This is a genomic window from Saccharopolyspora sp. NPDC045839, assembly GCF_056431645.1.
Genome location: NZ_JBWKKH010000001.1, coordinates 568,087 through 624,619, shown reverse-complemented (window position 1 = coordinate 624,619; position 56,533 = coordinate 568,087). Strand labels below are relative to the sequence as shown.

The 56,533-nt window shown below is 70.2% G+C and carries 49 protein-coding genes and 1 pseudogene (2 of these 50 running past the window's edge); 27 read left to right on the top strand and 23 right to left on the bottom strand.

What is annotated here, in order from left to right:
- On the bottom strand, window positions 1–1,805 hold the 5' portion of the coding sequence (recQ, locus tag AC07EQ_RS02460; protein ID WP_478386154.1) for a DNA helicase RecQ. Its footprint begins 76 nt before the window's first position; 1,805 of the gene's 1,881 nt are visible here — the first part of the coding sequence; its start codon is at window positions 1,803–1,805; its stop codon lies beyond the left edge, outside the window.
- A 191-nt stretch (window positions 1,806–1,996) separates the two neighbouring features.
- On the opposite strand from recQ, the gene AC07EQ_RS02455 reads away from it, so the two are divergent.
- Together AC07EQ_RS02455 and AC07EQ_RS02450 are read left to right on the top strand one after the other, a co-directional pair.
- Entirely contained in the window at window positions 1,997–3,094 is a 1,098-nt protein-coding gene (locus tag AC07EQ_RS02455; protein WP_478386153.1) for an LLM class flavin-dependent oxidoreductase, read from the top strand.
- The gene (locus tag AC07EQ_RS02450; RefSeq protein WP_478386152.1) at window positions 3,091–3,702 is read left to right on the top strand and encodes an FMN reductase; all 612 of its coding nucleotides are present in this window, start codon (window positions 3,091–3,093) and stop codon (window positions 3,700–3,702) included. Before AC07EQ_RS02455 ends, AC07EQ_RS02450 begins: the two co-directional genes overlap by 4 nt.
- Here AC07EQ_RS02450 and AC07EQ_RS02445 read toward each other — a convergent pair.
- Complete coding sequence (locus tag AC07EQ_RS02445; protein WP_478386151.1) at window positions 3,699–4,427, bottom strand: DUF899 family protein; 729 nt, start codon at window positions 4,425–4,427, stop codon at window positions 3,699–3,701. The two genes, AC07EQ_RS02450 and AC07EQ_RS02445, sit on opposite strands and share 4 nt — an antisense overlap.
- 257 nt (window positions 4,428–4,684) lie before the next feature.
- Between AC07EQ_RS02445 and AC07EQ_RS02440 the strand changes: the two genes are divergently transcribed.
- From AC07EQ_RS02440 to AC07EQ_RS02415, 6 genes are all read left to right on the top strand, one after another.
- Complete coding sequence (locus tag AC07EQ_RS02440) at window positions 4,685–6,061, top strand: type I glutamate--ammonia ligase (protein WP_478386150.1); 1,377 nt, start codon at window positions 4,685–4,687, stop codon at window positions 6,059–6,061.
- Between the two features lie 121 nt (window positions 6,062–6,182).
- On the top strand, window positions 6,183–7,037 hold the full coding sequence (locus AC07EQ_RS02435) for a class I SAM-dependent methyltransferase (protein WP_478386149.1): 855 nt from the start codon (window positions 6,183–6,185) through the stop codon (window positions 7,035–7,037).
- Window positions 7,038–7,148: 111 nt separating this feature from the next.
- Complete coding sequence (locus AC07EQ_RS02430; protein ID WP_478386148.1) at window positions 7,149–8,342, top strand: TetR/AcrR family transcriptional regulator; 1,194 nt, start codon at window positions 7,149–7,151, stop codon at window positions 8,340–8,342.
- 303 nt (window positions 8,343–8,645) lie between these two features.
- Complete coding sequence (locus AC07EQ_RS02425) at window positions 8,646–10,286, top strand: acyl-CoA carboxylase subunit beta (protein ID WP_478386147.1); 1,641 nt, start codon at window positions 8,646–8,648, stop codon at window positions 10,284–10,286.
- A gap of 28 nt (window positions 10,287–10,314) precedes the next feature.
- The gene (locus AC07EQ_RS02420; protein ID WP_478386146.1) at window positions 10,315–10,563 is read left to right on the top strand and encodes an acyl-CoA carboxylase subunit epsilon; all 249 of its coding nucleotides are present in this window, start codon (window positions 10,315–10,317) and stop codon (window positions 10,561–10,563) included.
- A gap of 69 nt (window positions 10,564–10,632) precedes the next feature.
- Window positions 10,633–12,396 carry an acetyl/propionyl/methylcrotonyl-CoA carboxylase subunit alpha gene (locus AC07EQ_RS02415; protein WP_478386236.1) on the top strand — a complete coding sequence of 588 codons (1,764 nt, stop codon included), beginning with the start codon at window positions 10,633–10,635 and terminating at the stop codon, window positions 12,394–12,396.
- A gap of 161 nt (window positions 12,397–12,557) precedes the next feature.
- Here AC07EQ_RS02415 and AC07EQ_RS02410 read toward each other — a convergent pair whose 3' ends face one another.
- The 4 genes from AC07EQ_RS02410 to AC07EQ_RS02395 all read right to left on the bottom strand — a co-directional run bounded on the left by AC07EQ_RS02410 (window position 12,558) and on the right by AC07EQ_RS02395 (window position 18,067).
- Complete coding sequence (locus tag AC07EQ_RS02410; RefSeq protein WP_478386145.1) at window positions 12,558–14,405, bottom strand: CocE/NonD family hydrolase; 1,848 nt, start codon at window positions 14,403–14,405, stop codon at window positions 12,558–12,560.
- Window positions 14,406–14,491: 86 nt separating this feature from the next.
- Window positions 14,492–15,334, bottom strand: a complete 843-nt coding sequence (locus AC07EQ_RS02405; RefSeq protein WP_478386144.1) for a hypothetical protein — start codon at window positions 15,332–15,334, stop codon at window positions 14,492–14,494.
- Between the two features lie 2 nt (window positions 15,335–15,336).
- Window positions 15,337–17,073, bottom strand: coding sequence for a WXG100 family type VII secretion target (locus tag AC07EQ_RS02400; protein WP_478386143.1), 1,737 nt, complete (start codon window positions 17,071–17,073; stop codon window positions 15,337–15,339).
- Window positions 17,074–17,245: 172 nt separating this feature from the next.
- Complete coding sequence (locus AC07EQ_RS02395; RefSeq protein ID WP_478386142.1) at window positions 17,246–18,067, bottom strand: class I SAM-dependent methyltransferase; 822 nt, start codon at window positions 18,065–18,067, stop codon at window positions 17,246–17,248.
- Between the two features lie 66 nt (window positions 18,068–18,133).
- On the opposite strand from AC07EQ_RS02395, the gene AC07EQ_RS02390 reads away from it, so the two are divergent.
- Window positions 18,134–18,766: a TetR/AcrR family transcriptional regulator gene (locus AC07EQ_RS02390; protein ID WP_478386141.1), complete on the top strand. Its 633-nt coding sequence runs from the start codon at window positions 18,134–18,136 to the stop codon at window positions 18,764–18,766.
- Between the two features lie 210 nt (window positions 18,767–18,976).
- Window positions 18,977–19,183, top strand: coding sequence for a hypothetical protein (locus AC07EQ_RS02385; protein WP_478386140.1), 207 nt, complete (start codon window positions 18,977–18,979; stop codon window positions 19,181–19,183).
- Between the two features lie 20 nt (window positions 19,184–19,203).
- Here the strand turns inward: AC07EQ_RS02385 and AC07EQ_RS02380 are convergent, their stop codons facing one another.
- Together AC07EQ_RS02380 and AC07EQ_RS02375 are read right to left on the bottom strand one after the other, a co-directional pair.
- Window positions 19,204–20,460, bottom strand: coding sequence for an amidohydrolase (locus AC07EQ_RS02380; protein WP_478386139.1), 1,257 nt, complete (start codon window positions 20,458–20,460; stop codon window positions 19,204–19,206).
- A gap of 17 nt (window positions 20,461–20,477) precedes the next feature.
- Window positions 20,478–22,001: an AbgT family transporter gene (locus tag AC07EQ_RS02375; protein ID WP_478386138.1), complete on the bottom strand. Its 1,524-nt coding sequence runs from the start codon at window positions 21,999–22,001 to the stop codon at window positions 20,478–20,480.
- A gap of 117 nt (window positions 22,002–22,118) precedes the next feature.
- Here AC07EQ_RS02375 and AC07EQ_RS02370 point away from each other — a divergent pair, with 117 nt between their 5' ends.
- Window positions 22,119–23,171 carry an Lrp/AsnC family transcriptional regulator gene (locus tag AC07EQ_RS02370; protein WP_478386137.1) on the top strand — a complete coding sequence of 351 codons (1,053 nt, stop codon included), beginning with the start codon at window positions 22,119–22,121 and terminating at the stop codon, window positions 23,169–23,171.
- 157 nt (window positions 23,172–23,328) lie between these two features.
- Here AC07EQ_RS02370 and AC07EQ_RS02365 read toward each other — a convergent pair whose 3' ends face one another.
- Complete coding sequence (locus AC07EQ_RS02365; protein ID WP_478386136.1) at window positions 23,329–24,027, bottom strand: FadR/GntR family transcriptional regulator; 699 nt, start codon at window positions 24,025–24,027, stop codon at window positions 23,329–23,331.
- A gap of 160 nt (window positions 24,028–24,187) precedes the next feature.
- On the opposite strand from AC07EQ_RS02365, the gene AC07EQ_RS02360 reads away from it, so the two are divergent.
- Window positions 24,188–25,039, top strand: a complete 852-nt coding sequence (locus AC07EQ_RS02360) for a MurR/RpiR family transcriptional regulator (RefSeq protein WP_478386135.1) — start codon at window positions 24,188–24,190, stop codon at window positions 25,037–25,039.
- Window positions 25,040–25,147: 108 nt separating this feature from the next.
- On the opposite strand, the gene AC07EQ_RS02355 is transcribed toward AC07EQ_RS02360, so the two are convergent.
- From AC07EQ_RS02355 to AC07EQ_RS02340, 4 genes are read right to left on the bottom strand one after another with little or no spacing between them, the layout of a single operon-like run.
- Window positions 25,148–26,278 carry a M20 metallopeptidase family protein gene (locus tag AC07EQ_RS02355; RefSeq protein ID WP_478386134.1) on the bottom strand — a complete coding sequence of 377 codons (1,131 nt, stop codon included), beginning with the start codon at window positions 26,276–26,278 and terminating at the stop codon, window positions 25,148–25,150.
- A complete protein-coding gene (locus AC07EQ_RS02350) occupies window positions 26,275–27,408 on the bottom strand; it encodes an amidohydrolase family protein (RefSeq protein WP_478386133.1) in 1,134 nt (377 codons plus the stop codon). The genes AC07EQ_RS02355 and AC07EQ_RS02350 overlap by 4 nt, the downstream gene beginning before the upstream one ends.
- A complete protein-coding gene (locus AC07EQ_RS02345) occupies window positions 27,398–28,675 on the bottom strand; it encodes a glutamine synthetase family protein (protein ID WP_478386132.1) in 1,278 nt (425 codons plus the stop codon). The genes AC07EQ_RS02350 and AC07EQ_RS02345 overlap by 11 nt, the downstream gene beginning before the upstream one ends.
- Complete coding sequence (locus AC07EQ_RS02340; protein WP_478386131.1) at window positions 28,672–30,114, bottom strand: APC family permease; 1,443 nt, start codon at window positions 30,112–30,114, stop codon at window positions 28,672–28,674. The genes AC07EQ_RS02345 and AC07EQ_RS02340 overlap by 4 nt, the downstream gene beginning before the upstream one ends.
- A 576-nt stretch (window positions 30,115–30,690) precedes the next feature.
- On the opposite strand from AC07EQ_RS02340, the gene AC07EQ_RS02335 reads away from it, so the two are divergent.
- Window positions 30,691–31,719 (top strand): MBL fold metallo-hydrolase, encoded by a 1,029-nt coding sequence (locus AC07EQ_RS02335; protein ID WP_478386130.1) that lies wholly within the window; start codon window positions 30,691–30,693, stop codon window positions 31,717–31,719.
- Here the strand turns inward: AC07EQ_RS02335 and AC07EQ_RS02330 are convergent.
- A complete protein-coding gene (locus AC07EQ_RS02330) occupies window positions 31,704–32,951 on the bottom strand; it encodes an MFS transporter (RefSeq protein ID WP_478386129.1) in 1,248 nt (415 codons plus the stop codon). The two genes, AC07EQ_RS02335 and AC07EQ_RS02330, sit on opposite strands and share 16 nt — an antisense overlap.
- Before the next feature lie 147 nt (window positions 32,952–33,098).
- A complete protein-coding gene (locus tag AC07EQ_RS02325; protein WP_478386128.1) occupies window positions 33,099–34,055 on the bottom strand; it encodes a LysR family transcriptional regulator in 957 nt (318 codons plus the stop codon).
- Between the two features lie 200 nt (window positions 34,056–34,255).
- On the opposite strand from AC07EQ_RS02325, the gene AC07EQ_RS02320 reads away from it, so the two are divergent.
- Together AC07EQ_RS02320 and AC07EQ_RS02315 are read left to right on the top strand one after the other, a co-directional pair.
- Complete coding sequence (locus AC07EQ_RS02320; protein ID WP_478386127.1) at window positions 34,256–36,121, top strand: collagenase; 1,866 nt, start codon at window positions 34,256–34,258, stop codon at window positions 36,119–36,121.
- 226 nt (window positions 36,122–36,347) lie between these two features.
- Window positions 36,348–36,626 (top strand): DUF3040 domain-containing protein, encoded by a 279-nt coding sequence (locus tag AC07EQ_RS02315; RefSeq protein ID WP_478386126.1) that lies wholly within the window; start codon window positions 36,348–36,350, stop codon window positions 36,624–36,626.
- A 26-nt stretch (window positions 36,627–36,652) separates the two neighbouring features.
- Here the strand turns inward: AC07EQ_RS02315 and AC07EQ_RS02310 are convergent, their stop codons facing one another.
- The 4 genes from AC07EQ_RS02310 to AC07EQ_RS02295 all read right to left on the bottom strand — a co-directional run bounded on the left by AC07EQ_RS02310 (window position 36,653) and on the right by AC07EQ_RS02295 (window position 41,336).
- Entirely contained in the window at window positions 36,653–36,850 is a 198-nt protein-coding gene (locus AC07EQ_RS02310; protein WP_358493869.1) for a DUF2795 domain-containing protein, read from the bottom strand.
- 103 nt (window positions 36,851–36,953) lie between these two features.
- Complete coding sequence (locus AC07EQ_RS02305; protein WP_478386125.1) at window positions 36,954–38,777, bottom strand: transketolase; 1,824 nt, start codon at window positions 38,775–38,777, stop codon at window positions 36,954–36,956.
- A gap of 331 nt (window positions 38,778–39,108) precedes the next feature.
- Window positions 39,109–39,618: an ATP-binding protein gene (locus AC07EQ_RS02300; protein WP_478386235.1), complete on the bottom strand. Its 510-nt coding sequence runs from the start codon at window positions 39,616–39,618 to the stop codon at window positions 39,109–39,111.
- A 455-nt stretch (window positions 39,619–40,073) separates the two neighbouring features.
- Window positions 40,074–41,336: an aminotransferase family protein gene (locus AC07EQ_RS02295; protein ID WP_132489015.1), complete on the bottom strand. Its 1,263-nt coding sequence runs from the start codon at window positions 41,334–41,336 to the stop codon at window positions 40,074–40,076.
- A gap of 382 nt (window positions 41,337–41,718) precedes the next feature.
- Between AC07EQ_RS02295 and AC07EQ_RS02290 the strand changes: the two genes are divergently transcribed.
- Both AC07EQ_RS02290 and ssuE read left to right on the top strand, forming a co-directional pair.
- The gene (locus AC07EQ_RS02290) at window positions 41,719–42,705 is read left to right on the top strand and encodes an Acg family FMN-binding oxidoreductase (RefSeq protein ID WP_478386124.1); all 987 of its coding nucleotides are present in this window, start codon (window positions 41,719–41,721) and stop codon (window positions 42,703–42,705) included.
- Between the two features lie 292 nt (window positions 42,706–42,997).
- Complete coding sequence (gene ssuE, locus AC07EQ_RS02285) at window positions 42,998–43,558, top strand: NADPH-dependent FMN reductase (RefSeq protein ID WP_397527927.1); 561 nt, start codon at window positions 42,998–43,000, stop codon at window positions 43,556–43,558.
- A 120-nt stretch (window positions 43,559–43,678) separates the two neighbouring features.
- Here the strand turns inward: ssuE and AC07EQ_RS02280 are convergent, their stop codons facing one another.
- Window positions 43,679–44,776: a hypothetical protein gene (locus AC07EQ_RS02280; protein ID WP_478386123.1), complete on the bottom strand. Its 1,098-nt coding sequence runs from the start codon at window positions 44,774–44,776 to the stop codon at window positions 43,679–43,681.
- Window positions 44,777–44,942: 166 nt separating this feature from the next.
- Here AC07EQ_RS02280 and AC07EQ_RS02275 point away from each other — a divergent pair, with 166 nt between their 5' ends.
- From AC07EQ_RS02275 to AC07EQ_RS02265, 3 genes are read left to right on the top strand one after another with little or no spacing between them, the layout of a single operon-like run.
- Window positions 44,943–45,206: a hypothetical protein gene (locus AC07EQ_RS02275; RefSeq protein ID WP_478386122.1), complete on the top strand. Its 264-nt coding sequence runs from the start codon at window positions 44,943–44,945 to the stop codon at window positions 45,204–45,206.
- Window positions 45,203–45,718 (top strand): DUF3039 domain-containing protein, encoded by a 516-nt coding sequence (locus AC07EQ_RS02270; protein WP_478386121.1) that lies wholly within the window; start codon window positions 45,203–45,205, stop codon window positions 45,716–45,718. Before AC07EQ_RS02275 ends, AC07EQ_RS02270 begins: the two co-directional genes overlap by 4 nt.
- 2 nt (window positions 45,719–45,720) lie before the next feature.
- On the top strand, window positions 45,721–45,978 hold the full coding sequence (locus AC07EQ_RS02265) for a hypothetical protein (protein ID WP_478386120.1): 258 nt from the start codon (window positions 45,721–45,723) through the stop codon (window positions 45,976–45,978).
- A gap of 135 nt (window positions 45,979–46,113) precedes the next feature.
- On the opposite strand, the gene AC07EQ_RS02260 is transcribed toward AC07EQ_RS02265, so the two are convergent.
- Both AC07EQ_RS02260 and AC07EQ_RS02255 read right to left on the bottom strand, forming a co-directional pair.
- Window positions 46,114–47,040 (bottom strand): ABC transporter substrate-binding protein, encoded by a 927-nt coding sequence (locus AC07EQ_RS02260; protein ID WP_478386119.1) that lies wholly within the window; start codon window positions 47,038–47,040, stop codon window positions 46,114–46,116.
- A 117-nt stretch (window positions 47,041–47,157) separates the two neighbouring features.
- Window positions 47,158–47,283, bottom strand: coding sequence for a hypothetical protein (locus AC07EQ_RS02255; RefSeq protein ID WP_478386234.1), 126 nt, complete (start codon window positions 47,281–47,283; stop codon window positions 47,158–47,160).
- A 59-nt stretch (window positions 47,284–47,342) separates the two neighbouring features.
- Between AC07EQ_RS02255 and AC07EQ_RS02250 the strand changes: the two genes are divergently transcribed.
- Window positions 47,343–48,545 carry an RNA-guided endonuclease InsQ/TnpB family protein gene (locus AC07EQ_RS02250; protein WP_478386118.1) on the top strand — a complete coding sequence of 401 codons (1,203 nt, stop codon included), beginning with the start codon at window positions 47,343–47,345 and terminating at the stop codon, window positions 48,543–48,545.
- Between the two features lie 88 nt (window positions 48,546–48,633).
- Window positions 48,634–49,032, top strand: a pseudogene (locus tag AC07EQ_RS02245) (amino acid ABC transporter ATP-binding protein); the annotation flags it as partial.
- Between the two features lie 235 nt (window positions 49,033–49,267).
- On the opposite strand, the gene AC07EQ_RS02240 reads toward AC07EQ_RS02245, so the two are convergent.
- A complete protein-coding gene (locus AC07EQ_RS02240; protein WP_478386117.1) occupies window positions 49,268–50,827 on the bottom strand; it encodes an FAD-dependent monooxygenase in 1,560 nt (519 codons plus the stop codon).
- A gap of 1,738 nt (window positions 50,828–52,565) precedes the next feature.
- Here AC07EQ_RS02240 and AC07EQ_RS02235 point away from each other — a divergent pair.
- The 5 genes from AC07EQ_RS02235 to AC07EQ_RS02215 all read left to right on the top strand — a co-directional run.
- A complete protein-coding gene (locus tag AC07EQ_RS02235; protein ID WP_478386116.1) occupies window positions 52,566–53,393 on the top strand; it encodes a helix-turn-helix transcriptional regulator in 828 nt (275 codons plus the stop codon).
- 47 nt (window positions 53,394–53,440) lie between these two features.
- The gene (locus AC07EQ_RS02230; RefSeq protein WP_478386115.1) at window positions 53,441–54,235 is read left to right on the top strand and encodes a hypothetical protein; all 795 of its coding nucleotides are present in this window, start codon (window positions 53,441–53,443) and stop codon (window positions 54,233–54,235) included.
- Window positions 54,236–54,437: 202 nt separating this feature from the next.
- The gene (locus tag AC07EQ_RS02225; RefSeq protein WP_452613059.1) at window positions 54,438–54,689 is read left to right on the top strand and encodes an acyl carrier protein; all 252 of its coding nucleotides are present in this window, start codon (window positions 54,438–54,440) and stop codon (window positions 54,687–54,689) included.
- 97 nt (window positions 54,690–54,786) lie between these two features.
- Window positions 54,787–56,022: a beta-ketoacyl-[acyl-carrier-protein] synthase family protein gene (locus tag AC07EQ_RS02220; protein WP_478386114.1), complete on the top strand. Its 1,236-nt coding sequence runs from the start codon at window positions 54,787–54,789 to the stop codon at window positions 56,020–56,022.
- Window positions 56,023–56,053: 31 nt separating this feature from the next.
- Window positions 56,054–56,533 carry the start of a beta-ketoacyl-[acyl-carrier-protein] synthase family protein gene (locus AC07EQ_RS02215; protein WP_478386113.1) on the top strand. The gene runs 663 nt beyond the window's last position, so 480 of the gene's 1,143 nt are visible here — the first part of the coding sequence; it begins with the start codon at window positions 56,054–56,056; the stop codon falls past the right edge of the window.

Sequence of the window (56,533 nt, the reverse complement as noted above, 5' to 3'; positions counted from 1 at the left end):
AGCTTCTGCTCGCCGACCCCGCTGATCCCGGCAAGTTCGTCCAGAGTGGACGGTTGGGCCGCCGCGATCTGGCGGAGCGTCGAGTCGTGGAAGATGATGAACGGCGCCTTGTTCTCCTCGCGGGCGGTGGCCGCGCGCCAGGCCCGCAGTCGCTGGAAGACCGGCTCCGCCTCCGGCGGCATGTCCTGCGCGGCCTGCTTTGCGGTCTTGGACTTGGCGGTCGACGCGGCGGCGCGCTTGGGCTCGGTGCGCAGCAGCACCTGACGCGGGTCCTCGCGGCGCAGGACCTCGCCGCTGGACTCGGTGAGCACCAGCGTCCCGTAGTCGCCCTCCACGGAGAGCAGGCGCTGGGCCAGCAGCTGGCGGATCACGCCGCGCCACTCGTTGTCGCTCAGGTCGGCGCCGACGCCGAACACGCTCAGCGAATCGTGCCGGAACTGCTCGACCTTCGGGGTCTTCTTGCCGCGCAGGATGTCGATGACCTGGCCCGCGCCGAACTTCTGGTTGCGCTCGCGGTCCAGCCGCACCACGGTCGACAGCAGCTTCTGCGCGGCGACCGTGCCGTCCCACGATTCCGGCGGCGCCAGGCAGGTGTCGCAGTTCTGGCAGGCCATCGCGGCGTCCTGGCCGAAGTAGGCGAGCAGCTGCGTGCGGCGGCACTCGACGGTCTCGCACAGCGCCAGCATCGCGTCCAGGTGCCGGGACAGCGTCCGGCGGTGCGCGTCGTCGCCCTCGGAGAGCTCGATCAGCTTGCGCTGCTGCACCACGTCCTGCAGGCCGTAGGCCATCCAGGCCGTCGACGGCTGCCCGTCGCGGCCCGCGCGGCCGGTCTCCTGGTAGTAGCCCTCGACGGACTTCGGCAGGTCGAGGTGCGCGACGAAGCGCACGTCGGGCTTGTCGATGCCCATGCCGAAGGCGATGGTGGCGACCATGACCAGGCCGTCCTCGCGCAGGAACCGGGACTGGTGCGCGGCGCGGACCTCCTTGTCCAGGCCGGCGTGGTAGGGCAGCGCGTCGATCCCGTTGGCCACCAGGAACTCCGCGGTCCGCTCCACCTCGGCGCGGGAAAGCCGGTACACGATGCCCGCGTCCCCGGCGTGCTCGGTGCGCAGCAGCTGCAGCAGCTGCTTCCGCGGATCGTTCTTCGGCGCGATCCGGTACTGGATGTTCGGGCGGTCGAAGTCGGAGACGAAGTGGCGGGCCCCGGTCAGCTCCAGCCGGGTCGCGATCTCGCGGCGGGTCGCCTGGGTGGCGGTGGCGGTCAGCGCGATGCGCGGCACCTCGGGCCAGCGCTCGTGCAGCACCGAAAGCGCCAGGTAGTCGGGGCGGAAGTCGTGGCCCCACTGCGCCACGCAGTGCGCCTCGTCGATGGCGAACACCGAGACCTCGCCGCGGCCGAGCAGGTCCAGCGTCGAATCCAGCCGCAGCCGCTCCGGTGCCAGGTAGAGCAGGTCGAGCTCGCCGGAGGCGAACGCGGCCTCGGTCTGGCGGCGCTGCTCGTAGTTCTGCGTCGAGTTGAGGAAGCCCGCCCGCACGCCGAGCTCGTTGAGCGCGTCCACCTGGTCCTGCATCAGGGCGATCAGCGGTGACACGACGACGCCCACGCCGGGCCGCACCAGCGACGGGATCTGGTAGCAGAGCGACTTGCCGCCGCCGGTGGGCATCAGCACCAGCGCATCGCCGCCGCCGATCACGTGGTCGACGATCTCCTGCTGGGAACCGCGGAAGGAGTCGTAACCGAACACGCGCTGCAGAACCTGCCGGGCGTCGGACACCTCAAGACCGGGGGAAGCCACGCGGCGCATCTTACGCAGCACCCACGACCGAGCCGGGGGCCGTGCGTTCCGACATGCGGGGGTGTGTCGGGCCGCTTGTGACGTGCGTCCCGTCGGGGCGGCCGGGCCTTCGCCGGGAACAACTCGCAGGGCAGAATCGTTCGTGGAAATAGTTGAATCTCGTACTAAATGATCGGGATCTGGCCAGCGAGGGAGTTCACATGCAGTTCGGGATCTTCACGGTCGGTGACGTCACCACCGACCCGACCAACGGCCGCACGCCCTCCGAGGCCGAGCGGATCAAGGCCATGGTGCGGATCGCGCTCAAGGCGGAGGAGATCGGACTCGACGTCTTCGCCACCGGCGAGCACCACAACCCGCCCTTCGTGCCGTCCTCGCCGACGACCATGCTCGGCTACGTCGCGGCCCGGACCGAGCGGCTGGTCCTGTCCACCTCGACCACGCTGATCACCACGAACGACCCGGTGAAGATCGCCGAGGACTTCGCGATGCTGCAGCACCTCGCCGACGGCCGCGTCGACCTGATGATGGGCCGCGGCAACACCGGCCCGGTGTACCCGTGGTTCGGCCAGGACATCCGCCAGGGCATCCCGCTGGCCATCGAGAACTACGACCTGCTGCGCCGGTTGTGGCGGGAGGACGTGGTCGACTGGGAGGGCAAGTTCCGCACGCCGCTGCAGTCGTTCACCTCGACCCCGCGGCCGCTGGACGGCGTCCCGCCGTTCGTCTGGCACGGCTCCATCCGCAGCCCGGAGATCGCCGAGCAGGCCGCCTACTACGGCGACGGCTTCTTCCACAACAACATCTTCTGGCCCAAGGAGCACACCCAGCGGATGGTCGACCTGTACCGGCGGCGGTTCGAGCACTACGGGCACGGCGCGGCGGACCAGGCGATCGTCGGCCTCGGCGGCCAGGTGTTCATGCGCAAGAACTCCCAGGACGCGGTCCGCGAGTTCCGGCCGTACTTCGACCACGCGCCGGTGTACGGCGGCGGGCCGTCGCTGGAGGAGTTCACCGAGCAGACGCCGCTGACGGTCGGCAGCCCGCAGGAGGTCATCGACCGGACGCTGGGCTTCCGCGAGTACGTCGGCGACTACCAGCGCCAGCTGTTCCTGATGGACCACGCCGGGCTGCCGCTGAAGACCGTCCTGGAGCAGCTCGACCTGCTCGGCGAGGAGGTCGTCCCGGTGCTGCGCAAGGAATTCGAGTCGATGCGGCCCGCGCGCGTGCCGGACGCCCCGACGCACGCGTCGCTGCTGGCCGCGAAGGAAGCGAAGAAGGCGGAGGTGGCGAAGTGAGCGAGCGGAACCTGGTCGTGATCTCGGCGGGCCTGAGCCGGCCGTCGTCCACCCGGCTGCTGGCCGACCGGCTCGCCGCGGCGACCGGCCGCGCGTTGGCGCAGCCGCCGGGCATCGAGGTCGTCGAGCTGCGCGACCACGCCAAGGAGGTGGCGAACAACCTGGTCACCGGCTTTCCCGGCGCGGAGCTGCGGAAGGTGCTCGACCGGGTGGCCGCGGCCGACGGCCTGATCGCGGTGACGCCGATCTTCCAGGCGTCCTGCAGCGGGCTGTTCAAGTCGTTCTTCGACGTGGTGGAGACCGATTCGCTGGTCGGCAAGCCGGTGCTGATCGGTGCCACCGGCGGATCGCCGCGCCACTCGCTGGCGCTGGAACACGCGATGCGCCCGATGTTCAGCTACCTGCGGGCGGTAGTGGCGCCGACCGCCGTGTACGCGGCGTCGGAGGACTGGGGTTCGGCGGGCGACGGAGCGGCGCTGGCCGACCGCGTCGACCGCGCGGCGGGCGAGTTCGCGGCCCTCGTCGACCACCGCCCGGCGCCCGCCCGCGCCGACGCGTTCGAAGAACCGGTCCCCTTCGAACAACTCCTGTCCCAGAACCGGAACTAGCCGGAGAGCTCGTCGGACCGGCCCGCGGCGAGCCGGGACCACTGCGCCGTGGGCCGACCGTCGGTCCGGAACTGCTCGCCGGCGGTCGCGTAGGGCTGCGGCCAGTCCTCCGGCGAGTCCTCCCAGGTCTCCTGCCTGCCGTAGGTGGTGAGATCGAGCAGGTGGTAGCTGGTGGCGCCGGCTTCGACGCCGCGGCCGGTCGTCCAGTACGTCTCGAACACCCGGTCGCCGTCGCGCAGGTAGCAGAGATAGGCGCCGAAGTCGCGCCCGGCGAGCAACGCGTCCCCCGAGTCGCGGGCCGAGTACCAGGGCATCTCCCAGCCCATGAAGTCCCGGTACCGGGCGCTCTCGTCGTACGGACCCTGGCAGAACGTCGCGTAGGTGACGTCGCGGCTGTGCAGGTAGGACAGCTCTCGGGCGTGCCCGGTGAAGAACGTGCAGCCCTCGCACTGCTCGGCGGCGGGTTTGCCGTCGTGCCACATGTGCAGGTAGACGATCAGTTGCCGGCGTCCCTCGAACACGTCGATCAGGGGCACCTCGCCCTGCGCGCCGACCAACGGGATCTGCGCGTCCACCTCGACCATCGGCAGCCGCCGCCGGGCGGCCGCGATCGCGTCGCCCTCTCGGGTGTGCGCCTTCTCCCGCGCCAGCAACCGGTCGAGCTCCGCCTGCCAGGAAGCCCGGTCGACGATGTGGGGCAACGGGTGCGTGCTGTTCGCTTCCATCGGTTTCCCTCTCCAATCGCGCGTCGGTGGCCTCGGTGGTGATGACCCGCCGGACGGCCGAAACTCATCGCGCCTTCCGGGTACCCGCCGAACTCCAGGTGCTTGTACCAGGGCGGAACCCCGGAGCACTTGCCGGTCGACTGGGCGGGTGATGGCATGAATTGCCAGGTCGCCAAGTCCGTCTTCGGCTACGGCGGGAAAATCGTACGTTCACGATTGAGGCGCTTCCGCTTGCGCCGCTGGATAACGTGGCAGGTATGAGCGAGCGGATTCCCCGGGACGAGCCGGCCGGTTCGGCCGATGTCATCGCGCGGCTGCGCGACGAGGGCGTCGAACTGGTCGAGACGTCCTTTGTGGACAACGCCGGGATCGTGCGGGTGAAATCGGTGCCGCTGGAACGGTTGTCGGCCGCGGCCCGCTTCGGCGTCGGGGCCTCTCCGTGCTTCGAGACGTTCACCTTCGACGATGTGATGGTGCCGGGCCGCTACCTCGGCGGGCCGGACGGCGACCTGCGGCTGGTGCCCGACCTCGGGCGGTTGGTGCGCCTGGCGGCGCTGCCGGGCTGGGCGTGGGCGCCCGCCGACAAGTTCGGCCAGGACGGGCAGCGGTTCGTCGCCTGCCAGCGCGCGTTCGCCGCGCGCCAGGCGCAGGCCGCCGCCGACGCGGGGCTGACCGTCCGCACCGCCTTCGAACACGAATGGGTGTTGGGAGAGCCCGGCACCGACGAGTTCGTCCCGGCGTTCACCGGCCCCGCCTACGGCCAGGTGAGGCTGGAGGCGACGGCGGACTACGCGCTCGAACTCGTCTCCGCGCTGCGCGAGCAGGGACTCGAAGTGCAGCAGTTCCACCCCGAATACGCGCTCGGGCAGGTCGAACTGTCGGTGGCCGCGAAGGATCCGCTCGGCGCGGCCGACGATGCCCTGCTGGTGCGGCACACCGTGCGCGCGGTCTCGCGCCGCCACGGCTGGCGGGCCAGCTTCGCGCCCTGCCTCGTGCCCGGCGGCGCGGGCTCAGGCGGGCACCTGCACCTGTCCGTGCACGACTCGGACGGCAACCTCCTCGCGGGCGGCCCGGGACGCTACGACTTGCAGCCCGCCGGCGAAGCGTTCCTGGCCGGTGTGTTGCGAGAACTTCCCGCGCTGCAAGCGATCGGCGGCGGCAACCCGGCGAGCTTCCTGCGGCTGGAGCCGTCCCGGTGGGCCGGGGTGTGGCAGGTGTGGGGCCGGGAGACGCGGGAGGCCGCGATGCGGCTGATCACCGGCACGATCGGCACCGAGCGGTGGGCGGCCAACGCCGAGGTGAAGTGCTTCGACGCCACCGCGAACCCGTACCTGGCGGTCGGCGCGGTGCTGGCGGCGGGCCTCGCGGGCGTGCGCGAGGAGCTGCGGCTGCCCGCGGAGATCACCGGTGACCCGGCGGCGCTGACCGACGACGAGCGCGCGGCGGCGGGAATCCACCGTCTGCCGACGAACGCGGCCGAGGCGGCTGATGCATTGGAGTCCTCCGGCGTGCTGGCCGAAGCCCTGGGCAAGGAACTGCACGACGCGATGCTCACGGTTCGCCGAGCGGAAGCGCAACGATGCGCAGACGCCACCCCCGAGCAACTCGCCGCCCGCACCCGCTGGTGCTGGTGATCGGGTCGTCCGCAATTTCCATTGAAATTGAACCTTCGATTTCAATGGAAATTGCGGACGACTGGTGGGGTGTGTGCGTTCTGCGAGGGAGTTGTGAGCGCGTCGGGCCAGGGTTGGCCGCATGAAGATCGTCAACACTCATCAGGCGGAAGCCTGGAACGGCTATGAAGGCACGCACTGGGCGGAGAACCAGGAGCGGTACGAAACGATGGTCGGCGGGCTCGGCGGCCGCAACGACGTCCAGCTGTTCGAGGCCGCGAGCATCGATAGCGACCACCACGTGCTCGACATCGGGTGCGGAAACGGGCAGACGACCCGGACCGCCGCGCGCCAGGCGGCCGACGGGCACGCCCTCGGCGTCGACCTGTCCGGGCCGATGCTCGAACGAGCCCGGCGCACGGCCGCGGCCGAAGGCATCGGCAACGTGACGTTCGAGCAGGGCGACGCGCAGGTCCACGACTTCCCGGCCGCCCGGTTCGACGTGGCCATCAGCCGCGGCGGGATCATGTACTTCGCCGATCCGGTGGCCGCGTTCGCCAACATCGGCGCGGCGCTGAAGCCGTCCGGGCGGCTGGTCTTCGGGTGCGGCCGGGACACCTCCGACGCCGACTTCGGCGCCGTGTGGGCGGCGATCGGCGCGCACGTCGCCCTGCCCGATCCGGCCGAGGACACCGCGCCCGGCCCGGCCACGTTCACCGATCCCGGGCGCATCCGCGAGATCCTGACCGGGGCCGGCTTCGCGGACGTCGTCCTCCGGGAGGCCGAGTCCGAGATGGTGCTGGGCGAGAACGCGGCCGACGCCGCCGAGTTCATCTTCGGCTGGGGACCGACGCGGTTCTGGATGTCCGGGGCCGACGACGCGTCCGTCGGCCGGGCGCGCGAGGAAGCCACCGCCGCGCTGCGGACCCTGGAGCGAGGAGGCTCCGTCGTGGCGAAGACCTCCGGCTGGTTGGTCACGGCCACCTGGCGCGGATGAGCGCGTAGACCCCGGGGCCGCCGACGATCTCATGTGGAGAGTCCTCGGCCACGTCGCCCGAGCACGGCGCGCAAGTATGCTCGCTGTGCCGGGCGAGCAGGGGAGGCGGCGATGGCTGAGGTGACCGATCCACCTGCTCGTAACACGCGTCCCCGCAACCGCCGGGCGCTGATCACCGCGGCCGCCGCGGACCTGTTCTACCGGCTCGGCTACGCGCGGGTCGGGATGAGCGACATCGCCGAGGCGGTCGGGGTCGGCTCGTCGGCGCTGTACCGGCACTTCGCGGGCAAGCAGCAGCTGCTGACCCGGGTCGTCCTCGACGAGCTCCAGCCGTTCAACGCGATCGCCGCGCAGGTGGCCGACCGGGACCTGGACGACGTGGTCGCGCAGCTCGCCGCCGCCGCGCTGGACCACCGCCAGCTCGGCGTGCTCTGGCAGCGCGAAGCCCGGCACCTGCCCGCGGAGCAGCGCGATGTGCTGCGCGAGGAGCTGCGCGGTGTGGCCACCGGGCTGGCCGAGGTGGCGCGCGCCTTCCGGCCCGAGCTGACCGGCGAGGACGCCCGGTTCCGCGCCTGGTGCACGTTCAGCGTCCTGACCAGCCCGTCCTACCACCAGGTGGACCTGCCGCGGCGCCAGTTCGAGCAGCTGCTGCGGGCCATGGTGGTCGTCATCGGGACCCAGCCGCCGCAGTGGTTCGCCGACCACCACGAGCCCGACGCCGACCAGCGGGCCGCGCTGTTCGCCGGGCGCGCCTCCCGGCGGCGGCTGCTGCTGGCCGCGGCGATGCGGCTGTTCTCCGACGCCGGCTACACCGAGGTGACCACCGAAGACGTCGGCGCGGCGGCCGGCATCGCCGGGCCCAGCCTGTACAACTACTTCGCCAGCAAGCAGGAGCTGCTCGGCGCCGTGATAACCCGCGGCAACGCGTGGCTGGAGGTCGAGCTCGAACGGACCCTGGCCAGCACGCCGGCCGCCGACGACGCGCTGCGCGAGCTGCTGAGCTCCTACCTCGCCTTCGCCTTCGACCACGGCCGGTTCATCGACATCCTGGTCAGCGAGGTCAACCACCTGCCGGACGCGGAACGGCACCGGGCGCGGCAGACCCAGCACGCCTACGTGGCCGAGTGGGTCGGGCTGCTGTGCGAGGCGCGTCCGGGGGTCGACCCGGTGCGCGCCCGGATCCTGGTGCAGGCGGCGTTGACGGTCGCCAACGACATGGTGCGCACCGGCTCGGTGCGCGACGTCGACGCGCTGTTGCGGATCGGCTCGGCGCTGATGCTGGACACACCCGTCGAGCCCGTGTGACCGGCCACAAGCACAGCGCGGATGACTACTACTAGATATTCACTTAAGCATCATCCCCGCAGGAGAATGCTCGATTGCCTGGCCTGGGCGGACTAGGGGCAGCTCACTTCGAAATTGACTTCGGTCGTCGCGCCGCATTAGGCTCCGCGCTGACCAGGTCTGCCAGCACGCACGCCGCGCCCGGCCTTGGGGTGACGAACCGGCTGCCACGCGCCGAGGCGCGTCACCGGGTTCCGGGCCTGGAACATCGCGGGCGGGCGGCAGACACTGGAGCCGAGCAGGTAACGAGGACAGGTTGGTTGCATGAGCAGCGCGACGGAGCCGGTCGGTCAGCCGCCGGTGGACGTGCCGGACATCCACACGACCGCCGGGAAGCTGGCGGATCTGTACCGGCGGAATGACGAGGCGGTGCACGCCGGCTCGGCGCGCGCGGTGGCCAAGCAGCACGCGAAGGGCAAGAACACCGCCCGCGAGCGCATCGACATGCTGCTGGACCCGGGTTCGTTCGTGGAGATCGACGAGCACGCGCGGCACCGCTCCACGAACTTCGGCATGGACGCGAACCGCCCCTACGGCGACGGCGTGGTGACCGGCTACGGCACCGTCGACGGCCGCAAGGTGTGCGTGTTCTCCCAGGACTTCACCATCTTCGGCGGGTCGCTGGGCGAGGTGTTCGGCGAGAAGATCGTCAAGGTCATGGACCTGGCGCTGAAGACCGGCTGCCCGCTGATCGGCATCAACGACTCCGGCGGCGCGCGCATCCAGGAGGGCGTCGCGGCGCTGGGCCTGTACGCCGAGATCTTCAAGCGCAACACCCACGCCTCCGGCGTGATCCCGCAGATCTCGCTGATCATGGGCCCGTGCGCGGGCGGCGCGGTGTACTCGCCGGCGATCACCGACTTCACGGTGATGGTCGACCAGACGTCGCACATGTTCATCACCGGCCCCGACGTCATCAAGACGGTCACCGGCGAGGACGTGACCTTCGAGGAGCTCGGCGGCGCGCGCACCCACAACTCGCGCTCCGGCAACGCGCACTACCTGGCCACCGACGAGGCGGACGCCATCGCCTACGTCAAGGAGCTGCTGTCGTTCCTGCCCAGCAACAACCTGGCCGAGGCGCCGGTGTTCGACGGTCCCGAGACCGGAACTGGCTCGATCGCCGAGTCGATCACCGATGCCGACCGCGAGCTGGACGCGCTGGTCCCGGACTCGCCGAACCAGCCCTACGACATGCTCCAGGTCATCTCCCGCGTCGTCGACGACGAGGAGTTCCTGGAGGTCGGGGCGCTGTTCGCGCCGAACATCATCACCGGCTACGGGCGCATCGAAGGCCACCCGGTGGGCGTGGTCGCCAACCAGCCCACCCAGTTCGCCGGCACCCTGGACATCGACGCCAGCGAGAAGGCCGCGCGGTTCGTCCGCACCTGCGACGCCTTCAACATCCCGGTGCTGACCTTCGTGGACGTGCCGGGCTTCCTGCCGGGCACCGATCAGGAGTGGAACGGCATCATCCGGCGCGGCGCGAAGCTGCTGTACGCCTACGCCGAGGCCACCGTCCCGCTGGTCACCGTGATCACCCGCAAGGCCTACGGCGGCGCCTACGACGTGATGGGCTCCAAGCACCTGGGCGCGGACGTCAACCTGGCGTGGCCGACCGCGCAGATCGCGGTCATGGGCGCGCAGGGCGCGGTGAACATCCTCTACCGGCGGCAGCTCGCCGAAGCGGCCGAGAACGGCGAGGACGTCGAGGCCACGCGGGCGCAGCTGCAGCAGGAGTACGAGGACACCCTCTGCAACCCGTACGTGGCCGCCGAACGCGGCTACGTCGACTCGGTGATCCCGCCGTCCTACACCCGCGGGTACGTGGCGCGATCGCTGCGGATGCTGCGCGACAAGCGCGCCAGCCTGCCCGCGAAGAAGCACGGCAACATCCCGCTGTGACGTCGTCCCACTTGCGAGGAGGTGCCAGATGAGCCAGGACGCGACGCCGGAGGAGCGTCCGGTGCTGCGCATCGTGCGCGGCAATCCCGACGACGCCGAGATCGCCGCGCTGACCGCGGCGCTGAGCGGCCTGGCCGCCGCGAACGTCGCGGCCGAGCCGCAGCAGCGGCCGATGTCGCTGTGGGGCGACCGGTCCGCCGCGCTGCGCCACCCGGCGGGCCGCCGGCCGCTGCGCCCCGGCCCGCACGCTTGGCGCGCATCGGCCCTCCCGGGCTGATGTCGTTGCCCACCAACAAGTTTTCGCCAGCCGTCCGGCGTCGCGCCGGGAAATGAGGAGTTGACCACTGTGGACGTGACGCCGATCAGCAAGGTTCTGGTCGCCAACCGCGGTGAGATCGCGGTGCGGGTGATCCGCGCCTGCAAGGACGAGGGCATCGCCTCCGTCGCCGTGTACGCCGAGCCGGACGCCGACGCGGTGTTCGTGCGGCTGGCCGACGAGGCCTTCGCGCTGGGCGGTTCGACGCCCGGCGAGTCGTACCTGAACATCGACAAGATCATCGACGTCGCCAAGCGCGCCGAGGCCGACGCCGTGCACCCCGGCTACGGCTTCCTGTCGGAGAACGCCGAGTTCGCCCAGGCGGTGCTCGACGCGGGCCTGATCTGGATCGGGCCGTCGCCGCAGGCGATCCGCGACCTCGGCGACAAGGTCACCGCCCGGCACATCGCGACCCGCGCGGGCGCGCCGCTGGTGCCGGGGACCAAGGACCCGGTCAACGGCGCCGACGAGGTCGTCGCCTTCGCCGAGGAGCACGGGCTGCCGGTGGCCATCAAGGCCGCGTTCGGCGGCGGCGGCCGGGGCCTGAAGGTCGCCCGGACGCTGGAGGAGATCCCCGAGCTGTACGCCTCGGCGGTGCGCGAGGCCGAGACGGCGTTCGGTCGCGGCGAGTGCTTCGTGGAGCGCTACCTGGACCGGCCGCGGCACGTCGAGGCGCAGGTCCTCGCCGACCAGCACGGCAACGTGGTGGTCGTGGGCACCCGCGACTGCTCGCTGCAGCGGCGGCACCAGAAGCTCGTCGAGGAGGCCCCGGCGCCGTTCCTCAGCGACGACCAGCACCGCACCATCCACGAGGCGGCGCGCGCCATCTGCGCCGAGGCCGGCTACTACGGCGCGGGCACCGTGGAGTTCCTGGTGGGCCTGGACGGGACGATCTCGTTCCTGGAGGTCAACACCCGCCTGCAGGTGGAGCACCCGGTGTCGGAGGAGACCACGGGCCTGGACCTGGTGCGCGAGCAGTTCCGCATCGCCGCCGGTGAGAAGCTGCGGATCACGGCCGACCCCGAGCCGCGCGGCCACTCCATCGAGTTCCGGATCAACGGTGAGGACGCGGGCCGCAACTTCCTGCCCGCGCCGGGCACCGTGACCCGCTTCGTCGCGCCGCACGGCCCGGGCGTCCGGGTGGACGCAGGCGTCGAGTCGGGCAGCGTGATCGGCGGCCAGTTCGACTCGCTGCTGGCGAAGGTGATCGTCACCGGCGTGGACCGGCAGCAGGCGCTGGAGCGCTCGCGGCGGGTGCTGGACGAGATGGTCGTGGAGGGCATGGCCACGGTGCTGCCGTTCCACCGCGAGATCGTCCGCGACCCGGCGTTCGTCGGGGCCGACGGCTTCACCGTGCACACCCGGTGGATCGAGACGGAGTTCGACAACAACATCGAGCCGTTCACCGGCGGCGTCGAGGCGGAGGAGCCGGAGGCGCGGCAGACGATCACCGTCGAGGTCGGCGGCCGCCGCCTGGAGGTCTCGCTGCCTGCGGAGCTGGCGGTCTCGTCGGCGTCCCCGGCGGCGAAGGCGAAGCCGCGCAAGCGTTCCGCGGGCAAGGCCGGTGCGGCGGAGTCCGGCGACGCGGTGACCGCGCCGATGCAGGGCACGATCGTGAAGGTCGCGGTGGCCGACGGCCAGGAGGTCGCGGCGGGCGACCTGATCGCGGTGCTGGAAGCGATGAAGATGGAGAACCCGGTGACGGCCCATAAGGCCGGCACGGTGACGGGCCTGTCGGCGCAGCCGGGCGACTCGGTGACCCAGGGCACCACGCTCTGCGAGCTGAAGGACTGACCCACTTTCCATGTGACGGGTGAAGGGCCCCTCGACCAGGTCCACCTCCGATCGGGGCACTTCTTCCGCAATTTCAATGGAAATTGGAGGTCCAATTTCCATTGAAATTGCGGATCCCCGAACGGGCCGGACCCGGCTGGGTGCCCTTCACCTGGATAAATTCACCTGGTCGTGGGAATCACCGGCAGCGTGATCTGCGAGGGGTGCTGCGCGGAGTTGTGGATGGTCAGCGGCGACAGCGCCGCCGGCAGGTCGCGCAGCGTCGGCAGGAGGTGCGGCACGTCGAAGGCCTGCACGGAGATCCGCAGCCGGTGACCGGCCGGGATCATCGCGCCGGTGGGGAAGACCTCCACGTCAACCGGCGCGATTTCCCCTGGTTGCAACAGGTTCTGCGTGTCCTTGGTGAACGGGTGGTACGGCTGGATCAGCTGCCCGTCGAGGTGGCGCGAGCGCTCTTCGTCCAGCGTCCGGTGCGACAGCACCTGCCAGCCGCCGGTGAGCCGGTTGACCTCGCCGGTCGGCGACACCGACGACACCGATACCGACAGCATGCCGTTGCCGGTCGGCGTCGAGGTGTGCAGCCGTGCGTTGATCGGACCGCGCATCCGCAGGGGTTGCGCCATCGGTTCGGTTTCGAAGACCGCGCCGGACAAGTCGTTCCACCGGTTGTCCTCGCACAGCCGCGAGATCCCGACGGCGTTGGGCAGCCCGGCCGTCCACTGGTTGGCCGAGCGGGTGCAGAGCCCGGAGACCGGGACGGGTGCGATGGTGCTCTGCCCTTGCTCGGCGCCCTCGGCGACCAGTTTTCCTGGTGCGCCGGGGAAAGAGGTGCCGGAGAGCTGGAACGTGGTGGCGCGCTGCTCGTCGATCCAGTCCTGCGCGTGGTGCCACTCGCCGGAGTTGATCTCGTGCCAGGTCAGCGGCGGGATGTCGGCGTCCAGGGCCGGGTCGGGCAGCCCTCGCACATAGCGGTCGAACCAGCGCAGCTGGAGCTCCTGCAGCGTGCCGTGCCCGGCTTCGCCGATCCCGGCGCCGGTGCTGCCCTGCAGGTGGTCCCACGGGCCGAAGATCATCTTCGCCGGGACGCCGCGCTCCCGGAGCCGGTCGAACACCATCGGCGTGCCGCGCTGGAACAGGTCGTACTCGCCGCCGACGAGGAAGGTGGGCACGTCGATGCGGTCGAGCACGTTGACCGGTGACCGCTCGGCGTAGAACGGCCCGTCGAAGGCGGAGTCCAGCCCCAGCGTCGCGGACAGCAGCATCGGCGCGGTGAACCCGGTGGCGCCCTGCACTCGCGAGAGGTACATCTGCAGCGCGTTGTCCGGCTCGCCGGCGCCGTAGGCGGGTGGGATCAGCCCGGTGCCGGTGACCAGGCCCAGCCACAGCGGGATGAACCCGACGTCGAGAGCGCCGCCGGAGGCGACCACGTCCCGGTAGGTGTCCGCGGCGGGGACCTGCGGGAAGATCGCCTTCAGCCCGGCGGGCCGCTCGGCGGCGGCGAAGAGCTGGCTGATGCCCATGTAGGAAGCGCCGTGCATGCCCACCGAACCGCTGCTCCAAGGCCGCTCGGAAGAGGCGGCCCAGTCGACGATCTCACCGGCATCGGTGTTCTCCCGAGCGCTGAAAGCGGCCCAGGAACCACCGGAACCGCCGGTGCCGCGCGCATCGACGGTGACCTGCACGTACCCGCGCTTGACGAAGTAACCCGGGTCGCCGAGCGCGGCGGAGGCAGGACCGTTGAGCACGGTCTTGTTGTAGGCGGTGATGGTCAGCAGCACGGGGAAGCGGCCGTCGATGGGCCGACCGTCGGCGTCGGCGGGACGCTGCACGTCGCCGCGCAGGACGACGCCGTCGGACATCGGGATGGAGACGTCGGCTTCGGTGACGGTGGCGGGATACTCCTCGCCACGAGGAGCCCAAGCGGGCCGAGCGGAACTGGTTTCGGCGGTGGTCAACCCGGCGAAGACGGTCGCCAGGGCGAGAAGCAGAGCCAGCGCGGAGCGGCGCATGAAGACCTCCCGGAGGTTCGGGAGATCAACGACCAGAGCCGCACCGGGTTACGTGGGCCGCCCGGACTGCAGGTCACTGGCGGTCGTCACATCGGCGGGTATTTGAACACCGGGATGGGTGGGACGGCACCGAGGATTTCCTCGATCTTCGATTCGGTCAGCACGGTGAGGACCTGCTCCACAGTGGACGATGACATGTCCGCGAGGGCTATGTGGAAGTTGTCGTCGCCGAGCTGCTCCGCCGCTAGGACCGTGGGAAGCTGCCGGATCAGGTTTTCGGCGTCGGAGCGCTTCTTGGTCCACCACTGCTCGAAACCGCGCAGCAGGATGCCGCCGCCCCAGATGGAGCCGTCGCTGATCGCCTGGATCATCAGGGGAACGAAGTTCGCTTCCACCTCGGTGGGTTTGTGGACCTTCCCGCTCCGCAGGTACTCGTCGGGGTTGGTGCGGGCGAGGTTGATCTCGACGCCGACTCCGACGGCGGCGGTGAAGTGGTCCACGAACGGCTCGTACAACGTGGGCGGCAGGTCGACGTGCAACCCGACCTGGGTTCGCAACGTGCGACCGAAGTCGGGGTTCTCGTGGACGATCACCGACGGTCCGGACGCAACTGGCGGCTCTGGCTCGTCGCGCTCCGGCGCATCATCGACGACGTTTAGTGACGCTACGATGTTCTCCCAGTCGTTGATGAAGTCGTACATCTTGACCGGGAGTTGATAGAAGCCCATGACGGCGCGCAGCTCATCGCGTTCTTGTCGTGAAACAGGGGTTCCTGTGTTCTTTAGGAAAGCTAGAAGGTTGTCGAGAACTTCGCCATGTTCACCGGCGTGTGCTGCGCCGCACATGGAGTCGTAGTCCCTGTCGGACAAGCGCTCGCGCATTCCATGAAGAAGGTCATCGGTTCGATTCATGAATTCGATCTCGTCCATGATCACAGCTTTCGTGGGTTCTGATTCACGCCGGGGCCGCTTCTTGGGTATGCGGTTACCACGTAGCCGTCTTCTCTGATTACTGCTTCGATGAGGACGCCATCCCGGACTCCGGCGACCTTCCAGGTCCCGTTGTTCTGCTTGAACGGTGGGCTGTCTGGGTTCTTCGCCACGTCCTGAATCTGGTTCACGACGTACGGCTCGTTCCACGGTGGAGGTGGCGGAAATTCTGTCTTGCCCGGCCTTCCGATCCCGGCGAGGTGACCACCACCGGTCTGGTCGCTGTAGAGGATGTGCGTCTTCCGTTCAGCCGTGATGTGCACGGATGCCGGGTCGGGGTGGGGTTCGTCAACGCCCGCCCAGGCGTCGTACGGCGCGGTGGCGAGGTGCTGTTCGAGTCCATGGTCTGCCTGCTCGTAGGCCCGTCGCTCGGACTCCAGAGTGACCGCTTCAGCATTGTGTGCCCAGTCCTGCAGTCGGTCGGAGACGCCGTTGGTCAGCACGAGCATAGCTTCACCGCGCTCGTGCTCGTACAGATCCTTGATCTTGGGGGTGATGTATTCGATGGACGCGTACCTGCCGATCTCGTAGCCCATTTCTGCGAGCTTGGCGAGCCCAAATTTCCGCACAAGGCCAAGTGCTGAGAAGAAATCCAGATCGTCCAGCGACTCGTAGAGCTTCGTGATGCTGTTCTGAGCGTTGCGCACCGCCTTGTACAGCGTCAGGCACGACTGGCTCAGCGCACTACAAGCAGAGGTGAGCACTGGCAGGATTTCCGAGGTTCCGCACAACTGAGACTTGGAAGCCCAGTACTGGCGGATGCGGTCGAAGACCTCGCCGTGGTTGGTCTCGACCAAGCCGTCGACAAGGGCGTCACCGGATCGCGACACCTCCGTCAGTGCTGTGCGGAGGCTCGCCCACTCCTTGTGGGCGTACATGAGCTTCGCTGGGTCGGCATCGGGCCAGTACTCGTAGCCCCAGTCCTCCAGGGCCTGCGCGGGGGCGCCGGAGCCGCTGGGTGGCGGTTCGGGGCCGGGGCTGACGGTGTCGACCGGGAGCTGCGGCAGTCGTTCCGGCAGCGCGGCGCCGTGTCCGGCGGTGGAGGCTTCTTCGGAGTCGACGTAGTTGTTGCCGGTGTCGGTCATGCCCTGCGCGACGCCGCCCAGCAGATCGGTGGCTGCGCCGAGCACCGCCCAAACCGCCCGCGCTGTTTCGTCGTAGAGGGTGCGCCACGGGGCTAGCACCGGGTCGGCTCCGGCCATGCCGGTGGCGCTGCCGTGCAGGTTCCGGCTGATCCAGCCCATGTTGTCGGCCAGCTGCTGCTGGAGTCCGTGGAACGACCGCGCGGCTCGGCGCAGCTCCTCGATGGAGACGTCGACTTCACCGCCGGGCCCGCCGGCCGACCCTGCCGACATGGGCACGGTGGAGGACCCGCCCGACGAACCGGTGGGGGAGTCCCAGATGGCCAGGTTCGCCTGGTGCGCGCTGCGGTAGTTCTCGTCGATCAGCGACAGCAGGTCGGCCATGCCGTCGAGGAACTCGGTCATCTCCTCGGCTTCGCGTACCCACGTCGCGCGGGCGATCTCGAAGGACTCCGCGGCCTGTCCGGTCCAGGACGCCCGCAGCGGCCCGAGTGATCCGTCGAGGTCCGCCAGCTTCGTCCGGACCTGCCCGGTTGCGTTGCGGACGCTCTCCCACGCCTCGCCGATCGCGGCGTAGCGGACAGCGAACCGGTCCATCCCATTCCCCCTAGAACTGCGGCACCCACGCAGTCCTAGGGCACGCACAACCGGTGATCAACCGGTTTCGGCGAACTGTGATCAGGAAGGCCGTTCGTCGAGGGTGTTCGGCGGCGAAGAACATCACTCCGAACCTGCTGATGGCCACGTCGAATTCGCCGCTCTGGAACGATCAACTCGTTGCCCGGACGAGCCAGACCGTGCCGCGGACCTGGACTCCCCGCGGGGTTTCGTACGGCTCGAATCCGGCGCGCACCTCGTCCCGGATCCGGTCCACAGTGGATTTCTGGACGTCTTGGAGGTTGAACTGGACCGGGCCCAGCGAGCACACGAACTCGGCGGCGTCGGCCGCGTTCGCGCCGAGCGTTTCCGTGGCTTCGGTCCGGTCGATGGTGATGTCGCCGAACCCGGCTTCGGTGAGCACCTCGCGGATTCGGTCCGGGGCGACCAGGGACATCATGCCGCGCGCCGCCGGGGACGGGCCGCGGAGGAACTCGGCCAGGGCTGCGGTCGCGCGGGCGTAGTCGCCGTCGGGATTGGGGGCGGTCGGAGTGATGAACGCCAGTCGTCCGCCGGGCTGGAGGCTGCGGCGGATGTTGGCGAATCCGGCTACCGGATCGGCGAAGAACATCACGCCGCCCCGGCTGATGGCCACGTCGAACCCGCCGGCCGGGAACGGGTGGACCTGGGCGTCGCCCTGCACGAACTCGATGTTCGGGATGCCCGCCGCGTCGGCGCGGGCGCGGGCCAGCATGGGGGCCGAGATGTCCACGCCGACGGCTCGTGCCGCGAGCCCGGCCGCCAGTCGCGTGGTGTGCCCGGTTCCGCATCCGACGTCGAGGACCTGGTGGGTCTCGCCGATCTCGGCGGCAGCGAACAGCGGGCCGTTGAAGTCGTCGAGCATCCCATCGTAGCGGTTGGAGTTCGCCGCCCAGAGCTCGCCTTCCCAGCCGTTCCACGCCTCGGCCTGCCGGGTGTTGGCCACGGATCGCATCGGTGGCTCCTTCCGAATTGACTAGAGTTCAACTCTAGAGAACGGCTCTAGTTATAGACTCCGGTCATGAGTCCGGTCAACAAGGGCGGCAAGCGGGCCGAGAAGGCCAGGCAGACGCGGCTGCGGATGCTGCAGGCCGCCGGAGAGCTGTTCGTCGAGCGCGGTTACGGCGCGACGCCGCTGCAGGACATCGCCGACCGGGCCGGCGTCGCCGTGCAGACCATCTACTTCACCTTCCGCAACAAGCGGAACCTGCTGAAGGAGGTCGTGGACACCGCCGTCGCGGGCGACGACGAGCCGATCGCGACGATGGACCGGCCGTGGTTCCGCGAGGCCCTCGAAGCCGAGACTGCGGAGGCCCAGCTGCGGGCGCACGTCGCGGGCACGCGGCTGATCATGGAGCGGGTCGCGGCGATCACCGAGGTGCTGCGCATCGCCGCCGCGACCGAACCCGAGGTCACCGAGCTGTGGCCGCAGGGGCCCGACCCGCGCTTCACCGTCCAGACCGCCGCTGCCGAGGCCCTCGTCGTGAAGCCGGGAGCGCGCGCCGACGTGTCCGCGGAGCAGGCCGCTGACGTGCTGTTCGCGCTGCTCAGCCCCGAGCTCTACCTGCTCGTGGTGCGCGATCGCGGCTGGAAGCCGGAGCAGTGGGAGCAGTGGGTCTTCGAGCTCCTGCGCGCGCAGCTCTGCGGGAGCTGACTCCTGTTCGCCGGGTGCCGCAATTTCAATGAGGTTTTTCCGGCCTCGTTGTGCGTGGCGGTGCGGGTGGCGGAACCTCAGAGGCTTCCTGGTCTGTGGGTGCCCCTCCTGATGTATGTCCAATACACGGCGGAGGGGCCGTCCTGCCGGGAGAACCCCGGAGGGGTGGGCACGGTGAACCCGCGGCGGTGCCGGTGTCGTAGGTGGGCTATGCGCCTGCGACGCATGCGACGTCCCATCGAGGTGCCGCTTTGCGGCCCGGGGCTGCGGGCCGGCCAGGATGAAAAAGGCTCAATGGAACCGGATCCCCAGTTTCAATTGAAACTGGGGATCATCGGCGTGTCGCACCCGAACACGCCGACGTCTGTGGACAACTTCCGCAATTTCAATGGAAATCGGACCTCTGATTTCCATTGAAATTGCGGACGTTCACCCGATCAGCGGCGGATGAGGTGTTCCAGGACGTCGAGGGCGACCGGCATCGCCGACTCGTCGATGTCGAACAGCGGGTTGTGGTGCGGCGCCGTGTTCCCGCCGCCGACCGTCATGTAGGTGGCGATGCCTCCTGCTCGCTGGACCTCGCGGGCGAACAGGCTCGCGTCGTCGCTGCCGCCCATCTGCTTGAACCCGTCGGTGGTTCCGGCGTCGGAGAGCTCCGCGGCGATCTGGTCGATGGTGTCCACCAGTTCGGCGTCGCAGTCCATTGTGGCCGATCCGCCGGTCTCGACGACGTCCACGGCGACGCCGTGCATCGCGCCGGAACCGCGCAGCGTGGTCTTGATGCGCTCGGTCAGGTTCGCGCTCACGTCGGAGTCCGTGGACCGCGCCTCCAGCGTCATCTCCGCCCACGACGGCACGATGTTGACGTTGTCGCCGCCGTGCAGCGTGCCCACGTTGATCCGGGTGTCCGCGGTGGAGTACCGCGGCAGCGCCATCACGTTGAGCAGCGCGCTCGCCGCCGTGATCAGCGCGTTCGCGCCCTGCTCCGGCGCTCCCGCGGCGTGCGCGGCCGTGCCGGTGAACCTGGCGCGCATCTTGGTGGTCGCGAGCAGGCCCTGGATCCCGCCGCTGACCCTCCCCGCCGGCTCGTCGAGCCCGAGGTGCACCGCGACGAACCGGTCGATGCCTTCGGCCGCCCCGGCGGCGATCATCGACGCGGCCCCGCGGCCGCCCTCCTCGGCGGGCTGGAACAGGAACCTGGCCGTGCCCGCGAAGTCGTTGTTCGCCGCCAATCGGCTCGCCAGGCTGAGGCCGATGGCGGTGTGGCTGTCGTGCGCGCAGGCGTGCATCGCGCCGTAGTCGCAGCGGAATCCCCCTGCCGCCGGGGTGTGTTCCGGGCTGTCGGACTCCGCCAGCGGCAGGGCGTCCATGTCGAACCGCAGGCCCCACACCGGACCCGGCCGGTTGCCCTCGACCTCGGCGATCACCGCCGTGCCGAACTCGGCGGCGTGCTCGACGCCCGCGGCGTCGGCGCCGGTGCTCACGGCCCGCTCCGCGAACAGCTCGCGCCGCTCGGCGGTCGGGTAGTCGACCACGGTGTCCGCCCGCATCGCGGCCCGGCCGGTCAGCGGCTCCAGGCCCAGCGCCCGCAGTCGCGACGCGACGATGCTGGACGTGCGGATCTCCAGGAACGCGGGCTCGGCGTACCGGTGGAAGTCGCGCCGCAGCGCCACGAGCTCGTCGAACTGCATCATCTCTCCTTTGTAGACGGTCACAGCCGGATGCCGGCGCCAGGTCCCACCGGCAGGTCGAAGAAGTAGAACACCGCGAGGATCAGCAGCCACACCGCGAAGAACGGGAGCACGAAGACGCTCAACCGGGCCAGCAGGGTGCCCAGCTGCGTCTCCGGCTGGTACTTCCGGTTCACGCTCAGCAGGATGTAGACGTAGGCGTTGAGCGGGCTGACCGCCTGCGTGGTCGAGTCGCCGATCCGGTACGCCGCCTGGATGAACGCCGGGTCGTAGCCGAGGATGGTGAACGCCGGGATCATCACCGGTGCCAGCAGCGACCACAGCGCCGAACCCGAGGTGACGAACAGGTTCGCCACCGTCGCCAGCAGCACCATCACGAGGATCGCCGGGAAGCCCGTCATGTTCGCGGCCCGCAGCCCGTCGGCGGCGCCGACGGCGATCAGCGTGCCCAGGTTCGACCAGGTGAACAGGGCGATGAACTGCGCCGCGACGAAGATGAACACGATGTAGCCGGCCATGTCCTTGACCGTCTCGGTCATCATCCGCGGCACGTCCGCGCGCTCGGCGACGGTGCCCGCGGTGCGCCCGTAGACCAGCCCGGCCAGCAGGAAGGCGATGATGATCAGCGGGACGATGCTCTCCAGGAACGGCGAGGGCACCAGCGCGCCGCCGTTGCCGCGCAGGAAGCTGCCGGGCAGCAGCCAGGTGGCGAACGCGAGCACGACGTAACCGGCGAGCACCGCGAACGCCCGCCACACGCCCTTGCGCTGCCGCGCGGTCAGTTCCGCGATCTGCTCGCCGTCAGGGTCGATCCACGGCCCGAGCCGCGGCTCCAGCACCCGGTCGATCAGGAACCCGCCGACCAGCGGGAGCAGCAGGCCCGCGGTCGCGGCGAAGAAGTAGTTCATCGCGATGTGGGTGTCCACCTCGGTGGCCAGCGGCGCGATCTGCAGCGCCTTGCGCGTGATGCCCTCCAGCAGCCCGTCCAGCGAACCGACCAGGATACCGCCCGCGTAACCCGTTGCGCCGCAGGCGAAAGCGCCGATCAGGCCGGCCACCGGGTGCCGCCCGGCGGCCTTGAACATCAGCGCCGCCAGCGGCGGGATGACGATCAGCGACGGATCGGACATCACGTGCGCCTGGCACGCCACGAACGCCACCACGTAGGGCAGCAGCCAGCGCGGCGCGCGGCCGAAGACGAGCGTGACCGCGGCGGTCAGGAACCCGGTCCGCTCGGCGAATCCGACGACGAGCATCATCGCCAGCACCGTGCCCAGCGGCGGGAAGCCGATGAAGTTGTCCACGAAGTTCGTCAGGAACCACACCAGGCCCTCGGTGCTGAGCACCGCGCGCACCGGGATCGGCTCGGGTTTGCCCGGCACCTCGACGGTGACGCCGAACGCCGCCACCGCGGTGGAGATCACCGCCAGCGCGGTCAGCAGGTAGACGAACAGGAAGAACGGCTCGGGAATCCGGCTGCCGAGCCGTTCGATCCCGGCGAAGACCCGATCCAGTCGGGTGGGCCGGGTACGCGCTGTGTCCATGTGATCTCCGGGCGCAGTCGAACTCGTCGCGGGCTCGAACCCGCAGTGGGGAAAGGGTGGACAAGCCGTCAGTCACGCTGCTTGGATTGCCGGAAACGGTCACATGAAGGTTCATGCATGCAAGATTCGTCCATCCTCGATGAACTGGACCTGGCCCTGGTCAACGCCGTGCAGATCGCCCCGCGCGGCTCCTGGCAGGTGCTCGGCGCGGTGCTCGGCGTCGACCCGAGCACGGTGGCTCGCCGGTGGCAGCGGATCACCGAGCAAGGCCTGGTGTGGATGACCGCGTACGCGCGGCTGACCGCGCCGTCGGCGCACGTGCTCGGCTGCGTGGAGATCGACTGCCTGCCGGCCGAGCGGGACGGGCTGGCGATGCTGCTCGCGCGGCTGCCGCAGGTCGTTTCGGTGCACCACGTCGGCAGCGGGCGGGACCTGTTCGTGATCATCAGCGCGCGGGGCCTGCCCTCGCTGTCCCGGTTCGTGCTGGACGAGCTCAGCCACCATCCCGGCGTCCGGCGCACCAGCGTGCACACGGCCACCACGGTCTACGGCGAGGGCGCGCACTGGCGGCTGAACGCGCTCACCCCCGCACAGCGCGCCGAGTTGGCGGAGCACGCGCCGCCGCGCGCCCGCCAGGGCGTGCTGACCGAGCAGGATCGCGACCTGCTCGTCGAGCTGAGCGTCGACGGCCGTCGTTCCGTGGCGGAGCTCGCCGCGCTCACCGGCACCAGCGTGTCCACCGCGCGGCGGAGGCTGGTGCGGCTCGTGGACCACGGCCTGGTGTCGATCCGCTGCGAGGTCGCGCAGAGCCTCACCGGCTGGCCGATCTCGGCGATCTTCTGGGCGAACGTGCCGCCCGACGAGCTCGCCGCGGTGGGCCGGACGTTGGCGAAGCTGCCGGAGATCCGGTTCTGCGCGGCGGTGACGGGACGGCACAACCTGGTGATGATCGTCTGGCTGCGGTCGCCGGAGGACAGCCAGCACCTGGAAGAGCGCCTGGCGGCCGGCCTGCCGTCGCTGTCCCTGGCTGAACGCGCGATCACCCTGCACCAGCTGAAGCGCCAGTCCCGCCTGCTGGACGACCTCGGCCGCAGCACCGAGGTGGTCCCCACCGACCCCTGGGCCGACCTCCGCCTCGGGCCCCGCGAGCAGGCTCCCAATTTTGCCTGAAATTGGAATCGCGAACCGGGGCTCGGACGACCGTCGCGATTTTGCCTAAAATTGGGGCTTCGGTTCTGGGGTGGGTGGACTTCCAATTTTGCCTGAAATTGGACGCCCGGGCTGGGACCGGTTTTGCCTGAAATTGGGAATGGAGCTCAGCGGAGCGTCAGGGGCGCTTGTCGATCACGTGGGTGCGGAGGTCTTCGGAGGTCTGCGCGAGGTGGTCGATCATCGCCTGCCTGGCCGTCGCCGGATCTCCCGACTCCAGCGCGAGCAGGATCCTGGTGTGGTGCTCGATCGCGTTGGCACGGATCTCGCGGACGGACGAGGTCTCCCGCCGGCCCTCCACCAGCAGCCGCCCGAACGGCTCGAACATCAGCGGGATGAACGCGTTCCCCGTCGCCTGCATCACGGCGTTGTGGAAGGCGATGTCGGCCGCGACGAACAGCTCCACGTCGTCGGTGTCGGCGGCGGACTGCATGTCCTGCAGCTGTTCCCGCAGCTGCGCCAGGTCGGATGCGGTCCGCTTGACGGCGGCGAGCTCGGCGGCCCCGACCTCCAGCAGCCGGCGCGCGTCGATCAGGCTCTCCGACACCACCCGGCTCGACCGGGGCGCCGTGGCGGCCCGGATCATCGGATCCAGCGCGGTCCACTGCGCGGGCGGGTTCACGTAGGTTCCGCGACCCCGCTGGATGCGCACGACGTTCTGCACCCGGAGCGCCTTGACGGCCTCGCGGACGGTCAGCCGGCTCACCGAGAACTGCTCGGCGAGCTCGCTCTCGGACGGCAGCGCGACCCCGGGCGGATGGGTGCCGTCGATGATCGCCCCGAGCAGTCGCTCGGCGAGCTCTTCCGGCAGCGACACCCGGACCCCCTCGCGCGACTTCAGATGCCCAGAACCCCGCGACCCTAAACGCCCCGTCCGCGCCGGGTCAAGCCCGCGGTCCACTGAGGACCGCCCGTGGCCGCCGCCGGATGGGTATAGTCCGATGTGGTGGGGTTCCGCAGACTTGGTGGGGTTCTTCATGAGTGGTCGAGCTCCCGTGGTGGAGTTGCTCCGGCAGCAGCAGGGCACCGCCACCGCCGGGGAGCGGAAGGTCTGCCGGTTGTTGCTGGCCGACTACCCGCTCGCCGGGCTGGAACCGGTGGCCCGGCTGGCGGCCCGGGCCGGGGTCAGCGCCCCGACCGTGCTCCGGCTGGTCGGCAAGCTGGGTTTCGTCGGCTACCCGGAGTTCCAGCAGGCGCTCAAGGACGAGCTGGGCGAGCGGCTGTCCTCGCCGCTGGACATGTACGCCAGGACCGCGGGCCGGGGCGGCGATCACGCCCTCGACCGGTCGGTGGAGACCTTCACGCAGGGCATCCGGTCGAGCCTGGAGGCGGTGCCCGCCGCCGAGGTGGACGCGGCGGTGGCCCTGCTCGCCGACGCGCGCCGCCCGGTGACGACCATCGGCGGCCGTTTCAGCGGGATCCTGGCGCAGTACCTCGCCGGGCATCTCCGCGAGCTGCGGCCGCGCACCTCGCACGTGCCCGACGGCGGCGGCGACCGCGCAGCCGCGCTGCTCGACGTGGGGCGCCGCGACGTGGTGGTGGCGTTCGACTACCGGCGGTACGAGAAGGCGACCATCCGGTTCGGCGATCTCGCCAAGAAGCAGGGCGCGGCGCTGATCCTGTTCACCGATCCGTGGCTGTCGCCGCTGGCGAGCTCGGCCGACATCGTGCTGCCCGCCAGCGTGCAGGCGCCGTCCCCGTTCGACTCCCTGGTCCCGGCGCTCGCCCTGGTCGAGGCGGTGGTGGCGGCGCTGGTCGACGAGCTCGGCGACGAACCGCGCAACCGCCTGGCCCGCTACGACGACCTGGCCGACGACGTCGCGGAATAACGACCCGGTCGCCGGAGGGCGGCGTTTCCGCTGGTAACGGGGCCGTGCGTCTTTTGGGTCGCTATGGCGGCACAAAGGACTCACGGCCCCGGACCTGGGGCGCGGGCGTCAGGTGGCGGCGAGATAGCCCGCGAGCATGGCGTGGGCGACGTCGCGGATCCGGTCGTCCGGCGGGAGGAACGTGGGGGAGTGGAGCTGTTCCGCGCCGCCGTGGGTGCCGACGAACATCATCAGGGACGGGAGCAGCTCGGAGAAGTAGGAGAAGTCGTCCGATCCGGCCGAGCGCAGGTCGCCGGAGACCCGCAGGCCCAGCTCGCCGAGCAGCGGGGCGGTCGCCTTCACCAGCTCCGCGTCGTTGTCCAGGACCGGCTCGCCGTGCACGAACTCGACCTCGGCGCAGCAGCCGTGCGCGCGGGCGGTCAGGTCGGCGACCTCGGCCAGTCTCTTGTGGACATCCGTGCGGTCGGCGGTCGTCATCGCGCGCACCGTGCCGCGCGCAACGGCTTGCCCTGGAACGACGTTCGCGGCCGTGCCCGCCGACAGGGTCGTCACGCTGAGCACGACCGAGGCCATCGGGTCGATGGTCCGGCTGATCACGCTCTGCAGCGCGACGATCACGTGCGCGAGCGCCACCACCGGGTCGCGCGTGCGATGCGGGTACGCGGCGTGCCCGCCCTCGCCGCGCACGGTCAGCGTGAACTCGTCCGACGAGCCGTTGACCACGCCCGGCGTGCACGCCACCGTCCCCGCGGGCAGCAGCGGCTGCACGTGCGCGCCGATCACCGAACGGCACTGCTCTGCTTGCAGGACACCGCTTTCCGCGATCTCCGCCGCCCCCGAAGGATAGGTCTCCTCGCGCGGCTGCAGCACCGCGAGCAGCGGCGCCGGGCCACCGACCGCGTCGACGGCGCGCGCCAGCGCGATCAACGCGGCGAGGTGCACGTCGTGGCCGCACGCGTGCATCGCACCCGGATGCCGCGATGCCCAGTCGACACCGGTCCGCTCGGTGATCGCGAGCGCGTCGAGCTCCGCTCGCACCGCGACGGCCGGGCCCTCGCCGCCGATCCGCACGACCGCGGCGGTGTCGCCGATCCTGGTCACCGCTCCCGGCAGGTTCGCCAGCGCCAGGTCCAGGGTGGGTCCCTCGGCGCCGGACACGCACGGCCGGGCGTGGATCTGGTGTCGGATGTCCACTGCGGACTCCAGCTGCCGCTCCAGCTCCGCCAGCAGCCGCTTCACCGCTGGTCCAGCCGGTAGACGCGGCGCGCGTTGTCCTGGCCGATCATGCGGAACACCCGGATCGCGTCGGGCTCGGACCACTCGCCGGCCTCGACCCACTCCGAAAGCGCCTTGAACATTCCCCGCCGCCACAGCAATGCGCCGAGGTGGTGCAGTTCCGGCGGACCCCAGGCGTCGGAGGAGAACAGGATCTTCGCGAACGGCGCGAGCTCCAGCGATTCGGCGACCACCGCGGCGGAGCGGACGCCGCTGTAGTTCACCCCGAGCCCCACGTCGAAGTACACGTGCGGGAACACCTGGGCCAGGTATCCGGCGTTGCGGTGGAACGGGTAGCAGTGCAACAGCATCAGGTCGACGCCGGAGGGCTCGACCAGCTTGATGAACCGCGTCAGCAGCAGCGGGTCGCAGCGGTGCAACTCGACGTCGGGGTCGCCGTACCCGGCGTGCAGCTGCAACGGCAGGCCTCGGTCGACGCCCGACCACAGCAGGAAGCGCAGCAGCACCGGGTCGTCCACGCGCGTGGAGCCGGAGCGCAGCCAATTCCCGGCGGCTGCGACGACTTCCGCCTCCGACGGGCGCTGCGGATCGAAGTCGAAGCCGTAGCGGTAGGCGACGATGCTCTTGAGCCCGACCGCATCGACCGTGCGCTCCGCGAGCACCTCCGGGAACCGCGACGGCAGCTCGGCCGCGCCCACTCCGCTGCGCGCGAGATCCTCCAGCACGGCCTCCAGGCGCACCACCTCGTCGGCAGGGACGCCGGAGGCCGACGCCATTTCGCCGGGGTCGAGGATCTCGTCGCCCTTGTAGCCGGTTTCGACCAGGTAGTGCCCGATGCCGCTGGCCGCCAGCAGCCGCCGGGTGACCTCCGCGGCGCCGAGTTCTTCCCGCCGCGCCACGTAGTCGGCGGCGTCGGCGTGCGCGGGCAGGTCGAGGACCGGGGCGCACCAGCGGCGGATGGCGAAGCCCAGCTGCGAGTCGAACTGGGTCATCCACGCCGGCACCGGCCGGTCGGATTCGGTGAGCATCAGTTCCAGCGCCGGGCGGTCCACCTCACCGGCCAGCGCGCCGTGCACGTGGTGGTCCACCAGCGGCAGGCCGTCGACGGCCGCCGCGAGGTCCTCAGTAGACATCCGCGATCCTCCGGGTGCGTTCCGCGTCGTCGAGTCCGTCGAGGTGCGCGAGTTCGGTGCGCTTCACCGAGAGCTGCGTGGCCAGCAGCGACGGATCGAACCACGATCGCACCACATCATCGGATTCCAGCGCTTTCAGCGCCGATTCGAGCGAGTCGGGCAGCGCGGGCACTCCGGCGAGATCGGCCTCGGCGGCGTCCTCCGGCCACACCACCGGCTCGTCGTAGTCCGAGGTCAGGCCCGCCAGCCCGGCCCGGATCAGCACGCCGAGCGCGAGCCACGGGTTGGCGGTGGCGTCGGCGGCCCGGAACTCCAGGTTGAACTGCGCCGCCGGGTCGGGGCCGGAGGTCGGGCAGATCCGCAGCATCGCCTCGCGGTTGCGCTCGGCGAGGAACGCGCCGCCGACGCTCCACCGGTGCGGGGTCAGCCGCAGGAACGACACCGGGCTCGGCGCGGTCCAGGCGGTCAGCGCCGCGGCGTGCCGCAGGACGCCCGCCGCGAACCGGGTGCCCACTGTGGACAGCCGTCCGGGCCGTCCGGCGTCGAAGAGCACCGGCCTGCCATCGGCGTCGCGCAGGCTCAGGTGGATGTGCACGCCGTTGCCCACCCCGGCCGGATCCAGCAGGGGCGCGAAGCTCGCGTCGAGCCCGCGCCGCCTGGCCAGGTCGCGGACGAGCTCCTTGATCAGCACGGCGCGATCCGCCGCGACCAGCGCGGAATCCGGGTGCAGGGTGATCTCGAACTGCCCGTCGCCGTACTCGGGCAGCCACGTCTCGGGGCGCAGCCCGGCGTCCGACAGCAGGCGCACCAGGTCCGAGCCGAACGGCTCGGCGGTCCGGAACCGGTGCAGCGAGAACGGCGCCGAAGCGGGCAGCCCCGAGAGCACGAACTCGTGCTCGAACGACGCGACGACCTCGAAGCCGGTGCGGGCGCGCAGTTCGTCCACCGCGTCGCGCAGGAACGTGCGCGGGCAGCACGCCCAGGGCCTGCCGTCGGGCAGCGTCTGGTCGGCCAGGTAGAGCCGCAGGCCCGGCTGCTCGCCGTCGGCCGGGATGTCGATGCCGGTGGCGGGGTCGGGGCGCAGCCGCAGGTCGCCCTGCGAGCCGAAGACGTTGTCCGGGGCGATCGGGCCGAACGCCGACACCGCCAGGTCGGCGGGCACCCAGCCGACGCCGCTGCGCAGCACCGCGTCGTGCTCGGTGGCCGGCACCGACCGGCCGCGGGTCAATCCGGCTAGATCGCAGGTGGCGACGAAAACGGTGGTCACTGCGCGCTCCTCTCGGCCTGCGGTTCCTGGGCGGCGAGTTCGGCGGTCAGCCGCTCGCCGATGCGCTGGGCCAGCCCGGGGGCGGCCAGCAGCACGACGGCACCGGCGAGGCACCAGGCCCCGGCGATCCACGGGAAGTAGGAGAACGGCGCGGGTTGACCGGCCGACTGCGTGAAGATCACGAACCCGAGGTAGGCGATGCCCGCGATCGGCAGCACGATCTCGTACTTGGGGATCGAGGCGCGGCCGGAGAGCGTGAACGCGATGACCCCGGCCCCGGCGACGGCGTAGGCGACCAGGATGCACAGCACGCCGATGGTCGCGAACCAGTAGTACGCGTCGAACGCGGAAACCCCGAACCCGGCGACGATCGCCACCAGGATCGCCGCGACCGCGCACACGAACGCCAAGGCGGCGGTCGGTGCGCCGGTGCGCGGGCTGGTCCGGGCCAGCCGGGCGGGTCCGAAGCCGTCGCGGGCCAGGGCGTAGACCAGCCGCGCGGCGGCGGCCGACGACGACAGCGCGGAAGCGAACGCCGACGCCACCGCGGTGAACGCGATGACCAGCGCGAACCAGGCCCCGACGTACTGCTCGGACAGCGTCGCGAGGGCGGCCTCGGAGCCGGCGAACTCCGCGACGCCGGCCTCGTCGGTGCCGAAACCGATGGTCTGGGCGAACATCAAGAAGACGTACAGCACGCCCGTCAGCAGTACGCTGCCGACCAGCGCACGCGGGATGTTGCGGCGCGGGTTGTCGGTTTCCTCGCCCAGCGACGCGCACGCCTCGAAGCCCGCCCAGGACACGAACGCGAACACGGTCGCGGTCATGACCGCGCCGAGCGTCGTTCCCTGCGCGGTGAAGACGGACAGGTCGAGGGTCTGCCCGCGCGGGGCCGAGCCGCCCGCCACCCGGCCGATGACCACGAACGCCAGCACCGCCATCGCGACGATCCCGACGCCTTCGACGATCAGCAGGGTGCGCGCGGTGATGCGGGTGTCGCGCGAGTTGAGCAGGCCGACCGCGACGGCGGCGAGCAGGGCCACGACCAGCCACGGCGTCGCGGCCGGAATCCCCAGCGCCTGCAGGAACGCGTGCGCGAAGACGCCGGTCGCGGCGAGCGTGCAGGTCAGGAAGAAGAGGTAGGTGCCCAGCAGCGCGAAGCCGCCGAAGAACCCGGCGCGCGGCCCGATCGTCGCCCCGGCCAGGGCGTAGACCGAACCGGCGTGGTTGAAGTGCTGCGTGAGCCGCCAGAACCCGTAGCCGACCAGGGCGACGCCGATCAGCCCGAGGACGAAGACGAGCGGCACGGCCTTCCCGGCGGTGGCCGCGACGCCCGCGCCGTTGAGGCCCATCGCGAGGGTCGGGCCCATCAGGCCCACCGACAGGGCCAGGGCTTCCCACAGGCGCAGCTTGCGCGGGGCGCGGGTTCGATCAGGCAACGGCTGCTCCAGCTGGCGGCGAACGGCGGATCCACCGGCAGGCGACCCATCGGCACAGAATGAAACATCCATTCCATATCGACAGTCAACACCGCATTCTGGAACGAAAATGCCACGCTTCGCGTCGGCCGGATCGCGCCGGCCACGACGGCCTCCGGGGCAGGTGATCCGCCCGGCGAGGCGTTTGCCCTGCTAGCTGCCCGTGCTCAGTTTCTGCTGCTATGGCGACACGAAGTGCGCACGGGTCCGTGACCAGCTGAAACACCCTGCTCTGTCGGATGTTCGCGGATCGGCGAACGGTCGAACGTGATGAACGCCACGATTCGGCGTCGCCCTGCGCGGCGGGTGTCCTGTGTGGACGATCCGGCCGGTGGTCCGCCGGGACGTTCGCGTGGCTAAATTTCCCAGCTCGGCCGCGATTCCCGCGCCCTCCCGTGCTCGGCGGCGGCCGGACGCGGCGGTCGGGCGGGGCCGGAATCCCGCGCCGCGATGTCGTCACAGGCGTACTGACTGGTTGGTATGGGTGTGGTACTCCTGATGGACCGCCCAGGTGGGGGCGCGCTTGGAGGTGTGGTCATGGGCGACTCGCGGCACGAGTGGATCGAGCCGGGCGCGTACGAAGTCGCGCCGGGCGTGCACCGGATCCCGCTGCCCCTTCCCAACGACGGCCTGCGCGCCGTGAACGTCTACGCGATCGCCGACGGCGACACGCTGACGCTCGTCGACGGCGGCTGGGCGCTGGACGAGGCGCGCGAGCAGCTCGCCACCGCGCTGCGCCAGATCGGCGCCGGGCTCGGCGACATCAGCCGGTTCCTGGTCACCCACGCGCACCGCGACCACTACACGCAGGCGGTGGCGCTGCGGCGGGAGTTCGGCTCCAAGGTGCTGCTGGGCGGGGACGAGCGGCACACGATCAACGTCCTGGCGGACCCCGAGCACCGGCCGCTGGCCAAGCAGATCGAGCTGCTCGCCGAATGCGGCGCGAAGCCGGTGCGCGACGCGGTCATCGCCGCCCGTGACGACGGCCCGCGTGGCCCGCACTTCTGGGAAGAACCCGACGAGTGGATCGGCGAGTCCACCGACATCACGCTCGCCGACCGGCCGCTGCGCGCGCTGGCCACGCCCGGCCACACCCGCGGCCACCTGGTCTTCATCGACGACGCCGCCGGGCTGATGTTCGCCGGCGACCACGTGCTGCCGCACATCACGCCGTCCATCGGGTTCGAGCAGGCCCCCGCCGAGACCCCGCTGCGCGACTACCTGGCGTCGCTGCGACTCGTCCGCGCGCTGCCCGACATGCGGCTGCTGCCCGCGCACGGCCCGGCCACCGATAGCGTCCACCAGCGCGTCGACGAACTGCTCGACCACCACGACTCCCGCCTCGACGCGATGGCGGCCGTCGTGGTGAACGGCGCGAGCACCGCGTACGAGGCGGCGCGGGCGCTGACCTGGACCCGCCGCGAGCGCAGCTTCGACGAGCTCGGCGACCCCTTCAACCAGATGATGGCGGTGCTGGAAACCGCCGCCCACCTGGACGTGCTGAGCCTGCAGGGCAAGCTGGTGAAGGAGAAGGTCGAAGGGGTCGTGCACTACTCCGCTGCCTGACCGATGCGGATCAGGAACGGCACCACGCACACGGCGAGCACGCCGCCGCCGATGGCCAGCGCGCTGTAGCTCGTCGAGGCCATCACGAGCCCGCTGGAGAGCCCGGCCGTCGCGCCGGCCAGCGAGACCGCGAGGTCGACCCGGCCCTGGATGCGGGCCCGGTTCGCGAGCGGGGCGGCGTCGGTGACCATCGCGGTCCCGCCCAGCAGGCCGAGGTTCCAGCCGAGCCCGAGCAGTCCCAGGCCGATCGCGAGCCCGGCGACGGAGTGCGCCGGGGCGAACGCCGCGACGAGCCCGGCGGCCAGCAGCACGACGCCGCCGGCGGCGATCACCTCGCGCCGGCCGAACTTGTCGGTGAGCGCGCCGGTCAGCGGCGACGGCAGGTACATGCACGCGATGTGCACGGCGATCACCAGGCCGGTCTCGGCGAGCCCGTGACCGTGGTCGCGCATGTGGATCGGCGTCATGGTCATCACCGCCACCATGACCAGCTGGGTCAGCACCATCGCCCCCGCGCCGAGCGCCAAGCCGCCGCGCGGCCCGGTCAGGCCGGCCTGCGCCGGGCCGGAATCCTGTTGGGCGGCAAGCTCTCGCGCGGTCAGCAGCGGGTCTGGGCGAAGCAGCACGGTCAGCAGCACGGCTGCCGCACCGTAAGCGACGGCGGAGAGCAGGAACGGCCCGGACAACGCAGGCAGGCCAACGGATTCTGCCGCTGAGCCGGTGACTTCCGTGAGGTTCGGGCCGAGCACCGTGCCGCCGGTGGTCGCCAGCAGCACGATGCTCAGGGCGCGCCCGCGGTGTGCGGGATCTGCCAGATCCGCACCCGCGTAGCGGGCCTGCAGGTTCGTCGCCGTGCCCGCGCCGTAGGGCAGGAACGCGATCAGCAGCAGGGCGGCGTTGTCCAGCAGGATCGCCACCACGATCCCGAGCGCCCCGAGCGCGCCGATGGCGTAGCCGGCCGAAAGCCCGCTGCGGCGGCCGCCGCGCTGCGACAACCGGCCGATCAGCAGTGCGGCGGCGGCTGCGCCGAGGGTGAACAGCGCGCTGGTGATGCCGGCCCAGCGCTTGGATTCGAGCATGTCCTCGGCCAGCAGCGCCCCGACGACCACGCCGGAGGACAGCCCGGCACCGGCCAGGACCTGCGAGCAGATCAGCGCGCGGATGGTCCGGCGCTGCACGAGCCGCCGGGTCCGGGTGGCGGCTTCGGAGTTCACCGCATCATCGATGGCCACGCCCCGCTCACCAGCCAGTTCGGAAAGTGACCGGACATCGCGGAATTCCGCGCGAGGGAGATGAGGAGCGAGGTGCAGTCATGGACAGTGTCTACCTCGCACGGTTGCGACGCGGCAACCTTCGGCCGTGCGAGCGGGAATTCCGGCTCAGAGCACCGGGTGCATCTCGGGATGGGCCTGCCACCACTGGTGGAACGGCGGATTGTCCGCGACGTGCAGCAGGTAGGCGCGGGCGATCTCCCGGTAGAGCAGGTTCGCCTGCTCCCGGGTGATGCGGTCCGGCCGCCAGGCCACCACCAGCCGCGCGACCAGCGGATCTCCTTCCAGCGGCAGGACGACGGTGCCGGGCGGTGCGGCGAACGTGGGCTCCACCACACGGATCCCGTGGCCGTTGGCGACCAGCTCGCGGCCGCCGCCGCTGGGCGCCTCGAAACGGATCCGGGGCTCGAAACCGGCCTCCAGGCAGGCGGCGCGGAGCGCGGCCAGCGAGCCGTCGTCGGCGCCGGGCGGCCCGATCCACGCCTCGTCGCGCAGGTCGCCCAGCTGCACCTGTTCGCGGTCGGCCAACCGGTGGCCGGCGGCCAGCGCGACGAAGCACGGATAGCGCGGGACCAGCACGCGGCTGATGACCGGCCGCTTCAGCGGAACGTCGAAACCCGCCACGATGCCCAGCAGAGCCGCGTCGTACCGGCCGCTGGCGAGCGAATCCGCCAGCACTGCAGCGGAAGACTCGACGTGCAGCATCACCGAACGCCCCAGCGGGGCGGCCTGGACGCGGTCCACGATGCTCGAAATGCACGCTATGTGGGCACATCCCAGGTGCAGCGGCTCGGTCGATGCCTGCGGACTGCCCGCGTCGCCGAACAGGGAATCGACCTCCGACAGCACGATCCGGGCGCGATCGAGGGTCCGCCGGCCGAACTCCGTCGGCACGACGCCGGTCCTGCTCCGGACGAACAGCGCTTGGCCCAGCATCCGTTCGATCGCGTGCAGCTGGTTGCTCAGCGCCGGCTGGGTGAGTTCCATCCTGGCGGCGGCGCGCGTGATGCTGCCCGCCTCCGCGATCGCGCAGATCATCCGCAGCTGCCGGATCTCGATCGTCATAGCCGAACTGTATAGCGCCGCTTATGGGGCCAGATGTCCTTCTGATGACAGAATTCCCGCAACGTGCGCACGTTCCAGGAGTCGGGAGACCGGTATCCCGGCTCCGCCCCCTTACCGAAATCTTCTTCGCTAGGAGGTCGAACGTGCCGAAAAGACCGCCTCATGCCGCCCGAAGCCGGCGCCCTGCCGCGCTTTGGATCATGCTGCTCAGCCTGGTCTTGGCCCTGATTTCGCCCGCCGTCGCGCAGTCTACGCCGGGTCCGGCCGAAAAACCCACCGCGCCAACGGAAAAGAGCCCGGTCCGCACGCTGGAGGCCAAGGACCGCCCGCCGCTGCCCGCGGACAACTCCGCCCAGCGGAGCAAGCACTTCGAACTGCAGGACTTCCCGTTCCGGCCGCGCCCTTCGATGCAGGCTGCGGCGCAGGCGCCGGACTGCGATCCAGCGCGCTTCACCGGCAATACCGGAAGTGAACTCGTCCGTCAGATCCAGTCTGCCACCCCCGACTGCATCAACACGCTGTTCCGCCTTACCGGCGGTGACGCCCACGGGGCGTTCCGGGAAGAGCAGATGGTCACGGTCGCCAATGCGCTCCGGGACAACGCCGCCGTCTATCCCGGCGACAACAGCACGAACACCCTGCAGCTGGTGCTCTTCCTGCGCGCCGGGTACTACGTCCAGTGGGGCGACCCGGGAAGCGTGGGTGAGTACGGGCCGGCGCTCAAGGCGGCGATCCAGGGCGGGCTGGACGCGTTCTTCGGCAACCCGAAGTCCGGCACGGTCAGCGACGAGAGCGGCCAGGTGCTCGCCGAATCCGTCATTCTGATCGACAGTTCCACCGAGAACGGCCGCTACCTGGAGGTCGTCAAGCGGCTGCTCACCGCCTACAACTCGTCCTACGACCAGTTCTGGTGGATGGTCAACGCCGTCAACAGCGTCTACACCGTGCTGTTCCGCGGGCACCAGTTCCCGGACTTCGTCGACGCGGTCCACGCCGACCCGAGCGTGATGGACACCGTGCACGCCTTCGCGACGCAGCACCTCGACCTGCTCGGCACCGACAAGCGCTTCCTGACCGCCAACGCGGGCCGCGAGCTCGGGCGCTTCGTGCAGCACGCGGCACTGCAGGAAAAGGTCCGGCCGTTGCTCAAGGACCTGCTCGGCCGCAGCCAGATGACCGGGCCGACCGCGCCGCTGTGGGTGAGCATCGCCGAGATGACCGACTACTACGACAAGCAGAACTGCGGTGAGTACGGCACGTGCGACCTGCAGCAGCGGCTGACCGACGCGGTGCTGACCGTCCAGCACACCTGCTCGCCGAGCATCCGCATCCGCGCTCAGCAGATGGTGGCCGAGGAGCTGGCGGCCAGCTGCACCAGCCTCACCGGTCAGGACGCGTTCTTCCACGACAAGGTCCAGGACGGCGGTCAGCCGGTGGCGGACGACAACAACACGACCATCGAGGTGGTCGCGTTCGACTCCAGCGCCGACTACCAGACCTACGCGGGTGCGATCTTCGGGATCAGCACCAACAACGGCGGCATGTACCTCGAAGGCGATCCTGCGAAGCCGGGCAACCAGCCGCGGTTCATCGCCTACGAAGCCGAATGGGAGCGGCCCACCTTCGAGATCTGGAACCTCAACCACGAGTACACGCACTACCTCGACGGGCGCTTCAACATGCTCGGCGACTTCGCGGCGTCCACCAGCACGCCCACGGTGTGGTGGATCGAGGGCGTCGGCGAGTACATCTCCTACTCCTATCGCAACCTGCCGTACCAGGAAGCGATCGACGAGGCCGGCAAGCAGACCTACCGGCTGAGCGAGTTGTGGGACACCACCTACAACAACGGCGACACCAACCGGGTCTACCGGTGGGGATATCTCGCGGTCCGGTACATGTTCGACAGGCACCCGGCCGAACTCGGCACGGTGCTAGGCCAATACCGGAAGGGCGACTGGAACGGCGCCCGCGACTACCTGACCCGCACCATCGGCACGAGCTTCGACCAGGACTGGTCGAACTGGCTGACCGAGTGCGCCGCAGGCGCCTGCTCGACCCCCTGACCGATAGCGATCCAGCCGCGGGCGCGCGGTCGGCGTGGAGCCGGCCGTGCGCCCGCGCGCGTCGAATGGCAACGATCAGTGATCGGAATCGTCGCTGTGCGTGCCCGAAAATCACCCGGCTGCCGCGTAGGGCGGCGAACTCCGGCGTGCCAGGCTTGAAGAGCTTGAGGCAGGTGGGGGGCGGGTACCTCGTTGGGGTCGAAGGGAACGTAGCTAGGAGCTCGTCATGTTGAGCAGGCACGAGCGGGACAGGCTCGCCGAGATCGAATCCGAGCTGGTGTCCGGCGATCCTCGGCTGGCGGAGAAGTTCGCCCGGTTCGACAGCGGTCGGAGCTGGGGTGGCGTGCGCCGGCTCCTGGTGTTCCTGGTTCTCGTCGTCGTCGCGCTGCTGGCAGTGCTCTGCCTGGTGAGCGAGCTGGTGCTGACTGCGATCGCGTTGGTCCTCGGCACCGCCGCCGTCGCGTTCGGCGTGTGGTGGCACGCCAGGCGGAAACACGGGGAGTGACCGTCGATTTGTCCTATATGGACGATTCACGGGGTCGGATGGGGAAGTGCCTGCAGCACGGTGTCGGGCTCGACGAAGACGCCGTCGGGCAGGCTTCGGAGGCGTTCCAGGTGCGCCGCCGGTGCGCCCAGCGCGACGCACTGCTGGTAGATCTCCTGCTTGGTGGCCGGGAAACGCACGTGGCAGAGGAACCTGAGGAGTTCTCCGCGATCGGGTACGGGCATCGTTCCCCCCGCCCGTCGAGCCGGTTGGGTCGACATCCGGCTACCCCTCCGGCGCGGCACGCACACGCGGCACGGCGATGACGGCGCGGATGGGGCTGGCGGGTCAGACGGCGACCATTTCGCGGGCCGCGAGGGCGATGGCGGGAGCGTCGATGCCCGCCTGCCCCAGCAGCTCGGCCGGCGTGCCCGAGCCCGGCATGCCGCGCACCGCCAGCACGCGCACCGGCGCCCCGGTGCCCGCGAGGGCGCTGAGCACGGCCTCGCCGAGGCCGCCTTCCGGCCAGTGGTCCTCGGCGGTGACCAGCCCGCCGGTCTCGGCGGCGGCCCGTCGCAGCGCGTCGACGTCCACCGGCTTGATCGAGTACAGGTCGATGACGCGGGCCTGGATGCCCTCCCGCGCAAGCGTTTCCGCCGCCCCGAGCGCCTCGTGCAGGGTGATGCCCGCGCCGACGAGCGTGACGTCGTCGCCGTCGCGCACCACCCGCGAGCCGCCGACCGGGAACTCCTCGCCGGGCTCGTAGATCACCGGCGTGGCGCCGCGGGTCGTCCGCAGGTAGTTGATGCCGTCGCGGTCGGCCATCTCCGCGACCAGCTGCACGGTCTGGTTCGCGTCGCACGGGTAGAGCACCGTGCTGCCGTGCACCGCGCGGAACTCGGCGAGGTCCTCCAGCGCCATCTGCGACGGCCCGTCCTCGCCGATCGACACGCCGGCGTGCGAGCCCATCAGGCGCAGGTTCGCCCGGCTCACCGCGGCCATCCGGATGAAGTCGTAGGCGCGGCTGAGGAACGCGGCGAACGTCGAGGCGAACGGCACCCACCCGCGCACCTGCATGCCGATCGCCGCGGCGACCAGCTGCTGCTCGGCGATGTACATCTCGAAGTAGCGATCCGGGTGGGCGTCGCGGAACAGCTCGGCGAAGGTCGAGTTCGACACCTCGCCGTCGAGCGCGACGACGTCGCCGCGGCGGTCGCCGAGCGCGCGCAGCGCCTCGCCGTAGGCCTTGCGGGTGGCGACCTCGGTGCCGGGCTCGAACGCGGGCAGCCCGCCGCCGGGCGCCGCGAAGACGTGCGGTACCTCGTCGCCGGTCGGCTTCGCGCAGGTCACCCGCAGGTCGCGGATGCCGCCGAGCTCGCGGATCGCCTCGTCCGGGTGCACCAGCGCCTTGCCGTGGAAGCCCGGCTTGTCCTCGACCTCGGCGACGCCCTTGCCCTTCTTGGTGGCCGCCAGCACGGCGACCGGCCGCCCGTCGCCGGACTCGGCGTCCTTCAGCGCGGCCTCCACCTGCTCCGGGTCGTGGCCGTCGATCTGCAGCACCCGCCACCCGGCGGTGTGCGCCCGGGTGGCGTAGGCGTCGAGATCCCAGCCGTGCATCGTCTGCCCGGTCTGGCCGAGCCGGTTGACGTCGATCAGCGCGATGAGGTTGTCGAGCTGCTCGTGCCCGGCGTGCTCCAGCGCTTCCCAGATCGACCCCTCGGCCATCTCGCTGTCGCCGCAGAGCACCCACACCCGGTAGGGCAGCCGGTCGAGCCGCTGCGCCGCCAGCGCCAGGCCGGTGCCGATCGGGAGGCCCTGGCCGAGCGAGCCGGTCGCCACGTCGACCCAGGGCAGCACCGGCGTCGGGTGACCCTCCAGACGGCTGCCGAACTCGCGGAACGTGAGCAGTTCGGCGTCGTCGATCGCGCCGACCGCCTTCAGGCACGAGTAGTACAGCGGGGACGCGTGGCCCTTGGAGAAGATCAGGTGGTCGTTGCGCGGGTCCTCGAGGTGGTCGAAGTCCAGCCGCAGGTGCCCGTCCAGCAGCGCGGCCATCAGGTCGGCCGCCGACATGGACGACGTGGGGTGCCCGGACCCGGCGGCGCTGCTGGCCCGCACGGAGTCGACGCGCAGCTGCTGCGCCAACTCGAATCGGAAGGTCAGATGGTCCATGCCAGGGGACATGCCCGCACGCACCCCCGGCGAAACCAGCACCGGCGAGTCCGCGGTTTCAATTGAAACCGCGGGCGAGAGGGCGTCGAGGGATCGCGGACCCTGATCTGCGGCAGCATGCCCAGGTCCCGAATGCGCAGGGGTCGTGAGTGCCTATGGTCGCCACAGCGGCCATGACCACTCACGACCCGGCGTCCCTGGGTCGTGAGTGGTCATGGTCGTCATAGCGGCCACAGACACTCACGACCCAGGGACGCAGGCGGCATTCCGCACAGAGGGTGGCACAACGCTCGATCGAAACCGCTGGCCAGGCCGGTTCCGGCCCGGCCCGTCAGGTCAGGTCGCTGTTGCTCAGGCCGGTGAGGAGGCGCTTGATCACCTCGGGATCGATCTCGGCCGTTTCGTCGACCTGGTGCTCGGCCTGGGCGCGCCTGCTGCGGGAGCGGCGCGGCAGCGGCACGGCGTTCGCCGAGACGCCACCCGGCAGCGGCAGCTCGCACCACACGAGGGTGCCGCCGCCGCGCAGGGCGGTCGCGCCGCAGCGGCCGCCGGCGAATCCGGGCGCCAGCGCCGGCGGGACGCTCGCCAGCTCGTCCTCGACCTCGGCGACGAGGCTCTCGCCGCTGAGCCGCAGGCGGACGGTGATGAAACCGGGGGTCTCGGGATGCGCGCTGTCGACGGCCGCCGTCACCAGTGCGGTCGTGAGCTGCGAGGTCTCGTCGATCAGCTCCCGCAGGGACCACTCGGCGAGGGTGAACCGGACGAACATCTCAGCGCAGTTCACCGCGCTGGGCAGCGCGATGAGTCGCAGGTCGTCGACTTGGGCGGTCTGGGTGTTCACCTGGTTGTCGTCCTCCATCCGCGTCCGCTGCGCGCCTTCACCCGTGAGCCTTATCTTGCCAACTCGAGCGGGTGGCTTGTCTTCAGGGGCGGGACTAGTGGTGTCACCGCTCGCGGCTCGGTTCCGGGCTGGTCTGTCGATCTCTCCGGCGTGCGCACCACGCGGCGACCGCTCGGCGCCGCCCGGTGCGGTGCCTCAGGTGGCTCGGTGCATCTGTTCGCCATCCCTTGACTGTCTGTTGTGGACGATATCCGGGGAACCCCGTTCCAGCGCAGCGAATTCCGGTGCCGTCGCGGAACGCGTCGGCATCGGGCCGGCTGGGCGCAGTGGTCTGGCCAGAAACGTACGTGACGAATCGTCGTTGGTACAGACCGGTGCGTATCGGTTCCGCAACGGCAGTGCCCGGGCCTGGCGCCCCGGCGGGGTGCCCGCGGTCGGCGGGCACCCCGATCGGGTCACGCGAGGGAGTCCAGGCCCTCCCGCATCGCCTTGCCGATCAGGTCGATCTCCGACTCGCTGATGATCAGCGGCGGCGACACCGCCAGCGCCTTGCCCAGCGGGCGCACGATCACGCCGAGGTCGCGGATCGCGGTCTGCGCGCGGCCCACGGCACCGGGGTCGGCGGCCAGCACCTCCGGCGCCAGCTCGACCGCGCCGAGCAGGCCGGTGCCGCCGCGCACCTCGGCCACGGCGGGGTGGTCGGCCAGCTGCTGCAGCGCGTCGTGCAGCGGGCGCTCCAGCTCGTCCGCCCGCGGCAGCAGCTTCTCGCGCTCCAGGATGTCCAGGTTGGCGAGCGCCGCGGCGGCCACCGTGGGGTGCCCGGAGTAGGTCGCGCCGTGCCGGAACGGCCGGCCCGGGTGGTTCCAGAACGGCTCGGCCACCCGCTCGGCGACCACCACGCCGCCCAGCGGCAGGTATCCGCTGGTCACGCCCTTGGCGAAGGTGATCATGTCGGGCTGCAGGCCCCACCGCTCGACGCCGAACCAGGTGCCGACCCGGCCGAACCCGCAGATCACCGCGTCGGCGACGAACAGGATGTCGTGCTCGGCGCAGATCTTGGCGACCGCCTCCAGGTAGCCCGGCTCCGGCGGGTACAGCCCGCCGGCGCCCATCACCGGCTCGGCGAAGAACGCCGCCACGCGGTCGGCGCCGAGCCGGTCGATGGCCTCCCGGAGGCCTTCGGCGTCGTCGTGGGCGACCCGGCCGACCTCCGGCACGAGCTGGCCGAACCCGGCCTGGTTGACCTCGATCCCGCCGATGCTGGTGCCCATGCCGTTGGTGCCGTGGTAGGCGTTGCCGCGGCTGAGGATGTGGGTGCGCTGCGGCTGCCCGCGCTGCGCCCAGTACTGCCGGGCCAGCTTCGCGGCGGTGTCGATCGACTCGCCGCCGCCGGTGGTGAGGAAGATCTTCGCGCCGTCCATCGGGGCGAGCTGCGAGAGCCGGTCGGCGAGCGCCTCGGCCGGCGGGTTGGTGAAGTCGTTGAACACGAAGTAGGACTCGAGCTCGCGCATCTGCGCGGCGGCGGCCTCGACGATCTCGGTGCGGCCGTGGCCGACGTTGGCGTACCACAGGCTCGCGGTGCCGTCGAGGTAGCGGCGGCCCTCCTGGTCGTAGATCCAGACCCCGTCTGCCTTGCTGACGCAGAACTGGCTCTTCTTGACCTGGAACATGTCCGCGAACGGGTGCCACAACGCGGTGTCGCGCGGTGCTGTCGACATGCAGTCCTCCTTCGGTATCGCGCCCCCAGCTTGGTCGCAGCACCCGCCGGTACGCCAGTGCCAAAACGCCGAAATTCGCCGATCGAGTTGGCCAGATCGCCACCGGTGATCACGCGCTGTGACTGCGAGGGCGGTCACAACTGGGACCTTCTCCTCTGCTCGCGGCCCGGCACCGACGGCACTGTCGTGGTTTGCCGACGCGTGGAGGTGATCGCCGCATGAGTAGCCCTATGTCAACCTCAGTCCTCCTCAACCGCACCTCAGGGGACCGTGACGCAAGCCAGCCACGAGAAACCGCGAAACGCGGGATTGATCCCGGACGCAACCACAACTGTGAATCGCGGAGAGGCGGAACTGTGAAACGCGGAGAGGCGGACCAGTCATGAGCTGGCTCCCGATGCTCCGCAGCCAGTCGCCCGGATCCGCCGACGAGCGGCCGTGGACCCCGGAAGAGGTGGCGGTGCTGGCGGAGGCGGTGCGCCGCGCGCCCTCCGTGCACAACACGCAGCCCTGGTCGCTGCGGGTGCAGGGGCGCGCCGCCGTGCTGCGGCCGCGCTCGACGCCGGAGCTCACCCACCACGACCCGGACGGCCGCGACCGGCGGATGTCGTGCGGCGCGGCGGTCGCCAACCTGGCGATCGCGATGCGCGGGCTGGGCTGGGCGACCGACGTCCACTGGCACGCCGACGACGGCGAGGCGGCGGTGATCGGCACGCACCGGCGGCCGGCGACCGCGATCGACCGGGAGCGCCGCCAGGCCATCGGCCGCCGGACGAGCTTCCGGCGCGCCTTCGCCACGCGCCCGGTCCCGCACCTGGCGCGCACCGCCGTGGCTGCCGCGGCGACCACGCAGGCCACCTGGGTGGACGGGCCCGCCGAGGAGCACGCGCTGGCGCGCCTGCTCGCCTACGCCGCGCGCACCAACCACGCCGACAAGACCTACCAGCGCGAGCTGGGCGCCTGGATCGGGCCGGTCTCGAACGAGGGGCTACCGGCGGAGGTGCTGCCCACGCGCGGCGTGCCCGCGACCGGCCTGGCGACCGGCGCCACCCGCCTGCCGGACCAGGCGCAGATCGCCCGGTCGCTGGCGCAGGAATCGGTGCTGGTCTTCAGCACGATCACCGACGGCCCGCGGGACCAGCTGATGGCCGGCGAGGCCGCGGAGCGGGCCTGGCTGGAGGCGACGCGGCTGGGCCTGGTCGCGTCGGTGATGACGCAACCGCTGCGGCTGTCGGAGGTCCGCGCCGGGCTGAGCGTCGAGTTCGGCCTCGGCGGGATGCCGCAGCTGCTGATGCGGATCGGCTACCCGTCGGCGATCCCGGTGCCGCGCGCCGGCCGCCGCCCGCTCCCGGACCTGTTCGCCGACTGACCGTCCACTGTGTCCATCATGCCGCCCGGCGGGTCGGTCCCGCCCGGTGCGCCGCCTCGCGTCCGGCTGGTGGGACGGGCGGATGCCCGCATTGACATGCCCGTGGCGCTCTGTTGCGATTGATTCGTGATGTTCCCGGTGCTCACGAAGCGGCGGCACGTGGATTTCCGCCGCGTGTCGGCCCAAGCGTGTCGTTCCTAGCGCTCCGCCAGCCCGGGCTCCGCACGGCGGTGGAGATCCGGATCAGCAGGAAGTCCACATCGGACTGAAATCTCGGACCCAGGGAGCACGTGTGTCCAGCGTCCTCGTCATTTCCGGCAGCCCGTCGCGCACCTCGAAGACCGAACGGATCGGTGAGCACATCGCCCAGCGCATCGCGGCGTCCGGCCGCAGCGCCGATCACCTGCGGGTCCGCGGCCTGCCCGCGGATGCGCTGCTCGGCGCCGACACCCACGCCCCGGCGATCGCCGAAGCCATCGGCAAGGTCGCCGAGGCCGATGGCGTCGTGCTGGCCACCCCGACCTACAAGGCGGCGTATTCCGGCCTGCTGAAGGCATTCCTCGACCTGCTGCCGCAGTTCGGCTTCGCCGGCAAGGCGGTGCTGCCGCTGGCGACCGGCGGCACGGTCGCCCACGTCCTGGCCATCGACTACGCGCTGCGCCCGGTGGTGCACTCGCTGGGCGCCCGCCACGCGGTGCAGAGCTTCTTCTTGCTCGACAAGCACATCTCGGTGGTCGAAGACCAGCTCAGCGTCCACCCGGACAGCGCCGGACCGCTGGCCGACGTCATCGAGCAGTTCACCAAGGCCCTGGACGGTGTCCCGCACTCCACCGTCCTCGGCCGCACGGCCTAACGACACGAGGCAGAAGGCGCCGCCCGCTTGTCCCTGTTGTCGGCATGATTCCTGAGACGCACCGGGCGGGCCAGGCTACGCCGCCGCTGACGGGCAGCCACAACGCCGAACGGGTGCACGTTATGAGACTCGGTGTGCGATGTGGTCGAGTGCGTCGCTAAGGGTGGATGGCAACGCTGGGCGTTGCTCTGGTAGCGCCACGGTCCGGCGGAGAATGCCTTCTGTCCGTGCCGATGCGATCTCGCCGACCATCGAAGCCACGTCGGCGGCCACCCGTTCGGCTTCGGACCATGATCCGGCGCGCAGGGTTGCTCTGAGCAGGTTCGCCCGGTGAATGTAGAGCGCCCACCGGAAGTGTTCGCGTCCTTCGGAACGTTCGACGGCGGTCGCCAGGCGCGGGAGTGCCTTGTCGTGGTTGCCGAGGCCGGCGTACACCATCCCCTCGTGTCCGGCGAGTTCGCGTTCGTCGAACCACCACGACCAGACCGGGTCGCGGCCGGTGGTGCCGTCGGTGAATGCGGAACGGGCACGATCGAATACCCGCAGGGCTTCGGTCTCGTCGCCGAGCGCGGCCAGGGCCCGGGCGGCGCGCACGTCGAACAGTGCCCGGACCCGGCCCGGTAGTTCGGCCCGGTCGCGCATACGGGTCGAGATCCGCAGTGCTTCGCGGTCGCGGCCGACGTGCACGCTGGCCAGTGCCTGGTTAGTGAGGATGAACCACTGCATTGACGTGTCGCCTGCTATGTGGGCGAGTTCGAGCGCTTCGGCGTTGACCGCCCGTGCCTCGTCGTGCCGTTCGGCATCGAACAGCAGCCATCCGGAGAGTTCGCCGAGCTCGGCAGTGACGGCTTCGAGGTCCCGTTCGATCGACGGTACGTAGCGGCCTTCGCCGAGAATGCCCTGCGCCCGCCGGAAGCACCGCAGGGCGATCGGGGCGACTTCGGCTCCCCCGTGCACGCCGTCGAGGGCGACGAGGTGGGAGATCGTCCGGCGCACTTCGTCGAGGTAGTCACTTGTTGCGGGTGCGTCCTGATCGGCTATCGGGAGGATCACCCCGGATTGTGTCAGTTCGGGGTGATCCTCTGGCGCTCGCAGAGCCTTTCCGGTGGGTGGGGTGCTGGTGGAGAACCCGAGTTCGGCGTCATCGGCGGCCCCCAGCACGGCCCGGAACCCGGCGCGGTAGTCCCGTCCGGGGCAGCGCACCGCGCCGCGTTCCAACCGAGCTATGTAGTGCGCGTCGAGGGCTCCGGCTCGTCGGGTGTGCTGAGCAACCCAGGCATTGACGGCGTCGGCGAGCTCAGCACGGGACAACGGTTCCCCTGGCACCCGTGGCGAGGGGGTCGCCTCACGGGCTGCGCGGAGTCGATCGTTATGGGCGCGGGCCATGCTGTTGATGCTGCCAGGCGCCCCGATCTGCCCCAACCTGCCCAACCCGAATGCCCTAGGTCTGGCGCGGTCTCGTGTCGATGTCCGAGACATGCATGACGCATTGGCGATGTTGCTCGGGCTGCTGGCCTGGTCGGTGATCTTCGTTCCGCTTTTCATCGTGTGGTGGCTGCCGGGACACCGGGAGAAGCAGGCGCTGAAGGCGGAGGCGCGGCGTCGGGAGGACCGGCTCCGCCGTCGTTTTCCGGGGCGTGCCGCGTGAACGGCCTGCGTTCAGGGGCGGTGGTCCTGGCGCGGCTGCGCCCGGAGTGCGCGCCGCCGGATCGACCGCCGGAAGTGCACGCCTACCGCGTCGATCACCTCGTGTGGGTGTCGCCGTGCGGCGACCGGCTCGCGCCGGACGAAGCCGAGATCGTCGAGCCGTTCACGGGCAGCCCGTGCCCGACGTGCCTCATGTTCGCTGCACTCACCAGCGAGGCGTCGCCGGTCGCACGCGCCGAGCTCGAAAGCGCGCCGTCGAGCCGGGAGCTTCTGGCTGCGTCCCCGGTGGACGTCGTCGTCGAGTCGTCGGGCGTGATGCTGCTGTACGCGCCGTCCTGGCGCGAGCGCGTCGTCCACTGGGCGAAGCCCAACGAGTCGACCAAGCCGTACGGGGGCGGGACGGTCGTCTCGGGGCTCTGCGGAGAGATCGGATGGGGGCCGGACGAGCGTCCGCCGGATGGATGGCCGATGTGCTCGGAGTGCATCGAGATCGCGTTCGAGGAGATTTCGTAGTCATGGCAGCGGCAAAGCACCGCCGCACGGGCATCATCGCGGCCGGGTACACCGTGAGCTGGACTGGTGATCTCGCCGCCGAACCGCCGACTGCCAGCCGTTCTCCCCTCCCGGAGATCGCCGACATCGACCCGCCGACGCTCGCCGACGAGAAAGCACTCGACCCCGAACGCGCCGCAGCGAAACGCGTCGCGTGCGGTCGCCCGACGGTCACGTGGAAGCTACTCGCCGGCGTGCTTGCCGGACTGCAACGGCTGTAGAAGCCGGTGCGGCCACGTGGCCGCACCGGCCGAGAGCGGCACCCGGATCGTCCGGGCACGGCGCTGATGCCATTGTCCATTGCGGACTCGACGGCCTCCACGCTCTAACAGCGCCCTTTTCATCGCGTCTCCGCCTCAGTGCAGCTCCGGCGGGTTGGTCTCGGACGTGCCGATCGCCGAGGCCTCGACGCCCCACTTGCGCACGATCCGCTCGTACGTGCCGTCCTGGATCAGCTTGTTCACCGCCGCCTGCAACGCGGGCGCCAGCGGCGAGTCCTTCGGCAGCGCGAATCCGACGTTCAGGCGCCGGAACTCGTTGAGGAACCGCAGGTTCGGCTGCCGGCTCACGGTGTAGCGCAGGCCGTTGATCGTGCTCATCAGCACGTCGACCTTGCCCTGCTGCAGGGCGGAGTACTGCGCGCTCATCTCCTTGAAGACCAGCACCTGGTAGGCTGGCCGGCCCAGCTCGCCGCAGCGGTGCTGGTGGGCGTTGAGCGTCGTCTCGAACGTCGTGCCCGCGCCGGTGCCGATGGTGCGCCCGCACAGCTGCGTGACGTCGGTGACCGGGGCGAGATCGCTGTCCTGGCGGACCGCGAGGCCCTGGCCGTCGTTGAGGTAGGTCACGAAGTCGACGGTCTTCTTGCGCTCCTCGGTGACCCCGAAGTTGCCGGTGCCGACCTGGAACTTGCCGCTGCCCAGCGCGGGCAGGATGGTGTCGAACGCGGCGTCCTGCCGGTCGATCCGCACGCCGAGCACGCGGGCGACGGCCTCGGCGATGTCGATGTCCACGCCGACCGCGGTTCGGTTGTCGGACAGGTAGAACGCGCCGGGCGGGCTGCCGTCGAGCGAGCTGCCGAAGGTCAGCGCCCCGGCCTGCCTGACGTCCGGCGGCAGCAGCGCCGCGATCGCTTCGTCCTTGGGAACCGCGGAGACCCCGTCGGCGGTCGCATCGAGACCGGGCGCGGCTTCGGTCGGGATCGCGCCGGGCGCTGCGAGGCGGTCGGCTGCGGCGGCCGCCGGTGCGAAGTGGGATCGCGTCAGCCGCGACAAGCGGCCGACCACACCAGGACGAGATCGATGTGGGCGCGTTTCACTGGAGGAACGTAGTGCGGATGCCCCGCTTCAGGGCGGGGAGGAAGCGCGTCATGTACATGCTTGATGCGTCCAGTGGTGACCTGGTCAACCGGATTTCTCGACCGGAGGGCGACCAGTCGCTTTTTCCAGCAGGTGCACCATCTCAGCGTTCAGCGACCTGTGCTCGGCTTTTGCTAGCTCAACCAGGCGTGTGTGTAGCGCGGCTGGCATCCGCAACGTGACCCGAACCTCATGATCCATGCCTACCATCGTAGTGCTATTCTGACACTATGGCGACACCACGGGGCGAGAGGGAAACCGTGCATGCGCGGTACACCTACCGCCTCCGCGTGTCCGCCACCGCCTGTGTTGGTCTGCTCGCCGAGTGGGATCGGTGCCGGTGGGTCTGGAACCAGTGCGTCGCTGAATCCAGGGCTGCGCACCGCGCGGGCGAGAAATGCGGACCAGCCGCGCTAGACAAGATGCTGACTTCATGGCGCGCGGAACACGACTGGCTTGCCGCTGGTGGCTCGGTGCCGCAGCAGCAGATCATCCGGGATTTCGCCAAGTCCCGCGAGAAAGCGTTGAAGGACATCAACGCCCGTCTGCCGATGCGGCAGCGCGCTGGGATGCCGAAGTTGAAGAAGAAGTTTGAGGCGTTGCCGTCGCTTAACTACACCAAACGCGGATTCCGTCTCAAGGACGGTCGCCTGCATCTGGCGGGCGGAATCGTGTTGACCGTGGTGTGGTCCCGCGAGCTGCCGTCCACGCCGTCCAGTGTCCGCGTGTACCAGGACAGCATCGGGCATTGGTACGCCTCGTTCGTGGTGGAGACCGCAACCCTGCCGCTGTCTGAAACCGGGAAGGTGATCGGTGTCGACTGGGGCGTGACCGAAACCGCTACGACCACCAGCGACGCCCACGATCTGCCGCACGCTGAACACGGCAAGCGCGCCGCGGTGAAGTTGGCGCGGTACCAGCGTCAGATGGCTCGTCGCCGTCCGGCGAAGGGCAAGCCCGCTTCGAAGGGCTACCGTAAGGCCAAGCGTCACGCTGCGAAGGTCGCGAAGAAGATCGCTCGTCAGCGGCAGGACGATGCTTGTAAATGGGCCAAGCGTGTGGTGGCCGATCATGATGCGATCGCGGTCGAGGACTTCCGGCCGAAGTTCCTGGCGAAGACCACGATGGCCCGTAAAGCAGCTGACGCGGCGATCTCGGCGACGAAGAACCAGCTGATCGTGATGGCGCGTAAGCACGGCCGTGACCTGCGGTTGGTGCATCCCGCGCACACGACGATGGACTGCGGCAGGTGCGGGGCGAGAACCAAGCACCGCCTGCCGCTTTCGGAACGCACCTACACGTGCACGAGCTGCGGAGCTGTTTCCCCGAGGGATAAGAATTCCGCGCACGTGATGCTTGTCCGGGCTGGGCTGTACCCGGTTGGTGTTGAGGGCGGAAGACCTCCCGAGGCGCTGCCTCGGGAGGCTGCCTGAGCCAGGAATCTCCACAACGTCTGTCGCGGTTGGATGAACAATCCCCAGCCAGGCGGGGAGCAGTCAACAAACGCAGTTGCCTGCCGTGTCCAAAAAGGACGCGTTGATCAGGGCTAGGGAGAAGCTGCGCCGCGTCGGCCTGGCGGACCGCGAGGACGCCTACCCGCGCCAGCTCTCGGGCGGCCAGCAGCAGCGCATCGCCATCGCCCGCGCGCTGGCGATGGAACCGAAGCTCCTGCTGTTCGACGAACCGACCAGCGCCCTGGACCCGGAACTGGTGGGGGAGGTGCTGGCGGTGATGCGCGACCTGGCGGCGGCGGGCCAGACGATGGTCGTGGTGACGCACGAGATCGGCTTCGCCCGGGAGGTCGCCGACACCGTCGTGTTCCTGGACGGCGGCGAGGTGCTGGAAACCGGGCCGTCGAATCGAGTCCTCGACGCCCCCGAGCTGCCGCGAACCAAGGACTTCCTGCAACGCGTGCTGTGAACGGAGATCCGGTGAGGACAGCCGGGAATCACGCGGTGCGCTAGTGCGCTGCGGCCCGGGAGGTGCTCGACCGCTCGATGGGGATGCCGAAAGGGCCTTCGCAGGACTGGTCCTGCGAAGGCCCTTCTCGATTCGCCGCGCCTCGGTCAGGCGAGGAGCCGGCCCCGCGGGGCGGTGTCCCCGAGGACGTCGCGTGCCGCGAAGGTCAGCTCAACGGCCCTTCCACGGAGCAGCGTCACTTGTGCTTCGCCCGGCCGTACCGCAGCACGCCTTCCAGCCACTGGTCGAGGCCCGCCGACTGCGGTTCGCCACGCCAGCCCAGGTGACCGTCCGGGCGCACCAACCAGACCTCGTCGGCCTCCGCACGATCCTTCTTCTTGGCGGAGTTCGACGTCTTGCGCTCCAGCACCTGGAAGTGCTCCTCGCCCAGCCGCTTCCGGACCACGTCGACGCACGGGTCCGCGCCGCCCGCGGGCACGAGCAGCACCCACCGCCCGCGGAACTCGTCGTACAGCCGGGTGCGGCGGCGGTCCGCCGAGCGAACGCATTCGAAGTCGCCCACCATGTCGCCGGGCCGTGGCTTGGCGTCGAAGCGCGCTCCGCCGCCCAACGGGCCGCCCCGATAGGTCTCCCAAAGCTCGGAATGCGAGAACGTGGTCAGCTGCTCGAATCCGGGGATCTTGACGATCGGTGCCACCACGCGGTCCCGCACGAACCGCACGATCGGGTTGCGCATCTTCTCGATCTGGCTGGGCGCGGTCTTGCCGAGGACGATCTCGGCCGCGATCGGCCGGCGCTCGCCCTGGTAGGTCTCCAGCAGCGCCTCGCTCGCCTTGCCCTGGATGACGAGCGCGAGCTTCCAGGCGAGGTTTTCCGCGTCGCCCATGCCGGTGTGGATGGCGGGCCCGCCGAACGGCACGTGCGGGTGGGCGGCGTCGCCGGCCACCAGGACACGGCCTTCGCGGTAGTTGTCCACGATCCGGGCGTGCGAAACGAACGTGAGCTTCGTGGTCGTGTCGCGGAACTCGACACCACCGTAGGGGGAGCGTTCGGCCAGCACGGTCCGCACCCGCGAAACGATCTCGTCGTCGGTCGGCTTCTCGCTCCCCTGGTCGGGGTCGAGGGCCAGGAGGCGCCACAGGTTGTTGGCGCCGTCCGGGTCGATCATCGGCATCGCCCCGACTCGCCCGTCGGGGTGGATCCAGCTCGTCAGCCCGCCCCGGTCGAGGTCCCAGTCGATGTGCGCGTCGACCAGCAGATAGCGCTTGCTGCGGCCGATGTAGCCGATCCCGGCGGCCTTCCGGACCATGCTCTCGGCACCGTCGCAGCCGACCAGCCAGCGGGCGCGGACCTGCTCGCCGTTGGCGAGCACGGCGGTCACGCCGGTCGGGTCCTGTTCGATGTCGACCAGCCCGCAGTCCCATTCCACGGCTCCGCCGAGTTCGGCCCAGTGCTCCCGGATGGCCGCCTCGATCTTGCCCTGGTTGATCAGCATCGGAGGAGCCAGGTTCTCCTTGCCCGGCGTGGTGTACCGCAGCCTGATCGGCTGCTGGCCCAGGTGGGCGGTGGCCCTGGTGAGCAGCGGCGTCTCGTTGGGCAGGTTGCCCAGCGAACCCATCCGCTGCATGACTTCGGATCCCGGACCGTGCACCGAGCTCGACAACCGCACGGGCGGGCTGGGGGCCCGGTCCATCAGTCGTACCGAAACGCCCTGGAGCGCCAGGTAGTTGGCGAGCGTCAGGCCCGCCGGTCCGGCGCCGATCACCAGCACGTCTGTCGTTGATTCACTGCTCATTCTGGGCTCCACGGGGGTGATTTATCGGGACCTTGCGACGATTGCCCTCGCGTCACCGAGTCCAGGCCTGGATCCAGCGCGAGGACGCCGGCCGCCCCTGGGGGTGGCCCGGGGACAGCGGTGGCGAGGGCTGTTGGTCACGCTTTTCACATGCCGTTCGGGCGAGTGCCCTGGGCGGGCCCGGATTCGGGTCCCGCTGACGGCCGGACGATCCTGATCGGCGTGCCGGGTTTCGCGCCGGGGCCGGTGTTTCTCGGGCCGTCCTCCGCGCCATCTTCGGCTGCCGCTGTTCTCACTCCTTCCGGACTTCCTGCGAGAATGTGCAGAATGTAGGGAGATCGCGATCTTGTGCACAAGCGTTGGGACAGCAAGTTGCCACCGCCGCGAGTGTCGGCGGACGGCGCTTCGGAGGGGTGGCAGTTACCTGCCACCGCCGGCCCCGATCCCGCGACACGTGACCACAGGGGACATTCATGACGAAAGAAGTGTTCAGCCGGCGGCGTGCACTGATGTGATCAACTCGCTCGCGGTGATCGCGGCACCAATTCGACCCCGATGGCCGGGTGCCTGTTGGTGCGATCCGCCGGAATGCGCAGGTCGTGACAGTCCACATTGCACAGATGTGCACGGCGGAGCTGAGCAGGACCGGGAGCTGTGGCCAAGGGCTTGATGATTTCGCCGCAGGTCGAGGAAAACGGGGCTCGGAGTCGTCGACGCGTGGCTGACCGAGGCGGGGTGCAACACCGGAGGTCGGGACATGCGGCAAGGGCGCTGGTCGGCCTGATCCGCCCGCGCGATCGGCGCCGGCCGAGGCGTGGCCGTTTCGGGCCGAGATGGCGGAGGTGCGGCGAAATCGCGGCATCGGCCGAGTCCGCATCGCGCCGACGCTTGGTGACCCCTCGTCAATTCCCTTCATCCGGTGATTTCGTGTTGTCGCCGCCAGGTGGCAGGTCACGCGAGCTTGGATCACTCGAACGGGCTCCGGCAATCCTTTCGAGGCAGTGTGAAAGGTGACGGCCGTGGTGTGTGTGCCAGATCACAATCAAGTGCTTTTGCTCGAGAAGCGCCAGCACCATCGCGCTTGCGGCGCTGAGGTCGCAATCACATTCGTCGGGGGTGTGCAGATGAGCAATCCCGTCGGTGCCGGCGCGCCGGGCGGCCGTCGGCTCGTCCGGCCGAAGGGCTTCCGCTCCGGCGGAGGTCGTGTCGTTCGGACGGCGGAGGTGCGCCTGTTCCGAATGCGGATCATGTTCGTGCGAGCGAGGAATTCGCCGCCTGCCGCCGAATCGTGCGGCGGGCGGCAGGCAGCGGGGAGCGGGGCGTCGTCCGTCGTGGGAGCGGCCGAGGAGCCTGCCGCGAGACCGGCTCCCCGGTGGGCGCCGCGCGATCGGCACGCGTTCCGGTCGCGCTTCCCGGTTCGCGTTCGGCTTTGAGGACGGGCACCGGGAAGCGGTAGCGCGGTGACGATTCGCCCTGGGGTGAAAGGTGGTTGGTGGGCTTCCCGCTCGCTGGCTAGTGTTGGCCCAGGTGCGTGGCTGAAGATCTCGGTCACGACGGCGCAGTCCGCTTCTCGGAGTGTGCGGCGGGCGCCGTTCTTCCGCGTGTTCGGAGCTCTTTCGGTTCCGTGGTTTCGCCGTTCGGCGAAGCGGTTCCTTCCTGCTGCTCGCGGGAAGGTCGGGTGGGCTTGTTGGCAGTTCGTGCTGATCGAATGCGACTTGGATGGTCCAGGAGTTGAACGGTGTTCGAGTTGGCTTTCGCTTCTGAAGGTTCGGTAGGAGGCCTGCGCGAGATAGCCGCCGGGGCGCGGCGGGGCCCTGGCGACGACGTCGACGCTGTCGACGACGGGCTGGAACGCTCGCTGCTGCGGGCGAACGAGCTGATCGAGATCGCGGTGCACGAACACCGCCGGAGATCGTCGCAGAGCTCCTTCGTGATGGTCGGGCTCGACGAGGACCTGCGGTGCACGGTGGAGAAGATGGTAGCGCGGGCCGAGAGATCCGTGTCCATCGCGGTCTCACTTCCCTCCGATGCGGAACTCCTCTGCCGGACAACAGGAATCGGTGCGGCGGTGGGCGTCCGGGTGCTGAGCGCTCCGCAAGCTTTGCGAGTGGACCGCGCGAGGGAGATGATGCGTCGGCCGGAATGCGAGATCAAGCTCTCCCGGAGTCCCCTGCCGGGTTTCGTCCTGGTGGACGGCCGGCTCGCGGTGCTGCGGTCGAATGCGGGAGCCGCGGACCGGCAGGCGTCGATCATCCGCCTGCCCGCGGTGGCCCGGGCATTGGAGTCGCTGTTCGCCGCCTCCTGGGAGACCGGCAGGCCGCTGCCGGACCACCTGCTTCCCCTCGAACGCCGGAGCGTGGAGCCGGTGCGGCGGATCTTGGAGCACCTGCGGGCCGGGCACACCGACAGCCAGTCGGCGCAGAAGCTCGGCATCTCGCTGCGGACCTACCGCCGCCAGGTGGCCTGCATCATGCAGGAACTCGGGGCCAAATCGAGGTTCCAGGCCGGTGCCCTGGCGGTCGAAGCGGGCCTGCTGGACGCGCGGGGTCCGGCGCAGGATTCGTGAACATCTCGGGTTGGGTGTGCGGAGAGGCGAACGAGGTGGAGCATTCGATGGTCGGGGACCAGGCGGCGCGCGGGCGTGCCTGCGAGCAGGCGGCGTTCGGGCACCTGGCGGATGGGATCGAGCAGGCGTTGCTGGAAGTGCGTGCGCTCATTGGGGCCACAGTCGCCGAGCATCGCGAGAAGTCCGCATCGGACCCGGCGTTCCGGGTCGTGGGCCGGGACGTCGACGCGGCGCTGGAGGCGATGGCGAACCTGGTCGGCCGGGCGCGGAACAACGTCGAAGTGGTGCTCGCCTCGAACGCGGAGTGGCGCATGTCGGCGCGTTCGGTGCTGCGCAACCTGGCCCGCTTCGCGGGCGACCAGGTGCGGGTCAGATTGCTCTGCGCCCCCGCGGTTCTCGATCTTTCGCTCTTGCGGGCCGGTGACGAGCAGCGGGCGCCGTTCGAGGCCCGGTTCGGTCGGATCAGTTCGCTGGAGGCCGTCGTCGTCGACGGGCGGGCCGCGCTGGTGCGTTCGGACGCGACGTGGGACGGGCAGGCAGTCGTCGTCCGCGCTGCGCCGGTGATCCGTGCGCTGCAGGACCTCTTCGCCGATGTCTGGCGCAATGCGCGTCCCGTGGCGAACCCCGTCGACTTCGGCGGCCGGGCGCACACCGAGTTCGCGCAGCGGGTGTTGAAGATGCTCTACGACGGCCACACCGATGAGGTGGCCGCGCGGGAACTCGACGTGTCGGTCCGGACGTACCGGCGCTACGTCGCCGAAATCGTGGAGTTGTTGGGGGCGAACTCGCGCTTCCAAGCCGGCGTGCGGGCCGCCGAGATCGGCTTGCTGCCCGCGTCGTGACGGCGCGATGATCGCAGGTTTCCGCTTGTGCACCAGGGAATCGAGTGACAGTTGGTTGCCAATCAGGTGGTTCGGCGGCGCGCCGCCGACGGCCGGTGGCAGCTTGTGGCCGCAGGCCTTGTTGTTCGATCGGGGCCGGCAATAGCGTCGAGCCACGCTCGCGCGGAGGTCGCGAACCACGAGTTGGTGCGGAAGGGGCGTTATGGCTGCGCTTTTGGAAGAACGCAAGGAAGAGATCAAGGACATCGTCTGCGACATCCTGGAGATCGATCCCGACGAGCTGACGGACGTGAGCCTCTTCAAGGAGGAGCACGACGCGGACTCCCTGCGCGCGATCGAGATCCTCGCGGCCCTGGAGAAGAAGTTCGGCGTCGTCATCGACCAGTCCGAACTGGGGCGGATGGTGAACCTCGACGGCGTGTACTCCGTATTCGTCGAGGCGGCCGAAAAGTAGCCGGTCCGGCGGTGCCCGGATCGCCGGGATCCTCCTCCCCGGTTTGGAAATCTCCTGCCGAACGCCCACGCAATGACGCCTAGGAGGCGAGGAAACCATGCGCGACGCCGCGACCCATCGCGTTGTCATCACCGGTATCGGTGCGGTTTCCAGCATCGGGATCGGGGTGCCGGACTTCCTGGCAGGGCTGCGCGCGGGCGACAGCGCGGTCAAACCGATAAGCGCGTTCGACACCAGCGGGTACGAGCACTCCCTGGGATGTGAGATCGACGATTTCGAACCGCAGCGGTGGATTCGCAACATCGCGCCCGACGGCCTCGGCAGGGCGAGCCAGTTCTCGGTCGCCGCGGCCCGCATGGCCGTCGACGACGCCGGGCTCGGCGAAGAGGCCCTGCGCGAGCGGCGCTGCCTGAGCGTGATCGGCACGACCGACGGCGAGGCCCGCGACCTGGATCAGCTGGTCGAGACCGAGCTGCGGTCCGGGCCGGGGGACATGGACCCGGCCGTGGCCGCGCGAGTCCCGGCTGGCCGGCTCTCGACCGCGGTCGCCGACGAGTTCGGGCTGCGCGATGTCGAGGCGGTGACCCTCCCGACGGCGTGTGCCGCCGGGAACTACGCCATCGGCTACGGCTTTGACGCCATCCGGGCCGGCGACGTGGACTTCGCCCTCTGCGGCGGCGCGGATGCCTTGTGCCGCAAGACGTTCACCGGATTCTACCGCATCGGGACCATCGCCCCGGAGCGGTGCCAGCCCTTCGACAAGGACCGCAAGGGGATCCTCACCGGAGAGGGCGCGGGCGTCCTCGTGCTGGAGAGCCTGGAGTCCGCCCTGGCCCGCGGGGCCCGCATCCACGCCGAGGTGCTGGGGTTCGGGCTCAACTGCGATGCGTTCCACCCGGTCGCGCCGAACGAGGACAGCGTGGCCAGGTGCATGCGGCTCGCGCTCGACGACGCGGGCGTCAAGCCGGGCGAGGTCGACTTCATCTCCGCGCACGGCACCGGGACCAGGGCCAACGACGTCACCGAGGCCTCGGCGATCCGGCGGGTGTTCGGTGCGGACACCGCGCCGCGCACGATCTCCATCAAATCGATGCTCGGCCACACCATGGGCGCTGCGAGCGCGCTCGCCTCGATCGCCTGCGTGCTCGCGATCACCGAGAACTTCATCCCGCCGACGATCAACCACGTCGAGACCGACCCGGAGTGCGGCGTCGACTGCGTGCCCAACGAGGCGGTCGAGGCGCAACCGCGGATCGTGCAGAACAACGGGCTCGCGTTCGGCGGGAACAACGCCGTCGTGATCTACGGCAAGTACGAAGAGGAGCGGGTGTGACAAGGCTTTGCGCGCACAAGAGGCGTTCCCGATGAGCTGCCTGATCACCGGCACCGGAGCGGTGGCGAGCGTCGGGAACACCGCGGACGAGGTCTTCGACGCGCTCTGCGCGGGCCGCAGCGGGCTGGCGCCGCTGCGCGGCTTCGACAGCGACAAGTTCCGCGCCAAGAACGCCTACGAGATCGATGACCGCCCGGCGTCGGGGGGTGACGTGCCGTCGCGCGCCACGGACTGGCTGCTGCGAGCGGTTGCCGAGGCGTTGCGGGACGCCGGTCTCGGCGAAGACCTCTCCGACGTTCCCGTGCTCGTCGGAACCGGGCTGCGCGAACTGCGGTCCGTCGAGCTGAAGTGGCGCGACGGCGCGGAGTTCGACCTCGACCGGCTGCACTTCGGCACGGCGCTGCGGGAACGCTTCGGAGCCGCCCGGACCTACACGTTCTCCAACGCCTGCTCGGCTTCCCTGCACACGTTGGCGATGGGCAGCGACATGATCGCCGCCGGGCTCGCCGAC

Excerpts from the sequence above, each read along its gene's own strand:
- AC07EQ_RS02310 (WP_358493869.1), bottom strand. The coding sequence starts at position 36,850 with ATGCCCGTACCCGATCGCGGAGAACTCCTCAGGTTCCTCTGCCACGTG.
- AC07EQ_RS02430 (WP_478386148.1), top strand. The coding sequence starts at position 7,149 with ATGGCTGAGGTGACCGATCCACCTGCTCGTAACACGCGTCCCCGCAAC.
- AC07EQ_RS02315 (WP_478386126.1), top strand. The coding sequence starts at position 36,348 with ATGTTGAGCAGGCACGAGCGGGACAGGCTCGCCGAGATCGAATCCGAG.
- AC07EQ_RS02295 (WP_132489015.1), bottom strand. The coding sequence starts at position 41,336 with ATGTCGACAGCACCGCGCGACACCGCGTTGTGGCACCCGTTCGCGGAC.
- AC07EQ_RS02255 (WP_478386234.1), bottom strand. The coding sequence starts at position 47,283 with ATGCCAGCCGCGCTACACACACGCCTGGTTGAGCTAGCAAAAGCCGAG.
- AC07EQ_RS02350 (WP_478386133.1), bottom strand. The coding sequence starts at position 27,408 with ATGTCTACTGAGGACCTCGCGGCGGCCGTCGACGGCCTGCCGCTGGTG.
- AC07EQ_RS02410 (WP_478386145.1), bottom strand. The coding sequence starts at position 14,405 with ATGCGCCGCTCCGCGCTGGCTCTGCTTCTCGCCCTGGCGACCGTCTTC.
- AC07EQ_RS02435 (WP_478386149.1), top strand. The coding sequence starts at position 6,183 with ATGAAGATCGTCAACACTCATCAGGCGGAAGCCTGGAACGGCTATGAA.
- AC07EQ_RS02370 (WP_478386137.1), top strand. The coding sequence starts at position 22,119 with ATGCAAGATTCGTCCATCCTCGATGAACTGGACCTGGCCCTGGTCAAC.
- AC07EQ_RS02385 (WP_478386140.1), top strand. The coding sequence starts at position 18,977 with ATGCGCCTGCGACGCATGCGACGTCCCATCGAGGTGCCGCTTTGCGGC.
- AC07EQ_RS02225 (WP_452613059.1), top strand. The coding sequence starts at position 54,438 with ATGGCTGCGCTTTTGGAAGAACGCAAGGAAGAGATCAAGGACATCGTC.
- AC07EQ_RS02325 (WP_478386128.1), bottom strand. The coding sequence starts at position 34,055 with ATGACGATCGAGATCCGGCAGCTGCGGATGATCTGCGCGATCGCGGAG.
- AC07EQ_RS02240 (WP_478386117.1), bottom strand. The coding sequence starts at position 50,827 with ATGAGCAGTGAATCAACGACAGACGTGCTGGTGATCGGCGCCGGACCG.
- AC07EQ_RS02440 (WP_478386150.1), top strand. The coding sequence starts at position 4,685 with ATGAGCGAGCGGATTCCCCGGGACGAGCCGGCCGGTTCGGCCGATGTC.
- AC07EQ_RS02405 (WP_478386144.1), bottom strand. The coding sequence starts at position 15,334 with ATGGACGAGATCGAATTCATGAATCGAACCGATGACCTTCTTCATGGA.
- AC07EQ_RS02265 (WP_478386120.1), top strand. The coding sequence starts at position 45,721 with ATGGCAGCGGCAAAGCACCGCCGCACGGGCATCATCGCGGCCGGGTAC.
- AC07EQ_RS02275 (WP_478386122.1), top strand. The coding sequence starts at position 44,943 with ATGCTGTTGATGCTGCCAGGCGCCCCGATCTGCCCCAACCTGCCCAAC.
- AC07EQ_RS02230 (WP_478386115.1), top strand. The coding sequence starts at position 53,441 with ATGGTCGGGGACCAGGCGGCGCGCGGGCGTGCCTGCGAGCAGGCGGCG.
- AC07EQ_RS02250 (WP_478386118.1), top strand. The coding sequence starts at position 47,343 with ATGGCGACACCACGGGGCGAGAGGGAAACCGTGCATGCGCGGTACACC.
- AC07EQ_RS02380 (WP_478386139.1), bottom strand. The coding sequence starts at position 20,460 with ATGATGCAGTTCGACGAGCTCGTGGCGCTGCGGCGCGACTTCCACCGG.
- AC07EQ_RS02425 (WP_478386147.1), top strand. The coding sequence starts at position 8,646 with ATGAGCAGCGCGACGGAGCCGGTCGGTCAGCCGCCGGTGGACGTGCCG.
- AC07EQ_RS02375 (WP_478386138.1), bottom strand. The coding sequence starts at position 22,001 with ATGGACACAGCGCGTACCCGGCCCACCCGACTGGATCGGGTCTTCGCC.
- AC07EQ_RS02390 (WP_478386141.1), top strand. The coding sequence starts at position 18,134 with ATGAGTCCGGTCAACAAGGGCGGCAAGCGGGCCGAGAAGGCCAGGCAG.
- AC07EQ_RS02420 (WP_478386146.1), top strand. The coding sequence starts at position 10,315 with ATGAGCCAGGACGCGACGCCGGAGGAGCGTCCGGTGCTGCGCATCGTG.
- AC07EQ_RS02335 (WP_478386130.1), top strand. The coding sequence starts at position 30,691 with ATGGGCGACTCGCGGCACGAGTGGATCGAGCCGGGCGCGTACGAAGTC.
- AC07EQ_RS02455 (WP_478386153.1), top strand. The coding sequence starts at position 1,997 with ATGCAGTTCGGGATCTTCACGGTCGGTGACGTCACCACCGACCCGACC.
- AC07EQ_RS02320 (WP_478386127.1), top strand. The coding sequence starts at position 34,256 with ATGCTGCTCAGCCTGGTCTTGGCCCTGATTTCGCCCGCCGTCGCGCAG.
- AC07EQ_RS02220 (WP_478386114.1), top strand. The coding sequence starts at position 54,787 with ATGCGCGACGCCGCGACCCATCGCGTTGTCATCACCGGTATCGGTGCG.
- AC07EQ_RS02360 (WP_478386135.1), top strand. The coding sequence starts at position 24,188 with ATGAGTGGTCGAGCTCCCGTGGTGGAGTTGCTCCGGCAGCAGCAGGGC.
- AC07EQ_RS02305 (WP_478386125.1), bottom strand. The coding sequence starts at position 38,777 with ATGGACCATCTGACCTTCCGATTCGAGTTGGCGCAGCAGCTGCGCGTC.
- AC07EQ_RS02445 (WP_478386151.1), bottom strand. The coding sequence starts at position 4,427 with ATGGAAGCGAACAGCACGCACCCGTTGCCCCACATCGTCGACCGGGCT.
- AC07EQ_RS02290 (WP_478386124.1), top strand. The coding sequence starts at position 41,719 with ATGAGCTGGCTCCCGATGCTCCGCAGCCAGTCGCCCGGATCCGCCGAC.
- AC07EQ_RS02395 (WP_478386142.1), bottom strand. The coding sequence starts at position 18,067 with ATGCGATCCGTGGCCAACACCCGGCAGGCCGAGGCGTGGAACGGCTGG.
- AC07EQ_RS02400 (WP_478386143.1), bottom strand. The coding sequence starts at position 17,073 with ATGGACCGGTTCGCTGTCCGCTACGCCGCGATCGGCGAGGCGTGGGAG.